This is a genomic window from Novosphingobium sp. (assembly GCF_031417815.1).
Taxonomy (GTDB): Bacteria; Pseudomonadota; Alphaproteobacteria; order Sphingomonadales; family Sphingomonadaceae; genus Novosphingobium.
Window position 1 is genome coordinate 1 of the sequence record NZ_JANOWI010000027.1, and the last position, 48,288, is coordinate 48,288.

Consider the following 48,288-nt stretch of genomic DNA (forward strand, 5'->3'; position numbering starts at 1 on the left):
TCGAGGCCGGCGCTTGCCTGGCGATAGCGGATCAGATCGAGCGCCGTCAGCGCGGGTGAGGAAATGCACATCGCGCCGGAATCGGTCTTGCGCCGCTCGATCCCGCTTTCGACCGACCGCATGTCCTTTCGGAAATAGAAGCTGATCCTCGACCGACCCGCGCGGATCGGTTTCCATTGCCGGTCGATGACAACCTGGAATTCCATCACTGCCTGATGTGCCGCCCCATGCAGTTCGGCCGCTTTCAGCATGCCTACATAGTAGGGGCGGCCGGCATGCTTCATCATCGCATCAATGTACCAGCCAGGCGGTGGCGCTTTCCACTTGAGGAAGCGCGTGGGCGTGATCACATAATAGCCGCGTCGCGGCGCGAAAATGTGTCCGCGTTTCGCCAGTCGAGCAGCGGCATCGAGAAAGGCGCCGTGGCTCACGCCAAGCACTTCCATCGCTTCCTCCCGCGAGAAGCCGATGTGTCCGGTGGACGCCAAATCCTCCGCATATTCGGCGAGGTTGGTTGGGCGTTGAAGAATCATATCAAAAACTCTGCATTCTGACTGGAGTTATTGATATGATTCTCGATCCATTTCAAGGATCATATTTATAAATCTGCGTTTGGCACGGAATTGAGAATATGAAGATGATGGAGTGCTCCAGGATAGCCCCGATGCTTGGCTATGCGATGCTGCAGTCAATCCGACTGTGTGGCGTAGGCGAACCATCTCTTAGGCACGCTCCAACTCGACTCTTCCGGCCGCCGCGACCCTCTGCCTTGCAAGTGAGGTTTCATAGTACGCGATACACCTCACTGTCGGGAGCGAGAAGCTTCAGGCGGCCTTTCGTAGGGGGCGATCGGCGCGGTTGGCGCCACGGTTCAATATCGCGACCATCTCCTCCGACGTGCGGGCCACCGCGAGCCGCAATGCCTCATCTACATGGATATAGCCCTGCGTTATCGTTTGTGCGGCATGTCCAAGCATCGCAGCAATCGTCAGCTCGGAAAAACTGAGATCACCAGCCACGCTGCCAAAGGTATGTCGCAGCGTATGCGGGGTGACATCGGCGATCTTGGCGATCGCACATAGACGCGCAAGGCAATCCCGGGCGGTCGTGATCGGACCGTCGGTGTCCGCAGAGGGAAATACGTGCAAGTTGCCGACAAAAGCGGGTTGGTCCTGGATCAGGGTGATCGCGGCAGCGCCAACCGCTCGTAGCTGTGCATCCCCCTTCGTGTCGGGGAATGCCACATAGCCTCCGCCTGCGTTTAGCCAATCGCGTTGCATCGCCTGGCCCTCTTGGCGACGGAACCCCGTCAGCAGCAACAGCTTGACGATGGCAATTCCGACCGGATTTTCTCCGTTGCGCTCCGCTACAACCATGGCCGCGCCCAGATCCTCGATCTCGGCAACGCTCAGACGCCGCTTCTTCTTGTTGGTCGCGAGCTTTCGGGCGCCCTTCGTGGGATGCTCCTTCAACAGACCCTTGTGCTTTGCATGGCCCAAGACGCTTTGCAGGGTGCTAACCACGCGGGGTGCCACACCCGTACCTCCGGTGCTGACCCCGCCGCGGCCGCCCGTGCGTGGTTTCGCCGTTTTCCCATTTACGACGTCGGTTTGCATCGCCTCGACATCGGCAATGGTCAGGTGGCGAGCGATCCGATGGCCGACCAGTGGCTTGATGTGCGTCTTGATCCGGCTCTCGTCCATATTGAGCGTCGATGCCTTGATGGGTCGGTTGCGCCTGCCAAGGATACGGCCCGCTCTGGCCTCCTCAAGATACCAATCGCACAGTTCGGCAACACTGGCGTCCTTGCGGGCCTGGGCTATCTCCTCGGCGGGGTCGCCACCAGCGGCGACTTCGCCAAGCTTGATCTTGGCCAGATCGCGCGCCTGCTCGACGGTAAAGATGCCATAGCGACCGATCTTCACCCGGCGGGATCGATCTTCGACATTGCGATACTGGATGATGAACGTCTTCGCCCCGGAAGCTCCAACACGGATACCGAACCCTCGGGTCTCCGTATCCCAGTGAAAGGTCTGCCCCTTGTCGGGTGTCGGCAGGGCGTCGATCGCCCTCTTGGTCAGTTTTGCCATGTTCGCTTCGATCCACTACATTCCGGTCTGCTTACGCGGATTATTCTTAGACCAAAAGTAAGCAGGGCGTAAGCAGAAAAGGTCGTTTGAACGGCTACAGGCGGATACAGTGGCGTAGATAAATGTTTAATAACATATTGTTTTAACGTGATATATGGTGCGATAGAGGGCTGTGGAGAAACATTGTTTCAATATTGCCAAGGTTGGGGTCGAGGGTTCGAATCCCTTCGCCCGCTCCAGTTTTTCCAGCAGCATCAGCAATGTGACAGCCGTGGTATCGCGGCCTTGGCTTGCGCCGCTTCGGGCCGCGACGGCGGTTGCGTCAAGTGGCGGGAACCGCCCGGCGGCTTCGTGCGTTCTTGCTTGTGATCCTGTTGCATGGATTGAAGCCGCCTAGTGTCTCCCTCCAAGCTGGCGTGCGAAACTAAGGGCCGGAGCTACGCTCCGGCCCCTTCTTTTGGGTTCAGGCAGCGGTGGCCGTCCCGGCCATGACCTGTCTCCATGCCTAGTCTCTGGGGCCTTGGCGCAGGCTGAATTCCTGCACCGTGCGAAGCGGCACGAACAGCGACGCGCGCAGGCCGTCGGGGGCAAAATCAAGCTCCACGTCGCGGCCCAGTTCGTGCGACACGGTTTTGCGCAAAAGATTGGTGCCAAACCCGAACCGGTCGGGTGCGACCACACGGGGGCCGCCGCGTTCGCGCCATTCCAGCCTTGCAGTCTGCGGATCCTCGAGCGACCAGGAGATCGAAACCCTGCCTTCATCGCGCGACAACGCGCCGTATTTTGCCGCGTTGGTCACCAGTTCATGGATGGCCAGGCCGAGCGAGAGCGCGGTGTTAGGGGCCAGCGCAATTTCCGGGCCGGAAATTTCAGCCTGCAGGTCGTTGGCGGCAAGATAGGGGGCCAGTTCGGCACGCACGATGCTTTCCAGCGTCGCGGCGTTCCATTGCTGCGCGGTGAGAATGTCATGGGTTGCCGAAAGCGCCCTGATCCGGCCCGAAAGGCTGTCGGCGAAACTGTCGACATCGGCTGCCTTGCGCCTGGTCAGGGTGATGATCGACAAGACATTGGCCAGCGTGTTTTTGACCCGGTGGTTGAGTTCCAGCATCAGCGTATTGCGCACTTGCAACTGGGCGCCCTGCCATTCGAAGAATTTGCGTTCATCAAGCGCGGCCATCACGAACTGGCGGGCCAGAAGCAGCGCCAGTCCCGCCATGACGAGCCCGATCAGCACGATCCACATGGTCGATGTTGCCAAAACGGTCGCGCCTTCGATGCCGACCGTAACGCGCCATTGCCGGCCGCCGAAAATAACCAGGCGCGTGGCGTACTTCAGAGACGGCGCGCGCGCGCCCAATGCGCCAATCGCAATTGCAGACCCTGCGGTCACGTCGTCCAGCGCGATATACGATGGCCTGGTCGCCAGGCGCGTTTGCGTCGCGGCAAGAAAATTGTTCCCCCGGTACGCCGCATAAAGCATGCCCTTGAATTGACCGCGTGCGCCGTACACGGGCGAGAACAGCAGGAAGCCATGCTCCTGGCTGCCGGGGTTTTCCTGTGCCAGCACGATCGGCGCCGTTGCGGTGGGGACCCGCGTCCGCAGCGCAGTTTCGATCGCAGCACGGCGGTTCGGTTCGGCATACATGTCAAACCCGATCGCGCGGCGATTGCGTTCAGTGTTCGGGGCCAGGAAGGTGATCTTCATCGATGCCGGCCCACCGGCCCGCGCGGCTGGCCGGGCGAGCGCCCAGCCAATCCCTTCAGCGACCTCCACATCGATCGAGTGCAAGCCGGAGCCAGCGAGTATCTCAAACTCGTCCTGCGTGATCGGCACTTGCGAGAGGAACAGCGAACTGCCGCGCAACATCGCAGCGTGGGTCGTTTCGACCTGACGGAAGAACCGGACAGTCTCCATTGCCGCGCTGTCCAGTCGCTGGCGTTCGGAACGCCGTTCGGCCTGCTCGGTGGTCATGGCCCCGGCAATCACCGACAAGATCACCAGCGCGAATACCATAAGCGGGAACAATCGCGGCCGCCGGGTCAGCCAGGCGTGCGATTCGATCCGCTGTTGCAATTCGGCGTGGAGTTGGTGTGGCATCGCGTTTCAGTCTTTATCCTTTATCGCACTTCTTATCTGGCCAAAGTCCAGTTATCAGCGGGCGCATGACAAATGCTAAAAACATGTCTGCGCTGGTGGTCGAAGATGATCCCATTGTTGCCATGGCAACCGAGGAAATCCTGCGTTCCGAAGGGTATGACCCAGTCGTCATCTGCGCGAGCGCCAGCGCAGCGGTTGAATGTCTGGTCACGCTTGCGCCGCGCGTGCTGGTGCTCGACACCGGTCTCGCTGACCGTGATGACGGTTGGTCGATTGCCGAACTTGTCCGCGAAACCGTCTCGCCCCGGCCGAAATTGCTGTTCGTGACAGGCTCACCTGAGGCGATCCCTTCTGACATCGCCAAGCTTGGCACGGTTCTGGCCAAGCCCTGCACCGAGGAAGACTTCCGCCGGGCGCTGCGCGCGACCTGACGGTCTGCGAAGCCGGATCTGCACCGCGCCGCCGGGGCCGCCAGATGCACATGCGGTTGCGATCTTGGCGTCCTCCATTGCCAGCGCTCAGCCTGTGGCAGGCTTGGCTTTTGACCGCGGCTTGCGCTTTTGCGGACGCTTCGCGGGTGCTTCGTCCTTGCGGTGCAACAGCCCGCCAAGCAGCGCGCTGGCACCGGCGGCGACGCCAAGCGCGATGGCGGTCTTGGGATAACGCCGCAGCAATCGCATCGCCATGCGTGTGCCCGCCGCACCCAGGACAGTATCGACTGCCGTGCGCGCGAAATTGCCGGACGGGCGAAACGAGGTGAAAGCCGTGGCCATTGGGATGCTCCTGCAAACATTTTGCTGATGGAGTAACGCATTGTCGGTCCACGCGGTTCCTTATCATTCGCCGCATTTCTGCAGCAGCGTCAATCGGCAAAAAACAGCGCCTGGCTGATCGCCGCGCGGACCGTCGCCTCGTGAAACGGTTTGGTGACGAGGAACGCGGGCTCGCTGCGTTCGCCGGTCAGCAAACGCTCGGGATAGGCCGTGATGAACACCACCGGGACGCTGGCGCCGCGCATGATGTCATCGACCGCATCGATCCCCGAACTGCCATCCGCCAACTGGATGTCGGCAAGCACCAGACTGGGGGCCTGTTCTGCCGCAAGCGCGACCGCTTGATCGCGGGTTGCGGCCATCCCGCACACTGCGTGGCCGAGATCCTCGACCAGACCTTCAAGCTGCATCGAGATCAGCGGTTCGTCCTCGATGATCAGCACCCGTGCCGGGTTTTCGCCATCGATGACTGCCAGCGCCTCGGCCACCTGCAGTTCGACATCGTCTGCGCTGATTCCGAGAATTTCACCCGCCTGCGCGGCCGAAAAATCTTCCATCGTGGTCAGCAACAGGGCCTGGCGCTGCTGCGGCACTTCGCGCGAAACGCCGAGTGCGGCTGCGGCGCCCGAGCGGTGAAGCTTGCAGAACGCGCTGTAGAGCCCGACCCGCCCGCTGGCCATTTGCGCGACCAGATCACGATCCGACTGGGCCGCTTCGAGCAGCATCCGGACATAGCCATCGCCGGACTTCTGCGTACCCGTCAACGACCGTGCGAAACGGCGCAAATAGGGGAGATTATCTTTGATCGCCTGACTGCTGGCCATGGGCATTCCTTGTAATAATTACGTGCGGCCTGCCAAAGTAGTTCGCAAAGCGCAAAGCAAAATTGGCGCTTGCGCCCTAGCCAGCAGGTATATTGCACAAGGTGCATTTTTATGGTCTCGGACATGGAACCAATGCGCGAACTGCGCGTTTGGTTCCCGATATGCTGAGTACAAATGAAATGTCTGACGCGCCAAGCAAGCCTACCGACCAGGAAAAGGGTGCTGGCAAGCCTCTTTCGGATCCCGATTCGCGGACCATCACGATCGGGCTCAAATCACTGTACCGGACCGTCATCGAGGAGCCAATCCCGGATGATCTGATGGATCTTCTGAACTCGCTCGACGACAAGGGATGACCGTGAGCCATTCCGATACCATGGCACCGCCCAGGGTCATCACGGGTGACGAGTTCAAGGCCGAAATGCGCGCCGCCCTGCCGCATCTGCGCGCCTTCGCCCGCAACCTGGCGCGCGATCCAGACCGGGGCGACGATATCGTCCAGGAAGCCATGCTCAAGGCCTGGGCCGCGCGTGACAGATTCACCCCCGGCACCTCATTCAAGGCCTGGCTGTTCGTGATCGCCCGCAACATATTCCTGAGCGAAATGCGCCGCGCAAAATTTCATGGCGAATATGATCCCGATGTCGCTGCCAGGATTTTGGTCACGCCGGCCAGCCAGACCGATACGGTCGCGCTTGGCGATCTGCAGCGCGCGCTTTACCAGCTGCCGCTGCAACAGCGCGAGGCGCTGCTGCTGGTTGGCGCAGGCGAGCTTGCTTACGAGGAAGCGGCGCTGATCTGCGATTGCGCCGTCGGCACCATCAAGAGCCGGGTTTCGCGCGCCCGCGCTGCGCTGGAAGCGATCTTGGAAAGCGGGATCCTTGAGCAAACGCGGGCGGATTCCCCTGCTGCATCGCAGGCCTTTGATTCGATCCTCGCTTCGGTACCGACCCTTCCTGCTTCGCAGCGCTGATTGCCGCAGTGGAACCGCTTGGCGGTTCGGTGCGTTTCTGACCCGGTGCACAGCAACGCGCAGAAACACGGAGCAAAATCATGAACCTCATCATTCTTCTCATCGTCGGCGGTCTCATCGGCTGGGTTGCCAGCATGATCATGCGCACCGACGGCCAGCAGGGCATTATCCTCAACGTCGTGGTCGGAATTATCGGTTCGCTGCTTGCCGGGTTCGTCGTGACCCCGCTGATCGGCGGAGCACCGATCACTTCGGGCGGCATTTCGGTCACCACCGTGCTGGTCTCGCTGCTCGGGTCGGTCGTGCTGCTCGCCCTGATCAACCTGTTCCGTCGCGGTTCGGTGCGTTAGTCGCGCCGCGCAGCCCGCGCCAGTCGCGGGCCTGATCCAAAAACCAAGTCCTGAAGGGCGGCGCGAAATGTGCCGCCCTTCCTGTTTGAAAGCCAATCCCATGATAGACCTGATCCCGCTGCCCTATGCCGCCGATGCACTGGTACCGCATATCTCGAAAGACACGCTTGAGACCCACCACGGCAAGCACCACGCCGGCTATGTCAAAAAGACCAATGCCGCGATCGCCGACACGCCGCTGGCCGATGCCCCGCTTGAACAGATCATTGCGAGCGCCGAGGCTGACAAGGACAGGAAGCTGTTCAACCAGGCCGCGCAGGTCTGGAACCATGGGTTTTACTGGCATTCGCTGAGCGCGAAGCCGACCAGGCCCGGCGCCGCGCTGGCCGCGGCGATCGCCAGGGATCACGGCTCGCTTGATGCCCTGCTCAAGGACCTGGGCGAAAAGGCCACTGCCCACTTCGGATCGGGGTGGGTGTGGTTGGCCGAAAAGGGCGGCGCGATCGTGATCGCGCAAAGCCACGATGCCGCCACCCTGGCGACCGGCGATACCAAGCCCTTGCTGGTCATCGATGTGTGGGAACACGCCTATTACCTCGATCGTCGCAACGCGCGCGATGCCTATGTCGCGGCGGTGACCGGGGAATTGCTCAACTGGCAGTTCGCAAGCGAGAATTTCGAAAACAAGGACGTCTGGACCTACCCGGGCTGATCGGCTTCGTCATCACCATCGGGCGGCAGGAACAAGGGCTCGCCAAACAGGAAGCCCAGGAGGTTCGGCCGCCCGATCCGATCGAGCACCACGCCGATGATGATTGTCAGCGGGATCGCCAGCACCGCGCCGGGCGCACCCCAGATCCAGGTGAAATAGCTGAGCCCGATCAGCAGGCTGGCGGGATGCATCAGCAATCGCTGGCCGACGATCGCCGGGGTAATCAGGTTGGCTTCGACCGCGTGCAGGCCAAGATAGCACAGCGCCGGGACTAGCCCGAACCAGACCGAGCCAAATTCGACAATACCCGTGATCCCCAGCAGCAAGGCGGTGACGATCGGGCCAACATAGGGAATGAAGTTGAGGATCGCGGCCAGACCGCCCCACATGATCGGGTTCTCTAGGCCCAGCAACCAGGTGCCGCCCGCAACGATCGCCCCCATCCCCAGATTGATGAGCGCCACCGTACCGACATAGTGCGAGACCTTGTCCTGCACATCGCGCACCGTGCGCGCAGCGGTCAGGCTGGCGGACACCGTATCGCGTTCGAGCAGCAGCGAGCGTTTGATGCCAACGCGCGAGCGGACGAAGAAATAGACCAGCAGCAGGGTCAGGAAATATTCGAGCAGCGCACCCGGTGTGCTCAGTGCCATCGTGGTCAGCAGATCCGAACCGGCCGTCAGCGCTGAGGAATCGCGCATGATCCGCTCAAGGTCGAAGACCGTCCCCATTGCCCCCAGCCAGACTTTGAGATCGCGGAGGATCTCGGTCGCCCGGACGCTCAGCTCGGGAAGCTTGGCCAGCAGCGCGATGGCGGGCTGCATGATTGCAACGATCACCACCACCGAAACCGCCGCAAAAAACAGCACCGCGAGTGCCGAGGCGAGGCCATTGCCCAGCCCCAGCCGGACCAGCCGATCAGCCACTGGGGCAAGGATAACCGTGATCACGAAGGCCGAGGTGAGCGGAAGAAAGAATGCCGCCCCGGCACTGAGCACGAAGGGCAGCGCCAGGAACAGCGCGAAACCGATCAGCAGGGTGAGCGTAGACAGGTGCCGGTCAAGCACATGCTCGGTGCCGGACAAGGGATCAGGCCGCGTGGTCATGGACCGCACATAACCGCCATTGACCCGGCATTGCAAACCCGGCCTGAACATTGGCAGGGCCAGGCCTCTGCGCTGTGATTGGGGAAAAGTCTGAGGACTGCGACGGCGGGGGAGGGGGGAGGGGGTCGCTGGGTCGCAGTCCTCAAGGCTATGCAACGGTCACCGCGCTGCTTGGTTCCGCGGGATCGAAAAAATTCCTGCGCGGGCGGCGCGCCACCGCGCCGATCACCCCAGGCACAGGCCTGCGCGCCGGGACCGCGGCGCTGTTCTGTCCGGCGGTGTCACAATCGACTTTCTTTCGCCCGCGATCGCGTTAGGTTGGGCTTAGAACAGAAGGCTTGGGGGAGACCGAAATGCACAGTGCAGAAACACCGGCGCGCGGCACTGTGGGCCGCAACGTTTCGTCCGGCCTGATCGTGCTGCTGTTTTTCGGGACGATCATCAATTACGTCGATCGGCAGGTGCTCTCGCTGCTCAAGCCCAGCATCGAGGCTGCCTATGGCTGGGGCGATGCCGAATTTGCCCATTTCGCCTCGATGTCGCAGCTGGCGGCGGCAACCGCGCTGATTTTTGTCGGCTGGTTGATCGACCGGTTCGGGGTGCGCCGGGCCTATGGTGCCGCCGTCGGGCTGTGGAGCCTTGCCGGGATTGCCCACGCCTTCGCGGTGACCGTCGGCCAGTTCGTTTCCGCACGGATCGCGCTGGTGGCGGCGGAATCGATCAACACCCCGGCCGCGGTCAAGGCCGCCGCGCTTTACCTGCCGATCAAGCAACGCTCGATGGCGCTAGGGATCGTCAATACAGCGCCCAACCTGGGCAACATCATCGCCCCGCTGACGGTCATTCCTTTTGCCGCGATCTATGGCTGGCAGTCCGCGTTCATCGTCACAGGACTGATCGGGTTCGTGTGGCTGGCGTTCTGGATCGCTGGCACGCGGCGCTTGCAGCCGGTCGCCACCATGCTGGCCGAAGATGCGTCGAAGCCTTCGATCCGCGAAGCGCTGTCCGACCGGGTCACCTGGGCGATCGCCGGGGCCAAGGCGCTGACCGACATGTTCTGGTGGTTTTTCACCTTCTGGCTTCCCGACCTGTTCGTCAAAGTGTTCGGCCTGACGCAGAAAGAGCTGATCGGCCCGACCGCGCTGGCCTTTACCCTGGCCGCCATCGGCGCGCTGACCGCCGGGGTGCTATTCCCGCGGCTGCTGTCGCGCGGGCTCAGCGTCAACAAGGCGCGCAAGACCGCGATGCTGATGTATGCGCTGGTGATCGTGCCGATCCCGCTGGCGCTGACCGCGGCCAGCCCGTGGACCGCCGCCGCGATCATCGGCATGGCGCTGTTCGCACACCAGGGCTTTTCAACCAACATCTTCGGCTTCGCCGCCGATACGGTGCCGACTTCGCGGGTCGGCACGGTAATGGCGATCGGCGCGATCGCCGGCAACCTCGCCGGATTCGGGATTCAGGAAACCACTGGCTGGCTGCTGACCAACGGCCATGGCTATGCCCCGCTGTTCTATGGCGCTGCCGTTGCTTACCTGACTGCGCTGGGGATCATCCACCTGCTGGTCCCGCGGATCGTGGCGCGCGACGAAGCGTCGGCCTGACCCAGAGCCCGCAATGAAAAAGGCCCCCTGCCTTGCAGCAGGGAGCCTTTTTCTTGGCCGGATTGGCCTAGCCGCGATCAGAAGCTGACGCGCGCGCTAACCCCCCAATACCGGTCCGCATCGCGCGGGATCTGGTAGCGATACGAACCGCTGACCCCGCCATTGATGATCGCCGCCGGATAGGCCTTGTCGAACAGGTTGCGGACCTGGAGGCTGAGCTTCCACTTGGAATCCACGTCCATCACCGAAACCGACATGTTGACCAGCATGTAACCCGGGATCGTCCCCAGCTGGCGCTGCACCGGATCGGGCGCGAACAGCGAAAGCTGGGCAGACTGGAAGTTGGTCGAAATGCCCAGCCCCACATCGAAAGTCTTGCCAGTGACGAAGCGCTGGTCGAGCGCCAGCGAACCCTTCCAGGTCGGGGCATATCCCAACTTGGTCCCCGACGGGATGATCGCGGTGGGCGCCGCACCGGGGGCGGCCTTGAACTGATCGACATGCGCATCGGTAAGCGCAAGGCCGCCCGACAGCGTGGTGTTGCGGCTGGGGCGGTAGTTCCAATCCAGCTCAAGCCCGCGGGTTGAAACGCTGCCGGCGTTGGTAAAGCGTGTAACTACCACAGTCGCCACCAGATCGGGGTTGTTGGCCTGGAAGTTCTGATACTTTGCGTAAAACACCGCGATGTTGAGGGTCAGCTTGCCGCCGGCCAGCGTGTTCTTGATCCCCAGTTCGACCGAGTCGGAGGTTTCCGGCTCGATCACATTGGTGCCGGTTGAAGCCAGATTGAAGAACACGTTGTAGGCCGGGCCCTTATAGCCGCGGGCATAGCTGAGATACCCCATCATGTCGGGCGAGAAGTCATACTGGATCGCGGCCTTGCCCGACAGGTTGTCGTTGCTGGTTTCGGTCCGGTACGGAATTCCGTTCGATGAGGTGACGGCCAAGCCTGCCGCTGTGTTCGGCGCGGTACCGCCTGCGACCAGCACCAGGTACTGATTGTAAACGCCCTGATCGAAATTGGGCTGGATGCCTGGAGCCGCTGCCGGCGTGGCGCTGGAAACGCGCGAATGGAATACCGACAGCTTGTCATTGGTGTAACGCAGCCCGCCTACGATCCGGCCCCGGCCGTCTTCGCCGAACTTGAGCGTAACCTGGCCAAAGGCGGCGAAGTTGTTGAACACCGACCCGAACGTGGCCGAACCGGTCGAAACCGTTGAGGGATTGGCGTTCACGCTGCCGCAGGGGATCAGCACCCCGGTGGGCGCACCCACTGCAGCGGTGCAGGCGGTGACAACGCGGGTGAAGGTCCGTTCGCTTTCAGCGCGCGAATAATAGGCGCCCAACACATAGGACACGGTCTGATCAGCCGGCGAGGTCAGCCGCAGTTCCTGGCTGAAGGTGGTTGACGTCTGCGGGCCGTTGTCGTGCAGCTGATTGAAGCCGACATAGGCCATCGGCAACCAGTCACCATCGCGGATTTCGGTGTTGTCCCAGCCGCGATAGGCGGTGATCGAGGTCAACGTGTGGTTGCCAAGGCTGAAATCGACCTGCCCCGAAACGCCCCAACCCTGTTCTTTGGTCGCGGTGACGAGGTTCTGGTTGACCGCGCGGGTCTTGGCCCCGGCCGGTGTCGGCAACACGCCGAAGGCCAGGCTGGTGGAAGGCACGCCGGCCCCGGTCAGCGGGCCGGTGGCGATGATATCGGCGCAGCAATCATCATCGTTCTTGTAGTAATCGGCGGCCAGATAGACGCGCAGGTCGTTGCTGGGTTCGTACAGGAACTGTCCGCGCGCACCGTAGTGCTTGTAGCCGTTGACCTTGTTTCCGGTAAAAGTGTTCTGGATGTTGCCATCGTATTCGCCGTAAAAGCCCGTCAGCCGCACGGCAGAATTGGTGCCGACCGGTGCGTTGACCGAGCCTTTCACGCGCACTTCGTTGCCTTCGAAATAGCTGGCTTCGATCGACCCGCCCAGTTCCTGGCGCGGCATCTGGGTGGTGATGTTGACCACGCCAGCCGAAGCGTTCTTGCCGAACAGCGTGCCTTGCGGCCCGCGCAGCACTTCGATCTGGGCGACATCGACCATGTCGCTGAAGGCTTCGCCCGAACGCGAATAGACCACGCCGTCAACCACGGTCGAGACCGAGGGTTCGCCGGCGATCGAGAAAGTGGCGGTTCCGACTCCGCGCAGGAAGATCGTCTGGTTAAGCGTGGTGCCGGACTTGAGGAAGTTGAGCGAGGGCACCATCTGCGCTGCGGTTTCAATGCTGGGACGGCTGGCATCGGCGAGGCGTTCACCGCTCAGCACCGAAACCGCGAGCGGCACGCTCTGCAGGCTTTCCTTGCGCTTTTGCGCGGTGACCACGATGTCGCCGGGGGCGGCATCATCAGCAGTGGCAGCTTCTTCCGAAGTGCCCTGCGCCATGGCCGGACTGGCCAGAAGCGAAAGCGACAAGGCCACCAGCGGCAGGGCCGTAGCCGTACGAAGTGCGGATTTCATGCGAAAGTCTCCTCCCAAGGTGGCCCTCCGGTTTGTCCGGACTGGCGCAGCATCAGACGGCAGGCCCATGCCTGCGCTTGTCCAACGCGCTTGAATTGCGTCGAATGCCGCGATATGTCAAGCGGTGTCATACAGGACGACGTGCGGTGTTGCGCTATAGCGACACCAGCGGGCGCAACGGGATAGGATTGGCTTGGAAGCGGCGTTTTCCAGCGTTGAGACGGGGTTCGACCTGCACTTTGCAGGGCGGCTGGTGCTGTCGCACCGGGCCGATCGCCCGGCCCTCGCCATGGCGCGCGGCAATCCTGCTATCGCCATGTATCGCGGCAATTTCCGGATCGACGATACGCCGAGCGGGCAGAGCGAACCGGCCGAATGCCGGGTCTTACCCGAAAGCGTCACGCTGTTTGACCAAGGCAGACCCGCCGCCAGGCTGAGCATGGCTGGACACCGGCTCACGGCCGAACTGCTGCGTCCGGGTTACGACCGGATCGACCTGCGCTTTCATGCCGAACCGGGCGAGGCCGTGTGGGGCGGCGGCGAGCAGATGAGCTATCTGACGCTGAACGGGCGGCGGTTTCCGATGTGGACCAGCGAGCCGGGCGTCGGGCGCGACAAGTCGACCGAACTGACCCGCCAGATGGACGAAGCCGGGATGGCCGGCGGGGATTACTGGAACACCAATTACCCGCAGCCAACCCTGCTCACGTCGCGGTGGCTGGCGCTGCACCTTGATGCCAGCTGCTACAGCGTCATCGATTGCAGCGATCCTGCCACGCACCGGATTGAGGCCTGGGCTGCGACCGCCACATTCGAACTGTTCGCCGCCGAAGAACCGCAGGATCTGGTCGGCCAGCTGTCCGCCCGCTTTGGCCGCCAGCCACCGCTGCCCGATTGGGCAATCGGCGGGACGATTGTGGGGTTGAAAGACGGCGCACGCAGCTTTGAACGGCTTGAGCGTTTCATCGCTGCCGGCACCGCGGTTTCGGGCCTGTGGTGCGAGGATTGGGCCGGGATCCGCGAGACCAGCTTTGGCCGCCGCCTGTTCTGGGACTGGCGCCGCAGCCACCAGCGCTATCCGGACCTGCCCGAGCGGATTGCCGCACTGGCCAGCCGCGGCATCCGTTTCCTGGGCTATGCCAACCCCTATCTCGCCACTGACGGCATCCTGTTCGAGGAAGCCGCCGAACAGGGCCACTTTTGCCTGCGCCAGGAGAGCGACGCGATCTACCTGGTCGATTTCGGCGAGTTCGATTGCGGCGTGATCGATTTCACCCGCGAACAGACCCGCGTCTGGTTTGCCGAAAAAGTACTGGGCCGCGAAATGCTCGATATCGGCATGGCCGGGTGGATGGCCGATTTCGGCGAGTACCTGCCCACCGATGTGCGGCTCGCGGATGGCTCTGACCCGCTCGAAGCGCACAATCGCTGGCCGGTACTGTGGGCCGAGGTCAACGCCCGCGCGGCCGAAAGCCGGGGCAAGACCGGTGATGCGGTGTTCTTTATGCGTGCCGGTTTTTCGGGTGTGCAGGCGCATTGTCCGCTCCTTTGGGCGGGCGATCAGTCGGTCGATTTTACCCGCCATGACGGGATCGGCACGGTGATCACCGCTGCGCTTTCGGCCGGGCTGGTCGGCAATGCCTACAGCCACTCGGACTGCGGCGGCTATACCTCGCTGCTTGGCAATGTCCGGACCGAGGAACTGCTGCAGCGCTGGTGCGAACTGGCCGCATTCGCGCCGGTGATGCGCAGCCACGAAGGCAACCGGCCCGACGACAACCTGCAGTATGACAGCACGCCCGAACTGCTGGCCTGCTTCGCTCGCTGGAGCCGGGTCCACGCACACCTTGCGCCTTATGTGCGCCGCCTTTGCGAAGAAGCCGTGCAAGGCGGCCTGCCCGCCCAGCGCCCGCTGTTCCTGCACTATCCGCACGATGCTTCGCTCTGGACCGTGCAGGACCAATACCTCTACGGTGCCGATCTGCTGGTGGCCCCGGTCATCGAAGCGGGGGCTGAAATGCGCGCGGTGGTCCTTCCCGGAGAAGGGCCCTGGCGGCATTGCTGGAGCGGCGAACTTTTCGCCCCCGGCACTCACACAGTCACCGCCCCGATCGGTCAGCCACCGGTGTTCTATCGCCCGGACAGCGCCTTTGCGCCGCTGTTTGCCGGGCTGGCAGGGGTGCTGGGGTCATGAGCGAACGTTCGAACATCCGCGATGTGGCGGCCAAGGCCGGGGTGGCGGTGAAAACCGTCAGCCGGGTGCTCAATGGCCATCCCTATGTCAGCGCCGATACCAAGGCCCGGGTCGAGGCGGTGATGCACGATCTCGATTTCCGGCCCAGCATCGCCGCGCGGATCCTCTCGGGCGCGAAAAGCAACCAGATCGCCCTGATCTATGACAATCACAGCCCCTACTACATGTTCCAGATCCAGACCGGATGCTGGGAAACCTGCAAGGCACGCGGCATCCGCCTGCTGGCCCAGCCGGTCGATGTGACCGATCCCCGGGTGGGCGATCAGGTCCGCGGACTGGTAACCGAAACCCATGTCGACGGGATCATCCTGTCCTCCCCGGTCACCGATTGCGAGGCCGTTCTCAAGGCGCTCGACGGGCTCGACATTCCGTTCGTGCGGATTTCGCCTGGCACCAATCACGCGCTGACCAGCTCGGTTTTCATGGACGATGCCCAGGCCGCCGACGATATGACGACGCACCTGATCAACATGGGCCACCGCCGGATTGGCTTCATCAAGGGTCATCCCAATCACGCCGCTTCGGACGACCGCCTGTTCGGCTATCGCCGCGCGCTTGACCGGGTCGGGATCGCTTTTGAACCATCGCTGGTCTGCGAAGGCGAATTCGATTTCGACAGCGGCGTGCGCGGCGGAAATGCGCTGCTCGACCTGCCGCAGCGGCCCACCGCGATTTTCGCCTCGAACGACGACATGGCGGCGGGCGTGCTGGCCGTGGCACACGATCGCGGGATCGACCTGCCGGGCGAACTTTCGGTCGCCGGGTTTGACGATACCACGCTCGCCCGCACCGTCTGGCCGCCGCTGACCACGATCCACCAGCCGATGGCCGAGCTGGCCCGCTCTGCCACCGAAATCCTCATTGCCGGCGGCGATATCAATCACCGCCGCCTGCCCCACACTCTCGTCGAGCGCGCCTCTGTCGCGCCGCCAGCCAGGACAACATCATGAGCCAATTGCCTGCCCCGCCTGCCGCCCGCCAGCTTGGATCCTCGGGGATTGCGGTTTCGCCGATCGCCTGGGGGATGTGGCGATTGGCCGAAGGCGGGCGCAGCGCTGCGGACGCCGCGCGGCTGGTTCATGCCGCGCTGGATGCCGGGATCACTCTGCTCGATACCGCCGATATCTATGGTTTCAACGGCAGCAGCGGGTTTGGCGATGCCGAGGCGCTGCTGGGCGAGGTGCTGGCGGCCGAACCCGCGCTGCGCGGGCGGATGGTGCTGGCCAGCAAGGGCGGGATCATGCCGCCGCGGCCCTATGACCAGAGCGCGGCGTATCTGACCGCCGCGCTCGACGCCTCGCTGGCCCGGCTCAAGACCGATTGCATCGATCTCTACCAGATCCATCGCCCCGACATCCTGGCCCACCCGCACGAAGTGGCGCGGGTGCTGGATGATGCGGTCAGTGCAGGCAAGATCCGCACCATCGGCGTGTCGAACTTCACGATGCCGCAGATCGCCGCGCTCAATCAGTTCCTCGGCCACAAGCTGGCCAGCACCCAGCCCGAGATCAGCCCGCTGCGGATCGATTGCATCGAGAACGGCGAGCTTGATCAGGCGATGATGCTGGGGCTGACCCCATTGGCCTGGTCGCCGCTTGGCGGTGGCCGGCTGGCCAGTCCAGCGGGCGCAACGCAGCTGGCGGTCGCGTCCGCGCTCGATGTCGTGGCCAAGGCGCAGGACATTTCGCGCTCTGTCGCTGCCTATGCATGGCTGATGGCGCATCCCGCCGGGATCGTACCGATCGTCGGATCGCAACAGGCCGAACGGATCGCCGAAGCTGCAGCTGCAACGCAAGTCCGCTGGACCCGGACCGATTGGTATGCGGTGCTGGTTGCCGCCCGAGGAGTGCCCCTGCCATGATCCAGCCCCAATCCCAGCAGTGCGAGATTTCCTGGTTTTCGGCCTTGTGCGATGACGATTACGAATTTCTGGGTGTACCCGATCCTTCTCTGGCCTCAAGCTGGGAGCATTGCCGCAGCATCGTCCAGCGCGCCGAAGAGGGCGGGTTTGACAACGTGCTGCTGCCATCGGGCTATCAGCTTGGCCTTGATACCACCGTTTTCGCCGCCGCCGTGGCCACCCAGATCAAGCGGATCAAACTGCTGTGGGCCACCCGCATGGGCGAAGACTGGCCGCCGCAGCTGGCCCGCCGGATCGCCACGCTCGACCGGATCCTGGGCGCCGATGCGCAGGGCAACGGTCGGCTCAACGTCAACATCATCTCCTCCGACATGCCGGGCGAAAAGATCGAAAGCGGCCCGCGCTATGCCCGCGCGACCGAAATCATGCAGATCGTGCGTACGCTGCTGAACGGCGAACACCTCGATTTTCAGGGTGAGTTTTTCAACCTCAGGCTCGATCCGCCGCGGATCAGCACCTTGTCCGGCAAGTGCCCGGCGTTCTATTTCGGCGGCCTGTCTCATGAAGCGCGCGAATGTGCTGCCGAAGCCGCCGATGTCTACCTGATGTGGCCCGATACGATGGACAAGGTCCGCGAAACCGTCACCGACATGAAAGCCCGCGCTGCCGCCAAGGGCCGCACCCTGAAATTCGGCTACCGGGCCCACGTGATCGTGCGCGAGACCGAGGATGAGGCGCGGCGCTACGCCGACCGGCTGCTGTCCAAGCTGGATGAAGCGGCCGGGCAGGCGATCCGCGAGAAATCGCTCGATGCCAAGAACTTCGGCGTCCAGCGCCAGCAGGAATTGCGCGGCGCGGCGGACGGCGACGGGTTTGTCGAAGACAACCTGTGGACCGGGATCAGTCGTGCCCGTTCGGGCTGCGGCGCGGCGATTGTCGGCACGCCCGATCAGGTGATCGCAAAATTGCGCGCCTATCAGGACGCGGGGATGGAAGCTTTCATCCTCTCGGGCTATCCCCATGTGAATGAGTGCGACATGTTCGCGCGCTATGTTCTGCCGCAGCTTCAGCACGGCCCGCTGACGCTTTAGGCCGCTTGAAAGGAATCCCCCCGTGACCACCCGGATCGTCGCCATCGGCGGCACCGTCAATCCCGGCAGCACGACCGAGCAGGCGCTGCGGCTGGCTGCGGCCAGTGCGGCGACCGGCGGTGCCGACCTGCAGGTGTTCGGCGGGGCCTATCTTGCGGCCCTGCCGCACTATGGCAGCGAAGCCCATGCCAAGGGCAACGGCAGCGAACTGGTCGAAGCGGTGCGCCAGGCCGACGGCGTGCTGATCGCCGCACCGGGCTATCACGGGACAATCTCGGGGCTGGTCAAAAACGCGCTCGATTTCCTGGAAGACCTGTCAAAAGATGAACGGCCCTACCTCGATGGCCGCGCGGTCGGGCTGATCGCCACCGCTTACGGCGATCAGGCAACGATGAGCACACTGTTCGCGATGCGTTCGATCGTCCACGCGCTGCGCGGCTGGCCGACCCCGATGGGGGCAACGATCCGGACCTATCGCGGGCTGTTTTCACCCGATGGCGAATGCCTGGAGGATCGCGCCCGGATGCAGCTCGAACTGGTCGGCCAGCAGGTTGCGCGCGGCGCCCGCGCCTTTGCCCTGGCCGCTGCGGAACCCGGCGCATGACCAGCGCCGTGCAGTCAGCGCTTGACGCCATTGCCGCCGGGCAGATGGTGGTTATCACCGGCGACACTCTGCGCGGCGGCGACATCGATTTCTGTGTTGCCGCGCGCCACGCCGATGATGCGGCAATCAACTTCATGGCCACCCATGGGCGCGGGCTGATCTGCCTGGCGCTGACCCCGGCCCATGCGATGCGGCTGGGGATCAGCCTGATCAACGCCGGGACCGAACGCCAATCGGGCCGCCCGCACGGCCGCTCGATCGAAGCTGCGACCGGCGTCAGTACCGGGATTTCGGCCGCAGACCGCGCGCGGACAATCGCCGTGGCGGTCGATCCGGGATCAAGCGGGGACGATCTGGTATCGCCCGGCCATGTCTTCCCGCTGATCGCTGCGGCTGGCGGTCTGGCCGAGCGGCAGGGCGCGCTGGAAGCCGCGCTCGAACTGGTTCGGCGCGCCGGAGCAGGCGATGCCGCCGTGATCTGTTCGATCATGCGCGATGACGGCGAGATGGCCCGGATCGATGACATCACCGATCTGATCGAGGCCTACAACCTGGCCGTGGTCGACGTGGCCGAACTGGCCCGGTAATCCGCCGCTTGACCTGCGGTAACGTCGCGGGCACCTGCTCGCACTATGGCGGGGTTTCTTTTTGCAATGCTGGCGGTGCTGGCGACCGGGCTGGGCGCGCGCGATCAGGTTCTGGTCGCGCACATGGCGCCGCGCCGGGCGGTTTTGGCGGTGGCATTGGTCTGCACGCTGATCGCCTCGCTGTTGGCGGGCTGGGCCGGGCAAAGCGTTGCGCCGCTGATGACGGCGCCGGCACGCATGTTCCTGGTCGCAATGGCGCTGGGCCTTGCCGCGTTGGAACTGCTCGTCATCCGGCCGGGCCGCAAGCCGATTGAGCCGACCCAGTCGCTGGGTGCGTTCTTCTTGGTCCTTCTGGCGCAGCAGCTATTCGATGCATCGCGCTTCACGCTGTTTGCGATTGCCGCGGCCAGCCCTGCTGCATGGACCGCAGTGGCGGGCGGCATTCTGGGCAGTGCCACTTCGGTATCGGCCGGGTGGCTAGGCGGCGCGACATGGCAGGCCCGGCCGCTGACTCTGGTCCGGCGCGGGCTTGGCGCTGCGATGCTCCTGCTGGCGCTTTACCTCGCCTATCCGGCGATCGCGGCGCGGCTTGCCGCATAGCATTGCGCCCCGGTTTCGCGCGCCGGGGGCAGATGCTATTGCAGTGGTCATGGATCAGCTTGAAATCATCACCGATGCGGCCGACACCCAGATTGCGACCTGGCTGGCCAGTTACCTGACAGCACAGCAGACTGCGCATCCCGGTGGTATCGCGATCACCATCCCGGGCGGGTCCACGCCGTTTCCGATTCTGGCGCGGCTGGCAGACGAACCGGGGATCGACTGGCGGCGGATCACGGTGTGGCCGGGCGACGACCGGATCGTGGCCGAGGATCACCCGGCCAGCAATGTCGGCCGCATCCGCACCGCGCTGGAACCGCTGGGGGCAACGGTAACCGCGCTGAAGGAAACCGCCCGGCCGCCCCGCTTCGCGCTGGCCTGGCTGGGCATGGGCGGCGATGGCCATATCGCCTCGCTGTTCCCCAATACCGATCCGCAAGCTAATGATCCGCAACTGGTGCGCCGACTGGTGCCCGATCCGCTGCCACCCGAAGCGCCGTTCGCGCGGCTCAGCCTGACGATCCCGGCATTGCTCAACAGCGACGCGGTGATCTTCGTGATCCGGGGAGCGGACAAGCGGGCGTTGTTCGAAGCCGCAGCGCGCGGCGAAAACGACCTGCCGGTGGCGCGGCTATTGGCAGCGGCGGACCAGCCGGTGACATGCTTCGCCTGATCCCGGCCCCGCTGCACCGGGCGGGACTGCGGCTGGCCCATGGCATCCGGCGGCGCTGGTGGCGGCTGGCGCAGGTGCGCCTGCAAGGTTCGCGGGTGCTGGCCTTCGACGGTGCGGGGCGCCTGCTGCTGATCCGCCATTCCTATGGCAGCGGCAGCTGGATGCTACCCGGCGGCGGGATTGCGAGGGGCGAGGATCCGCTGGCGGCAGCTTTGCGTGAACTGGCCGAGGAGACCGCGCTGAAACTGGCTGGTCCGCGCTGCTTTGCGGTTGCCGACGAGCCGCTGTATGGCACCGTCAACCGCGTCCACCTGTTCACCGGCACCGCGCAAGGCGCGCTGGCGATTGACGGGCGCGAGATCATCGAGGGGGCCTTCTTTGCCCTTGATGCCCTGCCCGAAGCGCTTTCGCCCACCCTGGCGCGCGAATTGCCTGGCTGGCTGGCTGCGGCTCAGTAGCCGCCGACGCTGCCCACCGGGAGACGCGGATCGATCGCACCGAAATAGCGCCAGCGGTTCCCCGTGGCGGCATTCGGCTTCATGGCCAGCGATGGTCCGCCAACCAGGATTGCTGCCACCTGGTTCCAGTAATCCATCTGCTCCAGTCTGTGGCCCTTGGCCATCAGCACCGCCATGGTATCGGCCGAAAGCGCGTCCTTTTCGTAATAGATCACATCGGGCAGCCACTGGGCGTGGATGCGCGGCGCATTGACCGCTTCGGTCAGGGTCATGCCGTGATCGATCACATTCACCATCACTTGCAGCACCCCGGTGGGGATATGGCTGCCGCCCGGCGTGCCGATCACCATCGACAGCGCACCATCATGCGTGACGATCGTCGGGGCCATCGAGGACAGCGGCCGCTTGCCCGGGGCGATGGCATTGTTGGTTCCTTCGACCAGCCCGTACATGTTGGGGAAACCGGGTTTGGCCGAGAAATCATCCATCTCGTCGTTGAGCAGCACGCCGGTGCCCCCGGCCGTCACCCGCGCGCCGAACCAGTCGTTGAGCGTATAGGTCAGCGAAACAGCATTGCCGGCCTTGTCGACAACCGAGAAGTGCGTGGTGCTTTTGCCTTCATGCGCAGCGCCGGGGCCGGTCAGGCTGGCTGACGGCGTGGCCTTGTCAGCCGAAATGCCCGCGCGCAGCTCTGCCGCATAGGCCTTGCTGGTAAAGCGGCTGGTATCAAACTTGACGAAATCGGGATCGCCGAGGTTGAGGTTGCGATCACGGTACGACCGGCGCAGCGCTTCGGTGGTGAAATGCACCCCTTGCGCGGAATGAAACCCCAGCGCGGCCAGCGGATAGCCTTCGAGCACGTTCAGCGTTTCGCACAACACCACCCCGCCCGAACTGGGCGGCGGCGCCGAGATGATGTGGAAGCTGCGGTAATCGCATTCGATCGGCTTGCGCTCCACCGCCTTGTAACCGGCCAGATCGGCTGCGGTGATGATCCCGCCGCCGGCCTGGCTTGCCGCCGCCAGACTGGCCGCGACCGGTCCCTTGTAGAACCCGTCGTTGCCGCGCGCGGAAACCGCCTGGAGCGTGCGGCCCAGATCGGCCTGGACCCAGCGCTGCCCGGCGCGCCACGGCTTGCCGCGGTTGAGGAACACCGCCGCGCTGGCCGGATCCTGTGCGAAATCGGTCGCGCCTTCGGCGAGGAAATCGGCATCACCCTGATCGAGCACGAAACCCTTGCTGGCGAGCGCGATCGCCGTGGCCATCAGCGGCGCGCGGGGCCGCGTACCATATTTGGTGCGCGCCAGTTCCAGCCCGGCGACAGTGCCGGGAACGCCGACCGAAAGGTGCCCGCGGGTGGACAGCAGCGGCACCACATTGCCGGCCTTGTCCTGGTACATCATGGCAGTCGCCGCAGCAGGGGCCGTTTCGCGAAAATCGATGAAGGTGGAGCGGCCATTGGCGAGGCGGATGGTCATGAACCCGCCGCCGCCGATATTGCCGGCTTCGGGGAAGGTCACCGCAAGAACATAGGCCACCGCAATTGCGGCATCGACGGCATTGCCGCCCTGTTTGAGGACAGCGACCCCGGCATCGGTAGCGAGGCGGTGCGCCGAGACGACCATGCCGTTTTCGGCGCCCGGCGGCGGCGGCGCGGCGGCAGTGACAATCTGCGCGCCGGTCAGCGCCAGTGATGACACCAAACCGATCAAGGCCTTGATCGCACGCATATCCGCATATCCTCCTGCAAGCTTCACGCCCGACCTAAGCACAAAAGCAAGGGGCGGAGAAGCGTATCGCTTCCCCGCCCCGAACTTGGTGCTCCGCCAAAGCGGAGAGCCGTGTCAGATCAATATTTGATCCGGGCCTTGATGTACCAGAACCCGCCGTTGAACCCGAAAGGTCCGCCGTTACGCGGATAGACCTGGCCATCGGCAAGGCTGTCCGTGATCGTGTAGATCGGGTTGGCGCCAGAAGCAGCGATCCGGTCAGGACGGTTATCGAACAGGTTGTTGGCCCCGGCCGACAGGGTGAAGTGATCATCAAACGTATACGCAACGTCGAAATCGGTGGTCCACTTCGATCCGAACAGCTGGCCCGGATAGTCCTGCTCGGCGCGCCACGAGCTGTAGAAATGCTCGGCGACGTTGATGCTGAGCGGACCGACAGTCCAGTTGCCCGACACGTTGAGACGATGCTTCGGCGCAAGGTTTTCGGCATCGACGATCTGGCCGGCACCGATCGTTCCGGGGACGAACCGGTCAACCTTGTTCTTGTTGTAGTTGTAAGCCAGCGTCAGGTTGAGCTTCCCGTCGCCCAGATTGGTCCGGTAGGTGCCGACCACGTCGACCCCGCGGGTGGTGGTGTCGAGCGCATTGGTGAAGAAGTTCACATCGCCGCCAACACCAACCGAGGCCAGTTCGATCAGGTTTGAGACGTCCAAAGCCGTCACCGTGTAGGTCTGCGAGATGAAGATGCGGTCGGTCACCTTGATCGAATAGGCATCAACCGTCAGCGTCAGCGCATTGGCCGGCTGCCAGACAAAGCCGAGGCCGAAGTTGCGCGACTTTTCGGGCTTGAGCGGAACCGCGCCATAATACTGCGCCACTGTGCTGGTCACCGGGAAGGTGCCGGTCTGGATCGAGTTGCCAGCCCGGAAGTTGGTGGTCAGCACCTGGGTGTTGTTCTGACCCGGCGACGGCGCGTGATAGCCGGTGCCTGCGGTGCCGCGCAGCGACAGTTCCGGGGTCACCTTGAACAGCGCATTGACCTTGCCGACCACGGCATCGCCCGAGCTGTTGTAGTGCTCGAACCGTCCCGCAACGCCCATCGACAGCCGATCGGAAAGATCGCCTTCAAGCCCGGCGTAAACGCCATAGCTCTGATCCGAGTGCGTCCCGGCATACTTCGGGCTGGTCCCGCCATAACCGCTGGCGGCAGGCGATTCGTTGTACACGCACTGGGTCGTGCTGCTGTCGGCAACGGCCGAGAAGCAGCGCGGATCGGTGCGCAGGAGCGGGGCATAGGTGGTAGCACCGGTCTGTTCGTAGACAGCCTGACGCGCCCACGGGCCAGTGCCGTAGGACTGCAGATCGCCCTGGGTGGCGGTGTAGGCTTCGCGCCGGTATTCGGCCCCGAACGAGAAGACCAGCGGGCTGGCCATGCCGGCTTCAAGATCATAGGTGGCGTCGAAGTTGACCGTGGTTTCCTTCTGGATCAGCTTGCCGAAGCGGAAGCTGGTCGTCGAAAGCGGGCCGTAGGACGGGCTGATCGAGTTGTACATCGACAGGTCAAGCGCATTGCGCGCCAGGGTTGCCGACAGGTCATAGTGGAACTTGCCGCTATCGCCGCGCACGCCCGCCGTGGCCGTTGCTTCATCGGTGACGCCGACGAAACGCGGGGTGAAGCCGGCCGGATAGACCGAGCTCAGGTTGAACAGCTGGGTGGTGCTGTAGACGAAGCCGCCCGCAGCGCAGCCGGTGACCCCGGTGGTCGGGCACTGCGTCAGATAATAAGGATGCCGGAAGAACGACCGCCCACCGAGCGTCGAGGAGCCGCCCGCAGTGGTGCTGAAACTGGCCGTACCATTGAACGACGAACGGAAGTTGAAGCTCTGGTCCGCTTTGGCATGCGCGGCAAGACCGAACACATAGAGTTCGGCATTGTCGCTAATTTCGAACTTCGAATTGAGCACGCCCTTGTAGCCCTTGCTGGGCGAATTGCCCCAGATCTGCGCGGGCAGCGGAAAATGCGGCAACAGCGGCGCAAGGGTGGGGTTGGCATTGGCAAAAGCGATAGCAATCGGGCGCGTCTGGCCGCGGCTGGTCTGACCGTCTTCGGTGTATTCGCCAGCCACCGAGAGGGAGCCGCGATCACCGAGTTTGAAACCGAAGTAGCCGGCGAGCTGATAGCTCTTGCCGTCACCTTCGTAGAACTGGCCATAGCGGGCCGAAACTTCGATCCCGGCATCGTCGCGGAACTGATAGTTGAGCACCCCGGCAATGGCGTCCGAACCATATTGCGCGGTTGCGCCATCGCGCAGCACTTGCAGGTTCTTGATTGCGATCGAGGGGATCGACGAAATGTCGGCACCCTGCGAGCCGAACGACAGCCCGGTATCGCCGCCAGTGTAGACCTGGACCAGCGCCGAACGGTTGAGGCGCTTGCCGTTGAGCATCACCAGCACCTGATCGGCCGGCAGGCCGCGCAGCGAAGGCGCGCGCACGAAAGTCGAGGCGTCCGAAATCGAGTTCTGGCCGACGAAGAACGAGGGGACCACGTTCTTGACCTGATCGAGCATGTTGGACGCTGGCTGGTTCTGCAGCTCGGCAGCGCTGATCACGTCGATCGGCGAAGCGGAGTCCGTGATCGTGCGGTCGGTCCGGCGGGTGCCGATCACGACAAGCGTATCTTCAGGGTTGCTGGCTTCGGTATCGCCAGTTGTGCTGTCTTGCGCGAGCGCCGGATCGCTGAGGAAAATCGCGATCGTGGCTGCTGTCGCTGCAAGCGCAGCCTTGCGGCTGCGGCGGCTTGCGGTCATCTGCATGGGTGTCTCCAGTTATATCTCGTTAACCGCACGGACCATTGCGGTCCTATTGCGGCGCGTAACTCGCTATGCACGCGCGCTCGATAGTCAATCGGGCGTTGTGCAATCGATTTCGAATATTGCCCTAGTGTGGCCTTTTTGCACTCATGCTTGCGCCGCAGCGCGGCTTATAATTCCGATGATTTCATCGCGAAGATCGGGGTGTGCGGCTCGTGCGCGGCCATCCGGGTCAGCAGCAGATCAAGCTCGCTTTCGGCAATGATGATCCCCTGGTGCGCGGGGCGGATGAAGCCGCTGGCGATCATGTGATGGTTGAAGGCGATCAGGTGATCGAAAAAGCCCATGGCATTGAGCAAGCCGACCGGCTTGGCGTGATACCCCAGCTGCGCCCAGCTGACCGCTTCCCACAACTCGTCCATCGTCCCGACCCCGCCCGGAATGGTCAGGAATCCGTCGGACAGGCGGGTAAAGGCGGCCTTGCGTGCATGCATATCGGCAACCACGATCAGTTCGGTGCAATCGTGGTTGGCCACTTCGCCCGAAACCAGCGCCTCGGGGATCACGCCGATCACTTCGCCGCCAGCCTCGAGCGCGCCGCTGGCCACTGCGCCCATCAGGCCCAGCCGCCCGCCGCCATAGACGACGCCGATCCCGCGTCCGGCAAGGTTACGGCCCACATCACGGGCCAGCGCGATAAAGCGTGGATCGTCAGGCGTTGCCGATCCGCAATATACAGCAAGGCGTTTCACGTGAAGTCCCCCGTAATGTGCTCGGCGCAGGCCTTAGCACCGGCCAGCACACCCGCAACCCCGGCACCTGGATGGGTGGCGGCGCCGGCGAAATAGAGGTTGGCGATCCTGGCATCGCGGTGCGCCAATCGCGGCGGCCACGAATGTAGTCCCCGCGCCTCAAGGCTCCATCCGCTGCCCAGATGCAGGCCCAGTTCAAGCGCCAGATCGCGCGGCGTGGTCAGGTGCCGGGCCAGGATCCGGTCGTCGATATCGGGGATCAGCCGCCGCCCTACTTCGGCAACTACCCGCTGCGCCACCATCGGCCCGACCGTATCCCAATCGATCGGCAGCTTGCCAAGATGCGCCACCGGGATCGTCGCCCGCATCAGGCTGTGGCCCGGCGGAGCCAGCGCGGGATCGGTGACCGTGGGATGGTGCAGCCAGATCAGCATGTCGCGCGGGAGTACTCCGGCTTCGAAAACATCGGCCAGCAGAGCATCGAAACGCGGCCCGACCAGCACGGTCTGGTGGGCGATCCCCGGCCAGGTCCCGGCCAAAGCAAAATGCACGGTCAGCGCCGAGGGGGCAAAGCGCCGCGCCGCCAGCCTGGCCCCCATTTGCGCGGCGCGCGGGCTGTCCTTGATCAGGCTGCGATAGGTGTGGACCGCATCGGCAGTACTGGCCACCGCGGCGAAGTGCGATCGCCAGCCGCTCAGCGTTTCAACCTCGCTCACCCGGCTGCCCAGCGTTTCGATCCGGGCAACAGGATCGTGCAGCCGCACCGTGCCACCCAGCGCAGTAAAGCGCGCGGCCAGCGTTTCGGCCAGCCGCGCCATGCCGCCAATCGGCCAGTAGCCCGGTCCACTGCCGGCCAACTGCTGACCAGCCAGGACCAAAGCGCTGGCCGCCGCAGGATTGGCCCCCGCCAGCAGGGCACCGTGCGCCACTGCCTGGCGCAAATGCGGCTCCTGAAAAAAGTGTGCGGCGAGTCCGCTGGCTGATTGCCAGGCGCGGCTGCGCCGGACCTGCGCCAGCGCCTGACCCCACGGCGCGATCCCTTGCGGCAGGCCTTGCGCCAGCAGCGGCCAGGCCTCTTTGCGCGCGATGTCTGACCAGAGCCGCCATTCATCGATCGCGGCGACATCCGCCGGGGCCAGCCGCGCCACCTGCCGCACCAGTTCGGCGGGATCACCCGCCGCATCAAAGCTGGTGCCATCGCTCCACAAGAAGCGGCAGGTCGGATCGACTGCAACCAGGTTCAGCGCCGCCTCGCCATTTTCGCCCGAAAGGCGCCACAGTTCGCGCAAGGGTTCAGGATCGGCGAGCAGCGCCGGGCCTTCCTCGAACGCAAAGTCCGGATGCCCGATCCGGCGCAGCAGTCCGCCGACTGCACCGCGTGCCTCGATCAAGGTGGTCTGCAGCCCTGCTGCCTGCAACCGGATTGCCAGCGCCAGTCCGCTCAGCCCTGCGCCGATCACGCAAATCGTGCGGCTCGCATCGCGCGGCAGACTGGTTCCCGGATTGCCCATATCGCCAGTTGTTCTAGCCGCGCGGGACGGTGATGCAACGCCCTTGGCCTCGGACCCGGCTTGCGGCATGAATGGGCAGAATGATGATTGCCCCAGCCTCTCTGAGCGATGCCAGCGAAGTGGCGCAAATCTATGCGCATCATGTCCGCCATGGCACCGCAACCTACGAACTGGACCCGCCCGATGCGGCCGAAATCGCCGCGCGGATGGCCAAAGTGATCGATGCAGGCTGGCCCTGGCTGGTGGCGCGCGACGAGGCCGGGACGATGCTCGGTTATGGCTACGTCGCCCAGTTCCGCGACCGCGCCGCTTACCGCTATGCGGGTGAGGATTCGATCTATATCCGCAATGACTGCCGCGGCCTGGGCGTGGGCAGGGCCCTGCTGACAGCCTTACTTGCGGCGTCAGAGGCAGCGGGGTTCAGACAGATCTATGCGGTGATCGGCGGAGCGGAACCGGCCTCGATCGCGCTGCATGCCGCGTCGGGGTTCGACCATGCCGGCATACTGCGCGGCAGCGGGCGCAAGGCCGGGCGCTGGCTTGATACAGTGTTCATGCAGAAATCGCTGGGCGGCGGCACTGCCACCCCGCCCGATGAGGAGCCCCGATGACCAGCCTGCTTCCGGGGCGCCGCGGCCTGATCCTGGCCATCGCCCTGTGGCTGGCCGTGGGCGTAACCCTGCTGACAATGGGCCGGGCGCCGATCTGCAGCTGCGGTTCGGTGAAGCTGTGGTGGGGTGTGGTACAATCGGCCGAAAACAGCCAGCACATCGCCGATTGGTACAGCTTCAGCCACGTGATCCACGGGCTGCTGTTCTACTTCTTCGCCCACATCCTGTGGCGCCGCTGGAAGCTGTTCGGGGGCAAGCCGGCCAGCCGGGCGCTGCCGATCGCGGTCGCGTTCGAAGGCTTTTGGGAATTGCTCGAAAATTCGCCGCTGATCATCGACCGCTACCGCGCGGTTACCGTCAGTTTCGGCTACGAAGGCGATGCGGTGATCAATTCGCTGGCCGATATCGGCTTCATGGCGCTGGGCTTCTGGATCGCCAGCAGATTGCCGTGGCAGGCCAGCCTGGCATTGGGAATCGCGTTCGAACTGTTCACGCTGTTGATGATCCGCGACAATCTGACGCTCAACGTACTGATGCTGGTCTGGCCGCTGGAGGCAGTGCGGGCGTGGCAGACAGGGGGTTGAGCAGGCAATTCAATCCTTTATTGCAGCACTGTGCTTTATAAGCCACAGACAGCCATAAGTTGAATTTCGTTCATTTTCGTGCAAGCTTGCCCGGCTCATCAATTGTAGCGCCAAGGGGGCTTCGCAGGACCCCCAGCATAACTTGAGGGGACTGACATGAAACTTCGCAGCATTGCCAAATGGGCCGCCATTTTTCCCGCACTTGCCATGGGCTTGAGCGGGACCGCTTTTGCCCACAAGCTGATCAACATCGGCGGCAGTTCGTGGGTTATCGTTTGTGACAATAACGGCGGTAATTTTACATTCAGCGGTTCGGCCGGCGGGGCCGGCGATGTCGCGGGGATCATTTGCCCTACCGCGATGGTCGGCGGCGGCACGAGCGGTGGCAACACCGTGGAACAATCCGTCCCCGCGCAACAGGCGCTCAAAGCCAAGGGCGGCACCGTGACCCAATGCCCCAAGGGCACCCATTGGTATGAACCGGCCAAGGCCTGCGTTGCCAACGGCGGTCATCCCAGCGAATAACTGATCCGGGCTTCTGCTAAAGGCGGTAGGACTTGAACTGTTCTGCCGCCTTTTGCGTGCGCCTTGACCCGGATCAATTACGCTCTTGGCAATTGCGACGAACAGGCGTTTAATCGCGCAGTTAAGAGTTGGGAAACGAGGAGAGTCGCCGATGAGCGCCGCAGCCGCATTAACCAAGGATGAAGCCACCCACCTCGATGTATTGATCGTCGGCGCGGGCATTTCCGGGATCGGTTCGGCCTATCATCTGCAGGACCAGTGCCCCGGGAAAACTTATGCAGTCCTCGAAATGAAGGACACCTTTGGCGGCACCTGGGACACCCATAAGTATCCCGGCGTGCGTTCGGACAGCGATCTCTATACCTTCGGATACCGCTTCAAGCCGTGGGTCGGCACTCCGATCGCTTCGGCCGATGCGATCCTCACCTATATGCGCGAAGTGATCGACGAAAACGGGATCGCCCCGCATATCCGCTATGGCCACCGCATCACCCGCGCGAGCTGGGACAGCAAGGCCAACCTGTGGACCGTCGAAGCCCACACCAAGGACGGCGCAAGCCATACATTCACCGCCAACTTCCTGTGGATGTGCCAGGGCTATTATAACCACGAAACGCCCTATCTGCCCGAATGGCCGGGGATGGATCGTTTCAAGGGCAAGCTGATCCACGCCCAGCTGTGGGATCCCAAGATCGACTATGCCGGCAAAAAGGTGCTGGTGATCGGATCGGGCGCGACCGCCGCCACGGTGGTCCCAGCCTTTGCCGAAAAGGCCGCGCATGTGACGATGCTGCAGCGCAGCCCAACTTACTTCTTCGCCGCGCCCAACCAGAACGATCTGGCCGACAAATTGCGCGCCGGCGGGATCGACGAGCCGACCATTCACCGGGTGGTGCGCGCCCAGATCATGTTCGATCAGGACCTGCTGTGTCGCCGCTGCGTCGAGGAACCCGAGGCCGTGGTGGCCGAACTGCAGGAAGCGATCAAGGCCTATACCGGGCCCGATTTCCAGTTCGAGCCCGACTTCACCCCGCGTTACCGGATCTGGCAGCAACGGCTGGCCTTCGTGCCCGATGGCGACATGTTCCAGGCGGTTGCCGCGGGCAAGGCCAGCGTGGTCACAGACACGATCGAAACCTTTACCGAAACCGGCGTGCGCACTGCGTCCGGCAAGGAGATCGAGGCCGATATCATCGTGCCCTGCACGGGCTTTTACCTGTCGGTGATGGGGGAAATTCCCTTCTCGGTCGATGGCCGCGCGGTCAATTGGGCCGAGACCCTGACCTATCGCGGGATGATGTTTACCGGCGTGCCCAACCTGGCCCACGTGTTCGGGTACTTCCGCGCAAGCTGGACGCTGCGGGTCGATATGCTGGGCGATTTCGTCGCACGGCTGCTGCACCACATGGACGAGCTTCACGCGCAGAAGGTCGAAGTGAGCCCGCGCGACGAGGATCACAACATGCCGCACCTGCCGTGGATCGAGGAAGAAAACTTCAATCCCAATTACCTGATGCGCGACATCGACCGGATGCCAAAACGCGGCGACAAACCCGAATGGCGCCACAACCAGGATTACTGGGCCGAGAAAAACGAGTTCCCGGCAATCGACCTCGACGGGTCGGAGTTCCTCTATGATGGTGCCCGGGCCGACAAGAAGGTAGCCGAACCGGCATAAGCCCCGTTTACAGTGCGCACCGCTTGCGCCAGTCTGGTTTCAATGAGCAACGCAATGATCTGGTGGGACGGAACGCGCCCGCCGCTTGAACCCATGACCGGGCTTGGCGAAAATGCCATGCCCGGGCATCTCGGAATTGAATTCGTCGATTGCGGCGATGACTGGATCACCGCGCGGATGCCGGTTGATCACCGCACCCAGCAGCCGTTCCAGCGGCTTCACGGCGGGGCTTCGGTGGCGCTGGCCGAAACGATCGGCTCGGTGGCAGCCAGCTATTGCATCGACCGCACCAAATCGGTCGCGGTGGGGATGGAAATCAACGCCAACCACATCCGCCCGGCCTATTCGGGCTGGGTCTATGCCAAGGCAAGCCCCGAATCGCTGGGGCGCACCACCCAGGTCTGGTCGATCCGCATCACCGACGAGGCCGGAAAACTGGTGTGTATTTCGCGGCTGACCGTCGCGGTGATCCCGCTGGAAAGGAAATGACCATGCCCACGCAATCCGTAGCCGTCATCGGCGCTGGCGATTTCATCGGCGCCGGAATCGTCCGCAAGTTCGCGACCGAGGGCTTCGCCGTCCACGCCGGCCGCCGCGATGGCGACAAGCTGGCCGCGCTGCTGGGCGGTGCGGTGACCGGGCGCAGCCTCGATGCCCGGCAGAGCGAAGATGTCGCTGCCTTTCTGGACGAGGCCGAAGCGATCGCTCCCTTGGCGCTGGTGGTGTTCAATGTCGGCGCCAACGTTCAGTTCCCGATTGCCGAGACCACCGACCGGGTGTTCCGCAAGGTCTGGGAAATGGCCTGCTTCGCCGGTTTCGCTGCCGTTCGCGAGGGCGCGCGGATCATGGCGCCGCGCGGGAGCGGCAAGATCTTCGTCACCGGCGCCACTGCGGGCATGCGCGGCAACCCGGGCTATGCCGCCTTCGCCGCGGCCAAGGCCGGCCTCAAACTGATGGCCGAAAGTGCGGCGCGAGAGCTGTGGCCGCAGGGTATCCACGTCGCCCATCTGGTGATCGATTCCGGGGTCGATACCGCCTGGGTCCGACAGCGCGTGACCGAACGGATCGGGGCCGAGGCGCTGGCCGCCCAGCCGGACTTGCTGATGCCGCCCGAAGCGGTGGCCGAAGCCTATTGGTCGCTTTACAACCAGCCGAAATCGGCCTGGACCTTCGAACAGGTAATCCGGCCCTATGGGGAGACCTGGTAATGCCGCGCGAGATCGAATTCCTCTATGACTTTGGCAGTCCCAACGCCTATCTTTTGCATCGCGCAATCGAAGACGTTCCGGCACCCGCTTTCCGCTATGTCCCAGTCCTGCTCGGCGGGATTTTCAAGGCGACCAGCAACCAGAGCCCGATGCAGGCTTACGGCCATATCGCGGCCAAGCGCGATTACGACATGCTCGAAATGCGCCGCTTCGTGACTCGGCATGACATCAACAATTTCACCATGAACCCGAATTTCCCGGTCAACACCCTGCTGATGATGCGCGGCGCGGTCGCCGCTGAATCATTGGGCTGCGCGGAAGGGTACGTCGAGGCGATGATGGCGGGGATGTGGGAACGGGGCCTCGCGCTCGCCGATCCCGAGGTCTGGGCGGCGCTGCTCGCCGAATCCGGGCTGCCGGTCGATGCTCTTGTTGCCGGAGCAGCCGATCCCGAAAACAAGGCGAAACTTGTCGCCAATACCGAGGCGGCGGTCGCGCGCGGGGTCTTCGGCATCCCGACCTTCTTCCTCGGCGATGAAATGTGGTTCGGAAAAGACCGCCTGCGCGATGTGATCGAAGCGGCAACTGGAGAGTGACATGAGCGACTTCCCCCTGCCCTACAATTCGAGCGATCTGACCGGCCGTGTCGCGCTCGTCACCGGCGCTTCGTCGGGTCTTGGCGCCCGCTTTGCCGAAGTGCTGGCGAGCCAGGGCGCGGCGGTGGTGCTGGCCGCACGGCGGCTCGACCGGCTGGAGGCGCTGGCAGCCAAGATCACGGCGGCTGGCGGCAAAGCGCGCGCAGTACAGATGGACGCCACCGATGCCGACAGCATCATTGCCGCCGTGGCCGCGGGCGAAGCGGCGTTCGGCACGATTGATATCCTGGTCAACAACGCCGGGATGCCCGATGCCCAGCGCGCCCATAAGATGAGCACGCAACTGATCGACCAGGTGTTGGGCGTCAATCTGCGCGGGCCGTGGATACTCGCCTGCGAAGTTGCCCGGCGGCTGATCGCGGCGGGGAAACCGGGCCGGATCGTCAATATCAGCTCGGTCGCGCACTTCCGCTACGATGGCGGCGGCGCGGCGCTTTATGCCGTGACCAAGACCGCGATCGCCCGGATGACCGAGGCGCTCAGCGTCGAATGGGCACACTACAATATCAACGTCAACGCGATCGCGCCGGGGATGTTCGTCTCCGAAATGACCGACGGGATGTTCGCGCGGATGGGCGGCGATCCCGCCCCCAACCTGCCGCGCAAACGCGTGCCCACGCCCGAGCAGATGGACTCGACCCTGCTCTACCTCGTCGCCCCGGCCAGCGAATGCGTGACGGGCGCAACAATCCGGATCGACGATGGCCAGAGCGCGCGGGTGCGGATGTGAGCGCCGCGCTGGTAACGGTCGAACGCGACGGCGCGGTCGCGGTGGTGACGATGAACCGGCCCGAGGCGATGAACGCGCTATCGACCGCGCTGCGTGCCGAACTCGCCCGCGTCATGCTTGAGCTTGACGGTGATGACAGCGTCCGCGCGGTGGTGCTGACCGGGGCCGGCACGCGCGCTTTTACGGCCGGGCTCGATCTCAAGGAACTGGGCGTCGAGGGCCTCGGCGCGGCCAATGCCGAGAGCGCTGCAGCCAATCCGGTCAAGGCGATCGAACAATGCCGCAAGCCGGTGGTGGGCGCGATCAACGGCGTCGCGATCACCGGCGGGTTCGAAGTGGCCTTGGCCTGCGACGTGCTGATCGGATCGGAAAACGCCCGCTTTGCTGATACTCATGCCCGGGTCGGGATCATGCCCGGCTGGGGGCTGTCGCAAAAGCTCAGCCGGATGATCGGGATCAGCCGGGCCAAAGAACTGTCGTTCACCGGCAACTTCCTCGACGCCGAAACCGCCTGCCGCTGGGGCCTGATGAACCGGGTGGTGCCTGCCGCTGAGCTTGTCGCCACGGCCAAGGCACTCGCCGCCGAAATGGCAGGAATCGATCCCGCCATGATCCAGTCCTACAAGGCACTGATCGATGAAGGCTATGGTGCCAGTTTCGGCGAAGGCATGGCGATCGAACACCGCACGAGCTCGGCCCGAAATGCGCAAGTCAAAGGCGGCGAGGTTGAAGAACGGCGCAAGGCCGTGATGGAGCGCGGGCGGACGCAGGCAGGCTAGCGATCACCCCACGCAGCATCGCGCTTTTCGAAGAACGCCGCGCGCGCTTCGACCGTATCGGCGGTGCCTGAGAGCATCACTTGCTGACGATCCTCCAGCGCAAAGGCATGCTCCATGCTGCCGGCATCGATGTTGAGATTGAGCGCGTCCTTGGTCAGCCGCAGCCCCATCGGGCTGGTCAGCAGCATCTCCCCGGCCAGTGCCAGCGCCTTGTCCAGCAGCGCATCGTGCGCCACCACTTCGCTGAGCAACCCGCAGGCCAGCGCCTTTTCGGCGGTCATGAACTTGCCGGTCAGCAGGTATTCGCTGGCGACCGAACTGCCGACCAGCCGGGGCAAGAAGTAACTTGCGCCCATGTCGCAACCGCCCAGCCCGATCTTGATGTAGGCCGCGTTCATCCTGAGATCCGGCGCGCCATAGCGTACGTCGCTGGCCAGCAGCAGCGAGAAGCCTCCGCCGCAGGCCGCCCCTTGCGCCGCTGCAATCACCGGCTGCGGACACCGCCGCATCGCCTGCATCACTGCTGCGATCATCCGCTGGGTGCGCCACACCTGGTGCACCGGCCCGGCCTCTGCGTCGCGCGGCCACCCGGCCAGATCGAGCCCGGCACAGAACGCCCGGCCTTCCGCCCGCAGCACCACCACCCGCACCGCCGGGCGATCACGCAGCGCCGTGAAATAATCGAGCAGCGCGGCAATCAGCGGCTCGTTCATCGCATTGAGCCGGTCGGGCCGGTTCAGGCTCACCACCTCGATCGCGCCGCGCGCTTCAATCAGGATCGGCTGCTCATCCATCGGCATTCTCCCTTGCCCGATCCTGTTGACCGCCACGGCCGCCCATGGCAAGGGCGCTGCACCCGAGCGGGTATAGCATAGTGGTAATGCACCAGCTTCCCATGCTGGCTAGAGGGGTTCGATTCCCCTTACCCGCTCCACTCCATCCCCTACCGCCGCGCGCTGCATGCCCAGCACCGCATCGTCGAACAGTCCGTTCGCCAGCGTCGAGGCATAGAATGCGATCGCCTTTTCGCGCGGCATTCGGGCGGCCCAACCCTTAAGGTCGAAAGCCGAATTGAGGGTCGAGAGGATCAACTGGCTGGCGATCATCGGATCGACCGAATTGAGTGATCCCTCGCGCGCCCCATCGACCAGCGTGCCCATGAAGCGCAAGGCGATCCGGTCCGAGCGGCGCACCACTTCAGCGCGCAGCTGCGCCGGCAGGGCCTGCAGCGCGGTGGTGCGGGTCAGCGGCCACTCGGCGCGGAACTGGATATCGAGCAGCGAGGCGATTGCCCAGGTCAGCCGTTCCCATTCGTTGCCGCCATCGCGGTGCGCCAGCCACTGCCCCACCGCGACCCGCTTGTAGCTTTGGCGGAAGCATTCGAGCACCAGATCGTCCTTGGCGTCGAGGTGGTGGTAGAAGCTGCCCTTGGTAACGTTGAGCTCTTCGACGATGCGCAGCACCGATGCCCCGCGATAGCCGCTTTCGTTGATCAGCCGGGTGGCGACGCGCAGGAAGTTTTCCGCTGCGGCATCCTGCGGCGGCATGGCGGCGCGGATCTGGTCTTCACCGTAAAAGACCGGCGCCCATTTGGCCCCCGGCACGGCCAGGCCTTCTTCCAGCACCGCACCGATCCGCCGACCGACCCGGCCAAAATCGTTGATCGCATAACGCGCCAGCCAGACCGGCAGCCAGAACACCACTTCGAGCAGCATGTGCGCCCGTGCGGTGCACAGCTCGCGGTGATCATCGCTGGCGTGCGGTGCCCAGAAGGCGCGAACGCTGTTGAACACTTCAAGATAGCGCGCGAGCAGCGCCCGCCGCAGGTCTTCGTCAAGCGTGCGGATATCGGACAGCACCACCAGCGGCTTTTCGGTGCCGCGGATGACTTTGGCGCGCAGTTCGATGTGCAGGCGGATGAACCGCGCCACCCGGGCGCGGGCATCGCCTTCGGCTGCGGCTTCGCCAACCATGGTTTTCAGCCGGTCGAGCGAGCGTTCGAACACCGCTGCGGCCAGCAGCTCCTTGCGGCGAAAATAATAGGTGACGCTGGTGGTGTTGAGGCCAACCGCCTTGGCCACTTCCTGCAAGGTTGCGCCGCGCGCGCCGTGCAGATTGATCAGATCGGCGGCGGCATCGAGGATCGCTTCGCGCTTCAGTTCAAAGCGCGCACGGCTGCGCGGCTTGCGCTGCGTTTCGCGCGTCTCGGTTTGGTCACCGTCCCCCATTGCCCGGCCTATAGCACCTTTGCGCAGCGTTCATAGCCGCGGCCTAGTCCAGCACCATACCGGACATCGCGCCGCTGCCGCGCCAATCGGCAATGAGCTTGAAGAAAGCGTTCGAACCCTTACCGTAGGAAGCGAAGCTCGCTGCCAGCGGGCTCAATTGCCCTTCGCCGTTGTAGTAGCCGGGGGTGCATTCTTCCTGGAACTTGCGGCGATCGAGCACGGCATCAAGGATCTCCTGCGTCCAGGCCTGCTCGGCCGCTTCGCTGGGTTCGACGCGGGTGGCCTGGCGCCCGATCGCTTCGGCGATAATATAGGCGGCATGCTGGCTCTGTTCGGCCAGGGCATGGGGATAGTTCGCGGTAAAACCGGATTGGATTACCGAGAAGATGAAGCAGTTGGGAAAGCCGTTGGCGGTCATCCCGTGCAGCGTCTGTGCCCCTTCCGCCCACTTTTCCTCAAGCGTGCGCCCGCCCACACCGCGAATCTGGTAGCCCGCGCGCTGGGCATAGCTGGTGCCGACTTCGAAGCCGGTCGCGAAAATCAGGCAATCGAGCTTGTAGAGCTGCCCGTTAGCCACAACCCCGTCTGCGGTGATGCGATCAACGCCCTTGCCGTTGGTATCGACGAGAGTGACGGTGGGACGGTTGAAGGTATCGAGATAATCGTCGTGGAAGCACGGCCGCTTACAGAACTGGTTGTACCAGGGCTTGAGCCGGTCAGCCGTTTCCTGATCCGAAATGACGCCATCAACGCGGGCGCGGATCGATTCCATCTTCTTGAAATCGGCCAGCTGGACCAGCTCGGCCGGGTCGGCGGCGCCGTCCTTGGCCGCGCGCATCCGGGCGACGAGGCCCAGGTTGCGGATGATGTCGGTCCAGCCATCGTTGACCAGGTCTTCCTCGGCCCAGCCGCCCGAAACCAGCGTGTTGAAGTTCTCCATCCGGTGCTGGTGCCAGCCGGGGTGGAGGCTGGCCGCCCATGCAGGATCGGTCGGGCGGTCGCCGCGCACGTCGATCGATGAGGGCGTACGCTGGAAGACGCAGAGCCGCTTGGCCGCCGCGCCCAGATGCGGCACGCATTGCACCGCGGTGGCGCCGGTGCCGATGATCCCGACCACTTTGTCGGAAAGCTTGTCCAGCCCGCCGTTCGATGTGCCGCCGGTATAGCCATAATCCCAGCGGCTGGTGTGGAACGTGTGCCCCTTGAAGCTCCCGATCCCCGGGATGCCGGGCAGCTTGGGCCGGTGCAGCGGGCCGTTGGCCATCACCACGAACCGCGCTTTCAGCGCATCACCGCGGTTGGTCGATACGGTCCAGCGGCGGGCCGCTTCATCCCAGGCCAGATCGGTCACCTCGGTCTGGAGCAATGCGCCTTCGTAGAGGTTGTATTGCGCGGCAATCCGCTTTGAATAGTCACGGATCTCATCCCCGCGCGCATATTTGCGCCCGGGCATGAAGCCGGTTTCCTCCAGCAGCGGCAGATAGACATAGCTTTCGATATCGCAGGCCGCGCCGGGATAGCGGTTCCAGTACCAGGTCCCGCCAAATTCGCCGCCCTTTTCGATAATGCGCAGATCGGTGATGCCCTGTTCGCGCAGCCGCGCACCGGCCAGCAGCCCGCCGAACCCGCCGCCGATCACCACCACGTCAACCGCGTCGCTGACGGGATCGCGCACGATCGGTGCCGCGATGTAGGGATCATCAAGGAAGTGGGAGAACTTGCCCGCTATTTCGACATACTGCTCGTTGCCATCGGCGCGCAGGCGCTTGTCGCGTTCGGCCAGATACTTGGCCTTGAGCGCTGCTGGATCAAAGCCGAGTTCGTCTCCTGCCGCTTGCACCGCTGCTTCAGACATTGAAGGTTTCTCCCGCTTGCGCCTTGGCTTGCAGCAATGGCGAAGCCTCCATCCCGTGGCGTTCCAGCCCGGCGACAACGTCTTTCAGCCCGACATGATCGGCCCAGAACATCGGCCCGCCAGTCCAGGCCGGCCAGCCATAGCCATTGAGCCAGACCGTATCGATATCGCCGGCGCGCTGAGCCATCTTCTCAGCCAGGATCTTCGCGCCTTCGTTGACCATCGGATAAAGCAGCCGCTCGCGGATTTCGTCCTTGCCGATCTCGCGCTGCGCCGTGCCCTGTTTCGCTGCGAATTCGGCGATGATCGCTTTCACTTCGTCCGACGGCGTACGGTTGCGGCTTTCGTCGTAATCGTAATAGCCCTTGCCGGTCTTCTGGCCCCACCGCCCTGCGGCGCACAGCGCTTCGCGGATCGTCTCGATCTTCGAAGGATCGCGGTGCCAGCCGATATCGATCCCGGCCAGATCGCCCATCTGGAACGGACCCATCGGAAAGCCGAATTCAAGCAGTACATCGTCGATGTCGTTATAGGCCGCGCCTTCCATCAGCATCGCCTGGGCTTGCTGCTGGCGGGGCGAAAGCATCCGGTTGCCGATGAACCCGGGGCAGACGCCCGAAACCACCGGGATCTTGCCGATCCTGGGCGCCAGCGCCATCACCGTTGCCAGCTGCGCCGGTCCGGTTTTCGCGCCGCGCACCACTTCCAGCAGCTTCATGATATTGGCGGGCGAGAAGAAGTGCATGCCCAGCACCGCTTCGGGGCGGCCTGTTACTGCCGCCATTTCATCGATGTCGAGATAGCTGGTGTTGGATGCCAGGATCGCGCCGGGCTTGGCGATCTTGTCAAGCCGGGCGAAGATATCCTTCTTCAGGTCCATGTTCTCATAGACCGCCTCGATCACCAGGTCGCACACCGCCAGATCATCGAATGCGACGCTCGGGTTGAGCCGGCCCATCGCCGCCTCGACCTCATCCTGCGTCATTCGGCCGCGCTTGACTGAGTTCTCGTAATTGCGGCGCATGGTTTCCACGCCTTTGTCGAGCGCGGCCTGTTCGCGTTCGACGATCGTCACCGGGATCCCGGCGGTCAGGAAGTTCATCGTGATCCCGCCGCCCATGGTCCCTGCACCAAGCACACCGACGCGGCTTATCGGCAGCAACGCGGTATCGGCGGGAATATCGTCCACCACCGCGGCTTTTGCGCGCGCGGCTTCAATGTGCTCCTTGGCACCGGTCAGGGCTTCGGACATGGCAGGCTCTCCTTATGTGTGGCTTTCGGTCAGCGCGCTGTAGATCAGGGTCTTGAGCTGACGCCGGATCGGATAGGCCCCGGACGGGCTCAACTGGGTCATGAACACCATGTGGATTTTCTCGACCGGGTCGACGAAGAACGCGGTCGAGAACATCCCGCCCCAGAAGTATTCCCCCACACTGCCCGGAACCAGCGCGCGGACCGGATCGATCGTCACGCCGAAGCCCAGACCGAACCCGGTGCCGGCATTGTTGGCTTCGGAAAACAGCGAGCGTGACAGCGCGGTCAGGTCCTGCCCGCCGGGAAGGAAATTGCTGGTCATCAGTGCGATGGTCTTGGGGCTGACGATCTGCACCCCGTCTGCCGTGCCATTGCCCACCAGCATCCGGCAGAAGCGGTGATAGTCTTCCAGCGTCGATTGCAGCCCGCCGCCGCCGCCCTCGAACCTGGCCGGTTCGGTCAGGGTGCTGTTCGCCGCCTCATCGATCAGGCGCGGCTTGCCGCCCGGCACATAGGCCCAGCAATCGGTCAACCGGTCGCGCTTTTGTTCCGCCAGGGTGAAGCCGGTATCGGGCATGCCAAGCGGATCGAAAATGCGTTCCTTGAACACTTCGCCCAGCGGCTTTCCGGCCAGCCGCGCGACGACCACGCCCAGCACATCGGTCGAAACCGAATAGTTCCAGGCGGTGCCCGGCGCGAATTCGAGCGGGATCCTCGCCAGTTCGGCGATGAAGTGATCGAACCCGGCGATGCCGCGCCCGCCATCGGGCAGCGCCTCGCGATAGGCGGCATCGACGCTGCTGCGGTTCTGAAACCCGTAAGTCAGCCCCGACATATGGGTCAGCAGGTCCACCATCCGCATCGGCGCACAGGGTTTCGCCGGCATGAACGGCACTGCGCCGCCGCCGCCGTTGTACACGCCCAGGTTCCTGAATTCCGGGATCACCTTGTGGACCGGGTCTTCAAGCGAAATCCGGCCTTCCTCGACCAGCGTCATGAAGGCGATCGCGGTGACCGGCTTGGTCATCGAGGCGATGCGGAAAATCGCATCATCGCGCAGCGGCGTGCCATCGGCGCGGGCCACGCCCGACTGGTGGCGGTAGACCTCCTGGCCATAACGCGCGACAAGCAGCTGGCTCATCGCGATCTTGCCCTTGTTCACGAAAGCCTCGTCGATGAACGGGCCGATCCGGGCCAGACGGGCCGGATCGAAGCCAAGGGTGCGCGGATCGATCATTGCCGTCTAGTCCTCCCGCGGGCCGGAGTAATTATGCGAAAGCTCGCCCGGGCTGAGCGGGTGCGAGCTTGACAGCCCGCCATCGACCACCAGCGCGTGGCCGTTGACATAGCTGGCCAGCGGCGAAGCAAGAAACAGCGCCGCCCCGGCGATTTCCTCAGGCTGGCCGCCGCGCCGGGTCGGGTTGACCTGGCCGATCTTGCTCATCTTGTCGTTGGCGCGGGCATAGTCATAGGCACCCTTGGTCATGCCGGTTTCGATCAGGCCCGGGCAGATCGCATTGACCCGCACCCCGGTGCCGGCCAGCTGCTGCGCTGCAGTTTGCACCAGATTGATAACCCCGGCCTTGCTGGCCGAATAGCTGGCCGGCCCGGCGCCCGAGCGCAGCCCGGCGACCGATGCGGTGCAGACGATCGCGCCGCCGCCCTGCTTCACCATCACCGGCGCGGCATGCTTGATCGCCAGCGCCGGGCCGATCAGGTTGACGCGCAGGACCTCGGTCCAGTCTTCCGGCCCCGAATCCCAGAAGGAATGCGGCACTGAAGCAATCCCGGCATTGGCATAGAAGATGTCGAGCCGGCCGAACTCATCGACCGCGCGGGCAACCAGCGCGGCAACGCTGGCCTCATCGGCGGTGTCGCATTGATGGGCCACGATGGCGGGATTTCCGGCTGGCGTTTCGTGCACAGAATCGGCGCGGTCGGCGGCAATCACTGTGGCGCCCGCCTCGGCATAGAGCCGCGCAGTGGCCCGTCCGATGCCCGAGCCTGCCCCGGTGACAATCGCGACTTTGCCCGAAAGGTCGATTTCTACGCTCATATCGTGCTGCCTCCATCGACCACAATCGTCTGTCCGTTGACATAGCGCCCGCCCGGCGAGGCCAGGAACACGCCGGCCCCGGCCACTTCGCCCGCCTCGCCGATACGGCGCATCGGGTGGCTTGAATTATAGTGCGCTTGGGCTTCGGGATTGTCCCACAGGGCCTTGGCAAAATCGGTGCGGATCAGCCCCGGCGCAATCGCGTTGACGTTGATGTTGTGCTGCCCAACCTCCACCGCGAGGCTGCGCACCAGCTGCATGTCCGCTGCTTTCGAGATCGTGTAGGCGCCCAGCGTGGCCGAACCGCGCAGGCCCCCGATCGAAGAGACGACAATGATCGCGCCATCACGCCGCGCGATCATGCCGGGCAGGCACATCTGGATCAGCCAGTGGTTCGACAGCACGTTGTTATCAAGCACCTTGCGGAACTGGTCGTCGCTGATCCCGCTCATCGGCCCGTAATAGGGATTGCTGGCGGCGTTGCAGACCAGGATGTCGATTTCGCCCACTTCGGCGCGGGTGCGATTGACGAGGTCCTGCAAGGCCTCCTTGGACGAAATGCTGGCGGCAATCGCGGTCGCCGTGCCGGGGCCATGCGCGGCGTTGATTGCCGCCGCCACGCTGTCGCAGGCATCCTGCTTGCGGCTCGAGATCACCACCCGCGCGCCGTGATCAGCCATCGCCTCGGCCATGGCGCGGCCGATCCCGCGTGACGATCCGGTTATCACGGCAACCTTGCCGGTCAGATCAAACAGCTTCATCGCGCATCCTTTCAGCTTGCGGCGGGCAATTGCAACAGCTCGATCTCGTGGCCGTCAGGATCGGCGATGAACGAAACCGTCATCGCCCCGAACGTCGCTGGTGCACGCACTTCGCTGGCGCCAAGGCCCAGCAGACGGGCATGGTCGGCCGCGCAATCGCGGACGATGAAGCCCAGCGGACCCCAGCCGTTGCCGTTCTCGAGCAAGCGGCCATCGGTATGGTGGTACAGCACCAGCGTGAAGGCGCCGGCTTTCTGCGCCAGCATCACTTCGCGGAATGCCGGCGTATCGATCCGGTTTTGCACCTCGAAACCAAAAGCCGCAGTATAAAAGCTTTCCGCCGCCGCGATATTGGTGACGACGATCTTGACGAAATTGAAACGGGACACCTGATCCTCCCTCTTCCACGCAGTTCTAAAACCACCCGCCGGCAAAAACCCCAATTTGAGAATCTCTTGTCGCCGTGTCGCAATTTGCCAATCGGCTATTGCCCGCAATCCCCGCAACAGCGGCACTCAACCCCAACATTCAACGCATTTTCCAGTACCGTGCAGGCAATACCAATTATTCGAAATATGCCGCCGAGCCGGGCAAAGTCAACGTCCGTGGCGGTCAGACCATCAGGGCCGGTCCGGTCCGGCATTGCGGAAGCGCGGCTCGCGGACTTTGAACAGGACAATTGCCACTGCCACGCACATCGCGGCGAGCGAAAAGACAATCAGCGGCCTGAACCCGGCGTAGGTCGCCAGCAGCCCGCCAAGCAGCGGGCCGATCGAGGCAACTGCAGTTTCGGTGGTGGTGGAAAGCGCCAGCCGCATCGGAATATCCTCGGCCGAACCGAATTCGAGCACCAGCGTCTGCGCGCTGATCATATAGCCGCTGATCGCTGCGCCCAGCGTGCCAAAGGCCACCAGAAAACCCGGTTCGCTGGCCGCAAGCAGCATCAGGACATAGCCGAACGCCCACAGCACAAGGGCCGCCAGAAATGTGGCGCGAAAACCGAACCGGTCTCCGGCATAACCCCAGACGAGGTTCGACAGCGTATCCATCCCCAGAAAAGCAAGGCTGATCAGCCCCAGGGTGGCCCCGCTGAGCGGCAGGATCGTGCCGGTATAAAGAATGCAGAAGGCGATTGCGGTGCGTCCGGTCATCGCCACCAGCTGGGCGATCAGGAAATTGCGGTAATCGCGATTGGCGGTCAGGCGGGGCACATCGCGCAGCCGCTCGCGCAGCCGCATCGTCGGGCGCGTGGCGACCGCGGCCGGTTCACGCAGCAGCAGCACCAGGAACGTCAGGCCCAGGCTGGTCAGCACGAAACTGATCGCGAAAGTGGTGGCATAGCCGTTGCCCAGCACATTGTTTTCGATCAGCGTCGCACCGGCCCACCAGCTGAGCAGGGCCGCGATCCCGCCGCCGACCAGGTTGCGATAACCCTGCAGCCGCCCGCGCTGTTCAAGCGGGATGACCTTGGCCATCAGCACCTGAAACACCACGCGCTGCGCGCCCGAAAAATAGGCGAAGAAGAACAGTGCCGCGATGGTGATCACCGCCAGTTGCCAGCCACCCAGCAACCATCCGGCAATCGCAATCACCGCCAGCGGCAGGCGCATCAGCATGCCGGTTTGTCGGGCGATCGGCAGGATGTGGGTCTTGTCCTCGATTGCATTGGCGCTGCGCAAGGGAGAGACGATCGAGCCGGCCTGTTGCAGGGCCTGGGCCAGCCCGACCAGAAAGGTCGATCCGGTCAGCTGGAACAGGTAAGTGGGCACGAAGGTTGGCGCATAGATCAGGCGGAAGCCTGTCATGCCCAGCATCCCGTGAACGAAGTTGGCGACGTAATTGCGCTTCAAGTTGGCAAAAATGAAAGCGCGGTCCTGCACCGGGCCCGCGGCGCGGTCGGCATTGGTATCGATCCCGATCGGCTCAAGGTCATCGTCGAGCGCCACTCAGGATCCCGTATCGGCAAGGTGCGCCACAAGCAGCGCCTTGACCGCAGCGTAGTCCATCTTGCCGTTGGGTGCGCGCGGGATCTGCGGCGCGATCAGCAGATGGCGCGGCGCCTTGTAAAGCGACAGCGCGGCGCGCACGTGGTCAATCAGTTCGCCGGGCGTGGCGGTTGCGCCGCTGTGCAGTTCGGCCAGCGCGCCGATCCGTTCGCCAAAGCGCGGATCGGGCAACCCGCTGACCGCGGCATCGCGCACCGCGGGGTGGCGTTTCAGCACTTCTTCGACTTCTTCGGGAAATACCTTTTCGCCGCCGGTGTTGATGCATTGCGATCCGCGGCCCAGCACCGTCAGCGTCCCGTCGGCGGAAACGGTTGCCCAGTCGCCCGGCATCGACCAGCGCCGCCCTTCCAGTTCGACGAACGTCGACCGGGTCTTGGCCTCGTCGTTGTAGTAGCCCAGCGGGATCGGTCCGCCCACCGACACCTTGCCGGCTTCGTCCGAACCGGGCTCGATCCGCCGCCCGTCTTCGGCAAAAACCGCGCAATCGGGGCCGATCGTGAACGTGGCGGTTTCGGTCTGCGCGTCCTTGGTGACGGTCGAGGCGCCCAATCCAAAGGCTTCGGATGATGCGAAACTGTCGGTGATCGCAAGCTCGGGCATATGCGCGATCAGCCCGCGCTTGTTCTCGATTGACCACATCGCGCCCGACGAAAACATGAACTGCATCGCCGAAATGTCCCAGCGCCCCGGATTTGCATCGAGCGCTTCGAGCAATGGCTGGGCGAATGGCTGGCCGACCACCGTCATGCGCGATGCGCCATAGGTTTCGGCCATGTCCCAGATCGCTTCTGCATCGAACTGCCCGGTGCCGGTGAGCAGCACGGTGCTCCCGCCGCTCAGCGCGGTGAAGGCGGAAATCATCCCGGTGCCATGCATCAGCGGCGGCGCGATCAACGATTTGCTGCGGATCGGCGTGGCCTTGGCGCGGGTGCCGGCGGCCTCGGGATTGGGCAGCGGATCAAGCCCGAGCAACGGATTTCCGCCATAGTTCCCGCGCGCCAGCAGATCGCCCTGCCGCCACATCACCGCCTTGGGCATACCGGTGGTGCCGCCGGTGAAGATGAACAACAGATCATCCTCGCTGCGTTCCCAAAGCGTGTCGGGGCACTGCGGCTGCGGGACGATGGCGGCCAGATCGGTGGCCCAATCGGGCACCGGGTGACCCGGGGTGGCATAGGCAATCCAGGCCTTGGCCTTGCCAGCGCGCGCGCGGATCGGTTCGAGCAGGCTGGCAAATTCAGCGTCGAAGACCACGGCTTCAGCGTCACCGGATGTGAGCAGGAACAGCACCTCTTCGCTGGCATAGCGGTAGTTGACGTTGAACGGCACCGTGCTGATCTTCACCGCAGCATAGGTGCCGATCAGGTATTCGGGCCCGTTACGGGCATAGACTGCCACCTTGCCCTGATGGCTGATGCCAGAGCCGAGCAGGTGCGCGGCAAGACCATTGGCGGCCTCGTCAAACGCGCGCCAGGTCATTTCGCGGTTCCCCTGGACGATCGCCAGTTCGTCAGGGATCGCAGCGGCAACCGATTCCCAGATTGCGGCGTAGGTCCATGGGGTCATCGTGCCGGGCCTCCTATCGGGTTGTTTTCGGCTTCCTTGGCCCGGGCCTCGGCTTCGACCGCCCCTAGCCGGGCAACGTTCTCCTCATGCTTCTTCCTGTCAATCGGATAGAACAACAGGAACAGCAGACCCAGCACCCACAGCCCGAACGAAGCCGGAATGTAATGCGCCAACAGGCTGTCGGTCATCGCGGCGGTGACCTTGGCCGGATCGGCCTTGGCGGGAAACTGTGACCAGGTCAGGATCTGCCCGGCCATGAAGATCCCCAGCGCCGATGAACACTGCTGCATGAACGCCGAAGCGGCGAAGAAGGTACCGGCGGTGTGGCGCCCGGTCCTGACCGCGCTGTCTTCGACCACATCGGCCAGCATCGAACTGGTGTTGATCAGCGAAATCGCGATCATTGCGCCATAGACCGCGCCGATCACGAACAGCACCGGCACCAGCATGGCATCGCCCGGCACATAGAACATGTCGTAATAGGCCAACATCAGCGGCGAGAGGCCAAGGCAGATGCCGGTAAAGGCAAAGACCATCGCTGCGTTGCGCTTGCCCATCAGCCGCGACATGACCGGGGCCAGCGGCGCGGCAATCATCGCGGCAACCAGCGAATCGAAGGTCAGGATTGCCAGCGTCGGTCCGTTGAGCTTCCACAGGTAGGTCCCGAAATAGACTGTGGTGGCCGAATAGAGCCCGATCGCGGAGTATTTGAGCACGCCGAACCCAAAAATCGCCAGGAACGCCCGGTTCTTCATCGCGCTGGTCATTTCGCGCAAATGGTTGCCAAGCCCGGCCTCCTCCCCCCCGGCATACTGGCGCATCCAGGGGATGCGCCGGTGCGTCGCCAAACCGCTGACCAGCGCGCCAAGCAGGATCAGCACCGCGCCGATCAGCGCGAACGGGCCATAGGCGGCGGGATTGAGCTGGCCGCGCGGATAGTCCGGCGTAGCGACGAAGATCACCGCCAGACAGAACGAGGCGTAGCCAAAGGCACCGGCATAGCCCCACAGATAACGCAGCGAGAACAGCCTGGTGCGCTGGGCATAGTCATCGGTCAGTTCGGTCGCCATGGCCGACGATGGGATCTCGTTGAAACTGACCGACACGCGGGTCAACACCGCCGTCACGAAAATCCAGATGCCGTGCTGGCTGTCGCTCCAGCCCGCAGGCGGAAACCAGGCGAGCGTGAAGAAGAACGCGGTCGGAACGGCCGAGGCATAGATGAACGGATGACGCCGCCCCCAGCGGCTGCGGGTGACATCGGACCAGCGCCCGATCAACGGATCGACAAAGGCATCGACCAGCAAGGTCAGCGCAATCGCTCCGCCGACCACCGCCGCCGAAACCCCGATCACCTGGTTGTAGAACAGCATCAGATAGGTGCTGAACGCCGCGTTCTTGACCCCGTTGACGATCGCGCCGAAGCCATAGCCGTTGCGCGCCACGGCCGAGAGCGGAGGCGCTGCGTTCATCGCCAGGCGGGCCCGTGGCGGTGCCTGAAACTTCCCGTCGCGGTGCTGGTCATCGCGGTTCAGGCCTTGGCCGCCTCTTCCAATTCACCGACCAGTTCGACCGGATCGGCAAAGCGCTGTTCGGCCGCGGCGCGCAGGTTGGGGATCGAATAGGCCGGGAACATGTGATCTTCGAGCCCGCGATAGTCGCGCAGGTGCTGCTTGGCGACGGTTACCTTGTGGACCTCGGTCGGGCCATCGGCGATGCCCATCACGAAGCTGGCGATGATCTGCCCGGCAAAAGGCATTTCGTCCGAGACGCCAACCGATCCGTGGATGTGCAGTGCGCGGGCGGCAATATCGTGATAGACTTTG

Annotated in this window: 46 protein-coding genes, 1 tRNA gene and 1 pseudogene; 25 read left to right on the forward strand and 23 right to left on the reverse strand. The window is 63.9% G+C overall.

Annotation, left to right across the window (positions count from 1 at the left end; all coding sequences use genetic code 11):
• The 3 genes from RMN99_RS06900 to RMN99_RS06910 all read right to left on the reverse strand — a co-directional run.
• Positions 1 to 533: type IV toxin-antitoxin system AbiEi family antitoxin (locus RMN99_RS06900; RefSeq protein WP_309622566.1), on the reverse strand; the 533-nt coding region annotated here is incomplete at its 3' end.
• A 291-nt stretch (positions 534 to 824) separates the two neighbouring features.
• On the reverse strand, positions 825 to 2,090 hold the full coding sequence (locus tag RMN99_RS06905) for an integrase family protein (RefSeq protein WP_309622567.1): 1,266 nt from the start codon (positions 2,088 to 2,090) through the stop codon (positions 825 to 827).
• 505 nt (positions 2,091 to 2,595) lie between these two features.
• Positions 2,596 to 4,188, reverse strand: a complete 1,593-nt coding sequence (locus RMN99_RS06910; protein ID WP_309622568.1) for an HWE histidine kinase domain-containing protein — start codon at positions 4,186 to 4,188, stop codon at positions 2,596 to 2,598.
• Positions 4,189 to 4,253: 65 nt separating this feature from the next.
• Here RMN99_RS06910 and RMN99_RS06915 point away from each other — a divergent pair, with 65 nt between their 5' ends.
• Positions 4,254 to 4,619 carry a response regulator gene (locus tag RMN99_RS06915; protein WP_309622569.1) on the forward strand — a complete coding sequence of 122 codons (366 nt, stop codon included), beginning with the start codon at positions 4,254 to 4,256 and terminating at the stop codon, positions 4,617 to 4,619.
• Positions 4,620 to 4,706: 87 nt separating this feature from the next.
• Here RMN99_RS06915 and RMN99_RS06920 read toward each other — a convergent pair whose 3' ends face one another.
• Positions 4,707 to 4,961, reverse strand: a complete 255-nt coding sequence (locus tag RMN99_RS06920) for a hypothetical protein (protein ID WP_309622570.1) — start codon at positions 4,959 to 4,961, stop codon at positions 4,707 to 4,709.
• A gap of 89 nt (positions 4,962 to 5,050) precedes the next feature.
• Positions 5,051 to 5,785 carry a response regulator gene (locus RMN99_RS06925; protein WP_309622571.1) on the reverse strand — a complete coding sequence of 245 codons (735 nt, stop codon included), beginning with the start codon at positions 5,783 to 5,785 and terminating at the stop codon, positions 5,051 to 5,053.
• Between the two features lie 161 nt (positions 5,786 to 5,946).
• Between RMN99_RS06925 and RMN99_RS06930 the strand changes: the two genes are divergently transcribed.
• From RMN99_RS06930 to RMN99_RS06945, 4 genes are all read left to right on the forward strand, one after another.
• The gene (locus RMN99_RS06930; protein ID WP_309622572.1) at positions 5,947 to 6,141 is read left to right on the forward strand and encodes a NepR family anti-sigma factor; all 195 of its coding nucleotides are present in this window, start codon (positions 5,947 to 5,949) and stop codon (positions 6,139 to 6,141) included.
• Complete coding sequence (locus RMN99_RS06935) at positions 6,138 to 6,758, forward strand: sigma-70 family RNA polymerase sigma factor (RefSeq protein ID WP_405029530.1); 621 nt, start codon at positions 6,138 to 6,140, stop codon at positions 6,756 to 6,758. The genes RMN99_RS06930 and RMN99_RS06935 overlap by 4 nt, the downstream gene beginning before the upstream one ends.
• An 80-nt stretch (positions 6,759 to 6,838) precedes the next feature.
• Entirely contained in the window at positions 6,839 to 7,108 is a 270-nt protein-coding gene (locus RMN99_RS06940) for a GlsB/YeaQ/YmgE family stress response membrane protein (RefSeq protein WP_309622573.1), read from the forward strand.
• An 85-nt stretch (positions 7,109 to 7,193) separates the two neighbouring features.
• Entirely contained in the window at positions 7,194 to 7,820 is a 627-nt protein-coding gene (locus RMN99_RS06945) for a superoxide dismutase (RefSeq protein WP_309622574.1), read from the forward strand.
• Here the strand turns inward: RMN99_RS06945 and RMN99_RS06950 are convergent.
• Positions 7,808 to 8,926 carry an AI-2E family transporter gene (locus RMN99_RS06950; protein WP_309622575.1) on the reverse strand — a complete coding sequence of 373 codons (1,119 nt, stop codon included), beginning with the start codon at positions 8,924 to 8,926 and terminating at the stop codon, positions 7,808 to 7,810. The two genes, RMN99_RS06945 and RMN99_RS06950, sit on opposite strands and share 13 nt — an antisense overlap.
• A 353-nt stretch (positions 8,927 to 9,279) precedes the next feature.
• Between RMN99_RS06950 and RMN99_RS06955 the strand changes: the two genes are divergently transcribed.
• Positions 9,280 to 10,530 (forward strand): MFS transporter, encoded by a 1,251-nt coding sequence (locus tag RMN99_RS06955; RefSeq protein ID WP_309622576.1) that lies wholly within the window; start codon positions 9,280 to 9,282, stop codon positions 10,528 to 10,530.
• A 77-nt stretch (positions 10,531 to 10,607) separates the two neighbouring features.
• Here RMN99_RS06955 and RMN99_RS06960 read toward each other — a convergent pair whose 3' ends face one another.
• Positions 10,608 to 13,031, reverse strand: coding sequence for a TonB-dependent receptor (locus tag RMN99_RS06960; RefSeq protein ID WP_309622577.1), 2,424 nt, complete (start codon positions 13,029 to 13,031; stop codon positions 10,608 to 10,610).
• A 193-nt stretch (positions 13,032 to 13,224) separates the two neighbouring features.
• On the opposite strand from RMN99_RS06960, the gene RMN99_RS06965 reads away from it, so the two are divergent.
• The 9 genes from RMN99_RS06965 to RMN99_RS07005 are packed head-to-tail and all read left to right on the forward strand — an operon-like array spanning position 13,225 to position 21,159.
• On the forward strand, positions 13,225 to 15,225 hold the full coding sequence (locus RMN99_RS06965; RefSeq protein ID WP_309622578.1) for an alpha-glucosidase: 2,001 nt from the start codon (positions 13,225 to 13,227) through the stop codon (positions 15,223 to 15,225).
• Positions 15,222 to 16,235, forward strand: a complete 1,014-nt coding sequence (locus tag RMN99_RS06970) for a LacI family DNA-binding transcriptional regulator (RefSeq protein WP_309622579.1) — start codon at positions 15,222 to 15,224, stop codon at positions 16,233 to 16,235. The genes RMN99_RS06965 and RMN99_RS06970 overlap by 4 nt, the downstream gene beginning before the upstream one ends.
• The gene (locus RMN99_RS06975; RefSeq protein ID WP_309622580.1) at positions 16,232 to 17,146 is read left to right on the forward strand and encodes an aldo/keto reductase; all 915 of its coding nucleotides are present in this window, start codon (positions 16,232 to 16,234) and stop codon (positions 17,144 to 17,146) included. Before RMN99_RS06970 ends, RMN99_RS06975 begins: the two co-directional genes overlap by 4 nt.
• Positions 17,143 to 18,237, forward strand: a complete 1,095-nt coding sequence (locus RMN99_RS06980) for an LLM class flavin-dependent oxidoreductase (RefSeq protein WP_309622581.1) — start codon at positions 17,143 to 17,145, stop codon at positions 18,235 to 18,237. Before RMN99_RS06975 ends, RMN99_RS06980 begins: the two co-directional genes overlap by 4 nt.
• Positions 18,238 to 18,259: 22 nt before the next feature.
• Positions 18,260 to 18,841: an NAD(P)H-dependent oxidoreductase gene (locus tag RMN99_RS06985; RefSeq protein ID WP_309622582.1), complete on the forward strand. Its 582-nt coding sequence runs from the start codon at positions 18,260 to 18,262 to the stop codon at positions 18,839 to 18,841.
• Complete coding sequence (locus RMN99_RS06990) at positions 18,838 to 19,428, forward strand: 3,4-dihydroxy-2-butanone-4-phosphate synthase (protein WP_309622583.1); 591 nt, start codon at positions 18,838 to 18,840, stop codon at positions 19,426 to 19,428. The genes RMN99_RS06985 and RMN99_RS06990 overlap by 4 nt, the downstream gene beginning before the upstream one ends.
• Positions 19,429 to 19,473: 45 nt before the next feature.
• The gene (locus RMN99_RS06995) at positions 19,474 to 20,028 is read left to right on the forward strand and encodes a hypothetical protein (protein ID WP_309622584.1); all 555 of its coding nucleotides are present in this window, start codon (positions 19,474 to 19,476) and stop codon (positions 20,026 to 20,028) included.
• A 49-nt stretch (positions 20,029 to 20,077) separates the two neighbouring features.
• Positions 20,078 to 20,701 carry a 6-phosphogluconolactonase gene (locus RMN99_RS07000; RefSeq protein WP_309622585.1) on the forward strand — a complete coding sequence of 208 codons (624 nt, stop codon included), beginning with the start codon at positions 20,078 to 20,080 and terminating at the stop codon, positions 20,699 to 20,701.
• Complete coding sequence (locus RMN99_RS07005) at positions 20,689 to 21,159, forward strand: NUDIX domain-containing protein (protein ID WP_309622586.1); 471 nt, start codon at positions 20,689 to 20,691, stop codon at positions 21,157 to 21,159. Before RMN99_RS07000 ends, RMN99_RS07005 begins: the two co-directional genes overlap by 13 nt.
• On the opposite strand, the gene ggt is transcribed toward RMN99_RS07005, so the two are convergent.
• From ggt to crtI, 4 genes are all read right to left on the reverse strand, one after another.
• Positions 21,153 to 22,889, reverse strand: coding sequence for a gamma-glutamyltransferase (gene ggt / locus RMN99_RS07010; RefSeq protein WP_309622587.1), 1,737 nt, complete (start codon positions 22,887 to 22,889; stop codon positions 21,153 to 21,155). The two genes, RMN99_RS07005 and ggt, sit on opposite strands and share 7 nt — an antisense overlap.
• A 119-nt stretch (positions 22,890 to 23,008) precedes the next feature.
• The gene (locus RMN99_RS07015) at positions 23,009 to 25,705 is read right to left on the reverse strand and encodes a TonB-dependent receptor domain-containing protein (RefSeq protein ID WP_309622588.1); all 2,697 of its coding nucleotides are present in this window, start codon (positions 25,703 to 25,705) and stop codon (positions 23,009 to 23,011) included.
• Positions 25,706 to 25,872: 167 nt separating this feature from the next.
• Positions 25,873 to 26,454: a TIGR00730 family Rossman fold protein gene (locus RMN99_RS07020; RefSeq protein WP_309622589.1), complete on the reverse strand. Its 582-nt coding sequence runs from the start codon at positions 26,452 to 26,454 to the stop codon at positions 25,873 to 25,875.
• Positions 26,451 to 27,965, reverse strand: coding sequence for a phytoene desaturase family protein (crtI, locus tag RMN99_RS07025; protein ID WP_309622590.1), 1,515 nt, complete (start codon positions 27,963 to 27,965; stop codon positions 26,451 to 26,453). The genes RMN99_RS07020 and crtI overlap by 4 nt, the downstream gene beginning before the upstream one ends.
• A gap of 80 nt (positions 27,966 to 28,045) precedes the next feature.
• On the opposite strand from crtI, the gene RMN99_RS07030 reads away from it, so the two are divergent.
• From RMN99_RS07030 to RMN99_RS07070, 9 genes are all read left to right on the forward strand, one after another.
• Positions 28,046 to 28,576, forward strand: a complete 531-nt coding sequence (locus RMN99_RS07030) for an N-acetyltransferase family protein (protein WP_309622591.1) — start codon at positions 28,046 to 28,048, stop codon at positions 28,574 to 28,576.
• Positions 28,573 to 29,160 carry a DUF2585 domain-containing protein gene (locus tag RMN99_RS07035; protein ID WP_309622592.1) on the forward strand — a complete coding sequence of 196 codons (588 nt, stop codon included), beginning with the start codon at positions 28,573 to 28,575 and terminating at the stop codon, positions 29,158 to 29,160. Before RMN99_RS07030 ends, RMN99_RS07035 begins: the two co-directional genes overlap by 4 nt.
• A 156-nt stretch (positions 29,161 to 29,316) precedes the next feature.
• Positions 29,317 to 29,685 (forward strand): hypothetical protein, encoded by a 369-nt coding sequence (locus RMN99_RS07040; RefSeq protein ID WP_309622593.1) that lies wholly within the window; start codon positions 29,317 to 29,319, stop codon positions 29,683 to 29,685.
• 151 nt (positions 29,686 to 29,836) lie between these two features.
• Positions 29,837 to 31,363 (forward strand): NAD(P)/FAD-dependent oxidoreductase, encoded by a 1,527-nt coding sequence (locus RMN99_RS07045; protein ID WP_309622594.1) that lies wholly within the window; start codon positions 29,837 to 29,839, stop codon positions 31,361 to 31,363.
• A 42-nt stretch (positions 31,364 to 31,405) separates the two neighbouring features.
• Positions 31,406 to 31,852, forward strand: a complete 447-nt coding sequence (locus RMN99_RS07050) for a hotdog fold thioesterase (RefSeq protein ID WP_309622595.1) — start codon at positions 31,406 to 31,408, stop codon at positions 31,850 to 31,852.
• Positions 31,853 to 31,854: 2 nt separating this feature from the next.
• Positions 31,855 to 32,571: an SDR family NAD(P)-dependent oxidoreductase gene (locus tag RMN99_RS07055; protein ID WP_309622596.1), complete on the forward strand. Its 717-nt coding sequence runs from the start codon at positions 31,855 to 31,857 to the stop codon at positions 32,569 to 32,571.
• On the forward strand, positions 32,571 to 33,167 hold the full coding sequence (locus RMN99_RS07060; protein ID WP_309622597.1) for a 2-hydroxychromene-2-carboxylate isomerase: 597 nt from the start codon (positions 32,571 to 32,573) through the stop codon (positions 33,165 to 33,167). Before RMN99_RS07055 ends, RMN99_RS07060 begins: the two co-directional genes overlap by 1 nt.
• A 1-nt stretch (position 33,168) precedes the next feature.
• Positions 33,169 to 33,957 carry an SDR family NAD(P)-dependent oxidoreductase gene (locus RMN99_RS07065; protein WP_309622598.1) on the forward strand — a complete coding sequence of 263 codons (789 nt, stop codon included), beginning with the start codon at positions 33,169 to 33,171 and terminating at the stop codon, positions 33,955 to 33,957.
• Entirely contained in the window at positions 33,954 to 34,736 is a 783-nt protein-coding gene (locus RMN99_RS07070) for an enoyl-CoA hydratase (RefSeq protein ID WP_309622599.1), read from the forward strand. The genes RMN99_RS07065 and RMN99_RS07070 overlap by 4 nt, the downstream gene beginning before the upstream one ends.
• Here RMN99_RS07070 and RMN99_RS07075 read toward each other — a convergent pair.
• The gene (locus tag RMN99_RS07075; protein ID WP_309622600.1) at positions 34,733 to 35,530 is read right to left on the reverse strand and encodes an enoyl-CoA hydratase/isomerase family protein; all 798 of its coding nucleotides are present in this window, start codon (positions 35,528 to 35,530) and stop codon (positions 34,733 to 34,735) included. The genes RMN99_RS07070 and RMN99_RS07075 overlap by 4 nt on opposite strands.
• Before the next feature lie 66 nt (positions 35,531 to 35,596).
• On the opposite strand from RMN99_RS07075, the gene RMN99_RS07080 reads away from it, so the two are divergent.
• Positions 35,597 to 35,670: transfer RNA gene (locus tag RMN99_RS07080), tRNA-Gly, on the forward strand.
• On the opposite strand, the gene RMN99_RS07085 is transcribed toward RMN99_RS07080, so the two are convergent.
• From RMN99_RS07085 to RMN99_RS07135, 11 genes and pseudogenes are all read right to left on the reverse strand, one after another.
• Positions 35,639 to 36,964: a TetR family transcriptional regulator gene (locus RMN99_RS07085; RefSeq protein WP_309622601.1), complete on the reverse strand. Its 1,326-nt coding sequence runs from the start codon at positions 36,962 to 36,964 to the stop codon at positions 35,639 to 35,641. The two genes, RMN99_RS07080 and RMN99_RS07085, sit on opposite strands and share 32 nt — an antisense overlap.
• Positions 36,965 to 37,007: 43 nt before the next feature.
• Positions 37,008 to 38,819: an NAD(P)/FAD-dependent oxidoreductase gene (locus RMN99_RS07090; RefSeq protein ID WP_309622602.1), complete on the reverse strand. Its 1,812-nt coding sequence runs from the start codon at positions 38,817 to 38,819 to the stop codon at positions 37,008 to 37,010.
• Positions 38,812 to 40,050, reverse strand: a pseudogene (locus tag RMN99_RS07095) (3-hydroxyacyl-CoA dehydrogenase NAD-binding domain-containing protein); the annotation flags it as partial. The pseudogene RMN99_RS07095 and the gene RMN99_RS07090, both read right to left, overlap by 8 nt.
• Positions 40,051 to 40,083: 33 nt before the next feature.
• A complete protein-coding gene (locus RMN99_RS07100; protein ID WP_309622604.1) occupies positions 40,084 to 41,310 on the reverse strand; it encodes a serine hydrolase domain-containing protein in 1,227 nt (408 codons plus the stop codon).
• 6 nt (positions 41,311 to 41,316) lie between these two features.
• Positions 41,317 to 42,129 (reverse strand): SDR family NAD(P)-dependent oxidoreductase, encoded by an 813-nt coding sequence (locus RMN99_RS07105; protein WP_309622605.1) that lies wholly within the window; start codon positions 42,127 to 42,129, stop codon positions 41,317 to 41,319.
• Positions 42,126 to 42,890 carry an SDR family oxidoreductase gene (locus RMN99_RS07110; RefSeq protein ID WP_309622606.1) on the reverse strand — a complete coding sequence of 255 codons (765 nt, stop codon included), beginning with the start codon at positions 42,888 to 42,890 and terminating at the stop codon, positions 42,126 to 42,128. Before RMN99_RS07110 ends, RMN99_RS07105 begins: the two co-directional genes overlap by 4 nt.
• Positions 42,891 to 42,901: 11 nt before the next feature.
• Positions 42,902 to 43,279: a VOC family protein gene (locus tag RMN99_RS07115; protein WP_309622607.1), complete on the reverse strand. Its 378-nt coding sequence runs from the start codon at positions 43,277 to 43,279 to the stop codon at positions 42,902 to 42,904.
• 231 nt (positions 43,280 to 43,510) lie between these two features.
• Positions 43,511 to 44,836, reverse strand: coding sequence for an MFS transporter (locus RMN99_RS07120; protein ID WP_309622608.1), 1,326 nt, complete (start codon positions 44,834 to 44,836; stop codon positions 43,511 to 43,513).
• Complete coding sequence (locus RMN99_RS07125) at positions 44,837 to 46,462, reverse strand: AMP-binding protein (RefSeq protein WP_309622609.1); 1,626 nt, start codon at positions 46,460 to 46,462, stop codon at positions 44,837 to 44,839.
• Positions 46,459 to 47,934 (reverse strand): MFS transporter, encoded by a 1,476-nt coding sequence (locus tag RMN99_RS07130; protein ID WP_309622610.1) that lies wholly within the window; start codon positions 47,932 to 47,934, stop codon positions 46,459 to 46,461. Before RMN99_RS07130 ends, RMN99_RS07125 begins: the two co-directional genes overlap by 4 nt.
• A 59-nt stretch (positions 47,935 to 47,993) precedes the next feature.
• Positions 47,994 to 48,288, reverse strand: a 295-nt coding sequence (locus RMN99_RS07135) for an acyl-CoA dehydrogenase family protein (protein ID WP_309622611.1), incomplete at its 5' end; no start/stop codon positions are given.

Coding starts and splice junctions, on each gene's coding strand:
- RMN99_RS07000 (WP_309622585.1), top strand. CDS start 20,078: ATGGATCAGCTTGAAATCATCACCGATGCGGCCGACACCCAGATTGCG.
- RMN99_RS07005 (WP_309622586.1), top strand. CDS start 20,689: ATGCTTCGCCTGATCCCGGCCCCGCTGCACCGGGCGGGACTGCGGCTG.
- RMN99_RS06990 (WP_309622583.1), top strand. CDS start 18,838: ATGACCAGCGCCGTGCAGTCAGCGCTTGACGCCATTGCCGCCGGGCAG.
- RMN99_RS06920 (WP_309622570.1), bottom strand. CDS start 4,961: ATGGCCACGGCTTTCACCTCGTTTCGCCCGTCCGGCAATTTCGCGCGC.
- RMN99_RS07060 (WP_309622597.1), top strand. CDS start 32,571: ATGCCGCGCGAGATCGAATTCCTCTATGACTTTGGCAGTCCCAACGCC.
- RMN99_RS06930 (WP_309622572.1), top strand. CDS start 5,947: ATGCTGAGTACAAATGAAATGTCTGACGCGCCAAGCAAGCCTACCGAC.
- RMN99_RS06905 (WP_309622567.1), bottom strand. CDS start 2,090: ATGGCAAAACTGACCAAGAGGGCGATCGACGCCCTGCCGACACCCGAC.
- RMN99_RS07040 (WP_309622593.1), top strand. CDS start 29,317: ATGAAACTTCGCAGCATTGCCAAATGGGCCGCCATTTTTCCCGCACTT.
- crtI (WP_309622590.1), bottom strand. CDS start 27,965: ATGGGCAATCCGGGAACCAGTCTGCCGCGCGATGCGAGCCGCACGATT.
- RMN99_RS07045 (WP_309622594.1), top strand. CDS start 29,837: ATGAGCGCCGCAGCCGCATTAACCAAGGATGAAGCCACCCACCTCGAT.
- RMN99_RS07090 (WP_309622602.1), bottom strand. CDS start 38,819: ATGTCTGAAGCAGCGGTGCAAGCGGCAGGAGACGAACTCGGCTTTGAT.
- RMN99_RS06975 (WP_309622580.1), top strand. CDS start 16,232: ATGAGCCAATTGCCTGCCCCGCCTGCCGCCCGCCAGCTTGGATCCTCG.
- RMN99_RS07075 (WP_309622600.1), bottom strand. CDS start 35,530: ATGGATGAGCAGCCGATCCTGATTGAAGCGCGCGGCGCGATCGAGGTG.
- RMN99_RS07065 (WP_309622598.1), top strand. CDS start 33,169: ATGAGCGACTTCCCCCTGCCCTACAATTCGAGCGATCTGACCGGCCGT.
- RMN99_RS07125 (WP_309622609.1), bottom strand. CDS start 46,462: ATGACCCCATGGACCTACGCCGCAATCTGGGAATCGGTTGCCGCTGCG.
- RMN99_RS07110 (WP_309622606.1), bottom strand. CDS start 42,890: ATGAAGCTGTTTGATCTGACCGGCAAGGTTGCCGTGATAACCGGATCG.
- RMN99_RS06970 (WP_309622579.1), top strand. CDS start 15,222: ATGAGCGAACGTTCGAACATCCGCGATGTGGCGGCCAAGGCCGGGGTG.
- ggt (WP_309622587.1), bottom strand. CDS start 22,889: ATGCGTGCGATCAAGGCCTTGATCGGTTTGGTGTCATCACTGGCGCTG.
- RMN99_RS06910 (WP_309622568.1), bottom strand. CDS start 4,188: ATGCCACACCAACTCCACGCCGAATTGCAACAGCGGATCGAATCGCAC.
- RMN99_RS06950 (WP_309622575.1), bottom strand. CDS start 8,926: ATGACCACGCGGCCTGATCCCTTGTCCGGCACCGAGCATGTGCTTGAC.
- RMN99_RS06925 (WP_309622571.1), bottom strand. CDS start 5,785: ATGGCCAGCAGTCAGGCGATCAAAGATAATCTCCCCTATTTGCGCCGT.
- RMN99_RS07130 (WP_309622610.1), bottom strand. CDS start 47,934: ATGAACGCAGCGCCTCCGCTCTCGGCCGTGGCGCGCAACGGCTATGGC.
- RMN99_RS06915 (WP_309622569.1), top strand. CDS start 4,254: ATGACAAATGCTAAAAACATGTCTGCGCTGGTGGTCGAAGATGATCCC.
- RMN99_RS06940 (WP_309622573.1), top strand. CDS start 6,839: ATGAACCTCATCATTCTTCTCATCGTCGGCGGTCTCATCGGCTGGGTT.
- RMN99_RS07035 (WP_309622592.1), top strand. CDS start 28,573: ATGACCAGCCTGCTTCCGGGGCGCCGCGGCCTGATCCTGGCCATCGCC.
- RMN99_RS06995 (WP_309622584.1), top strand. CDS start 19,474: ATGGCGGGGTTTCTTTTTGCAATGCTGGCGGTGCTGGCGACCGGGCTG.
- RMN99_RS07055 (WP_309622596.1), top strand. CDS start 31,855: ATGCCCACGCAATCCGTAGCCGTCATCGGCGCTGGCGATTTCATCGGC.
- RMN99_RS06935 (WP_405029530.1), top strand. CDS start 6,138: ATGACCGTGAGCCATTCCGATACCATGGCACCGCCCAGGGTCATCACG.
- RMN99_RS07100 (WP_309622604.1), bottom strand. CDS start 41,310: ATGATCGATCCGCGCACCCTTGGCTTCGATCCGGCCCGTCTGGCCCGG.
- RMN99_RS06980 (WP_309622581.1), top strand. CDS start 17,143: ATGATCCAGCCCCAATCCCAGCAGTGCGAGATTTCCTGGTTTTCGGCC.
- RMN99_RS07030 (WP_309622591.1), top strand. CDS start 28,046: ATGATGATTGCCCCAGCCTCTCTGAGCGATGCCAGCGAAGTGGCGCAA.
- RMN99_RS07105 (WP_309622605.1), bottom strand. CDS start 42,129: ATGAGCGTAGAAATCGACCTTTCGGGCAAAGTCGCGATTGTCACCGGG.
- RMN99_RS07015 (WP_309622588.1), bottom strand. CDS start 25,705: ATGCAGATGACCGCAAGCCGCCGCAGCCGCAAGGCTGCGCTTGCAGCG.
- RMN99_RS06960 (WP_309622577.1), bottom strand. CDS start 13,031: ATGAAATCCGCACTTCGTACGGCTACGGCCCTGCCGCTGGTGGCCTTG.
- RMN99_RS07085 (WP_309622601.1), bottom strand. CDS start 36,964: ATGGGGGACGGTGACCAAACCGAGACGCGCGAAACGCAGCGCAAGCCG.
- RMN99_RS07050 (WP_309622595.1), top strand. CDS start 31,406: ATGAGCAACGCAATGATCTGGTGGGACGGAACGCGCCCGCCGCTTGAA.
- RMN99_RS06955 (WP_309622576.1), top strand. CDS start 9,280: ATGCACAGTGCAGAAACACCGGCGCGCGGCACTGTGGGCCGCAACGTT.